This is a genomic window from Methanobacterium sp. (genome assembly GCA_039666455.1).
Taxonomy (GTDB): Archaea; Methanobacteriota; Methanobacteria; order Methanobacteriales; family Methanobacteriaceae; genus Methanobacterium_D.
Genome location: JAVSLW010000028.1, coordinates 1 through 57,671, shown reverse-complemented (window position 1 = coordinate 57,671; position 57,671 = coordinate 1). Strand labels below are relative to the sequence as shown.

The following is a 57,671-nucleotide window of genomic DNA, read 5'->3' as shown; positions in this document are numbered from 1 at the left end:
CTTTCAAGTCTTTGCGTTGATATTTCCTCCACATTGGTGTCGAATACGTGCTTTATTTCCCTGAAATAAAATCTTAATCTCATTTTATCCTCATCAGACACAGTTTTAGACCTTAATATGGGATATATTTCGTATTTCATATTTTTTAACAGGTGAAAATTGCAAATCATTGATTTGCAAACTCACAACGATAGTTGTGAGAGATGCATTGTTGATGAATAACTCTCAATTTATCTGTTATACTTTTATATTCCTGTAATCCATCAGTGGTTAATGAATAAAATCGTTTATACTCAGTAGATGTTACTATGAACTCTTTTATGGTGTCGTATTCTTTATCGAGTGCTATTTCTTCGGCTACTGGAATATTTAATATGTAATCGTATAAAGTTAAACGGTAATGCCATAGCCCGTTAAGTTTAATCCACTGCTTATCATAGGTGTAATATCCGGAATAATCAACATCTATGTTCTCAATCCGATTTTCCAGCTCGCAAGTCTGCCAGTTTCTGATGGAGGTATGGGATGGTTGGATACTGAAGAACGTCTGAAAGCCGTCGAAAATCTTGAATTTTCGGGCAATCAAAAATCGAAGATTTTTGAAAGTCCGCTGCAGCTTTACACAGTGAACGATATCCCGTTTTAATGAATGCATTTAATTTATCTGCAAAAACGTTTGCATACCTGTGATGGGGTTTTATAACCGAATCCAATTGCGTTACGAACTTTTTACTACAACTTTTGCACTTGTATTTTTGCATATAAATCCTTTGAGGGCCGAATTCACCTAAAATCGGGTTTATTTCCTGCCATCCCTGCTTAGTCACATTTCTTGACTCACAATTTGGGCATGCTGACTTAACATACTCAAAATGATTATCAGCAAGCAAATTCAAGGCCTGATTCACATTCCGAGGCGCATCTATACTTTGAAATCTGTTGGTTAAGACTTGTTCAAATTTTGGTTTTCCCACACCAAAATCGAAAAGATTAAGTTGTATGGAATCAATACATGAACTGAGAGTAGGTATTATATTGTTTGTCATATCAATATATCTACTCTCACCTTATATTTATCTTTAACGGCTTTAAATCAAAATTTAAGATTTATGAGACAAGAAAAATCTATGATTCATAGAATTTCCAAATTTGTCGCAGCACCCATTAACTTTACAACCTCTAAAAAATAGGGTTGTAAATTTATTGGGAGTTGAGCAGATTTATTGAAATATTTTTGATTTAATATATCTTTGTTTACTGAAAGAACAATAATTAACAAATATGAAATATTATAAACATTCCAACACCCGTTAACTTTACAGTCCCTAATAAATAAAGTCTTAAAAAAAGAATTTAAGTAATTATGTATGTAGTTTGTGCGTTGTTGTAGTTTTTGTAGTCAAATTCAGATATACTGGTTATTGAGGCGTAATTCCTGATTGTTCCTGATGTTGCTGTTATTTCTGCTGTAATTTTTAGTATTTTTGCTGGTTCTCCATAATTAAAGTTTCCTATACTCCAAACTCCTGAAGTGGAGTTATATGTGCTTGTTGTTGTCCAAGTGTTTCCTCCATCAACTGAAAGTGTACAATTTTCGTATTTTAATCCTGTAGGTAACTTATCAGTTATATTGAGTCCTGTAGCATTGTCTGGTCCGTTATTTTGAAGTGTTATAGTGTAAATTACATAGTTTTTACTATTTTGGGTAAATGTTTCGTAATTTTGGTTAAGCTGAATGTCGACGCCTTTCGGAATATTGAATGCATAATTTGAAACATTATTTCCACTATTAGTGTCAATTTGATCTACATATGCTAATCTAGCAGTTGTTGTTTGATTTATTGTTTTATTACCTGATGAAATCACATTGAAGCTTACTATCATTGATGCTGAGGTTCCGTTAGGTAAAAAACCTGCAAACCATGTTACTGTGTTGTTGTTACTGTTATATTGGGCTGTTCCCAAACCTCGGGTATTAAAATCTACAAATACAAATGAACTACCCAAACTAAATTCGATTATAACATTTGTGGCATCGTCCGGACCGTTATTTCTAATACTAACAACCATTACTGGAGTGTTAGAAATATAATATGTGTCTTCATAGGTATTTGTAGTGTAATAATATTGCCATGGTGTATTCCTAACCCTAATATCTACCGCAGGAACATAAACACCCATAATAGTACTATCTGGATTATTTGGGTCATATTCAGTCTGATTTAGTTTAGTTGCAGTGTTATTAATAGTACTTTGAGGTGTTGCATTTCCTGTAATATTCAAAGTCGCAAATGTTCCATTTAAAAGACTTCCTATGTTCCAGATTCCAGTAACAGAATCATATGTTCCAACTGAAGGAGTTACAATCCAACCAGTTAGTCCTGTTGGGATCAAATTTCTTATATTTATGTTTGTAGCTGTATCAGGTCCATTATTTGTAGCAGTAACCACAAAAGTTACCTTATTTCCTGAATAATTTCCAACCTGGCTTAAAGCAACATCCGCTTTTTTCACATAAATTGAAGCATCAGAAACATTCACTGTAAACGGATACTCATCATGTGTCTCAGTCACATGATTTATTATATTTGTTCCTGCAGTTGAATTCTGCAGCACTCCAGTAAAGGTTAAAGTTGCTGTGGAACCTTTTGCAAGACTATCAATAGTCCAGATGCCTCCATTGTAACTACCAACTCCGTGAGTGTCTACAGTGAAACCTGCTGGTAGCGGTGCGTTGATTCTGATATTTGTTGCTGGATCTTCACCATTGTTGGTCACAGTTACTGTAAATACTGCTGTATCACCAACATTTAAACTGCTTGAATTTGCAGTATTGGTAATTACTACATTTGCTTCTTTTACATGAATTGTGGCATCAGAAATATTCACAGCTTGGGGATATTCATCCCATGTTGCATTTCCGTTATTTGTTATGTTCATTCCAGCCATTGCAGGTGTTAATGTAGCTGTGAAGGTTATTGTAGCTGAACTTCCACTTGCAAGGCTATCAATTGCCCAAACACTTCCGTTGTAGCTTCCAGCTGTTGGTGTTCCTGCTGTGAATCCACATGGAAGCAGGTCATTAATTTTAATGTTTGTAGCAGCATTGGGCCCATTATTGGTTACTGTAACTGTGAAAGTTCCAGTTTGACCTACATTTAAGTTGCTGCTATTTACAGTGTTTGTAATTACTAAATCTGCTTTTTTAGTGTAGACATCGGCTGCAGCAACGGCAGGTAGTGAGTTATATTCAGTTTGTGCAGTCCTGTTTGTATAATTAGTGATATTTAATCCGGCCCATGCTGAAGTAACAGTTCCAGTAATGTTTAAAGTTGCGCTGGCTCCATTTATTAAAGTTCCAATATTCCACAATCCACTACTTAAGTCATATAATCCAGCGCTGGCTGAATAAACAACATTTGATAAACCCTCAGGCATTAAATCTGTAATTTTTAATCCATTAGCTGCGTCTGGCCCATTATTATTTGCAGTTACAAGATAAGTTACAGTGTCACCAACATTAACAGTAGCACTGCTTGCTCCATTAACGGTTTGAGTTATTGCAACATCAGCTTTTTTAACATGTGCTGTGGCTGAAGTGGTGTTGCTTAAACTGTTGTACTGGTCCTGTGCTATCCTTGTTGCAGTGTTAGTTATGTCTGTTCCGGCTATTGCAGATGTAGCAGCTCCGCTTATAGTTAAAGTGGCTGCTGCACTGTTTGCAAGACTTGGAATAACCCAAACACCGTTATAATACGTTCCCAATGAAGGTGTTACAGTTACATTACTTAAACCTGCAGGGATGATGTCTTCTATCATTATACCTGTAGCTGTGCTCGGCCCATGGTTTGTGGCAGTGACGATATAATTTATAATATCTCCAACATTTACCGGCGAGTTTGCTGTTTGTGTTAATTCCACGTTAGCTGTTGCATCAGTATTGATTATGGAGATGCTTGAAAGTATTAATGGTAGGAGGTTCCTTGCTGCAAGGTTCTGTTTTCTTGGGGTGGAATACTGGTCGTCGTATAAAAGGTTACCGTAATTTCCAGTTACATAGGCGGTGACCACTGCAGTACTGCCATTTGGAATGTTAGATAACCTAACTGAAACCTGACCGTTTGCATCGGTTATTCCTGAATTCTGACTTAGTGTTCCTTTATCTTTTCGGAATTGAACTGTAATTCCCTGTAAAGGATTACCATTCTGGTCCTGGACAGTAGCTGTTAAGTTAACCTGCCCACCGTTTGGTATTTTTACAGTTTCAGGGGTTAAAGTGATGCTGTAAGGGTACTGCATGGAAATTGCAGCATTTATAATTTCCCATGCCCTGTCTCGAACAACTGTTGAACCAGAGGGCCCGTCTCTCCTTCCATCGTTAGGGGCTGTCATGAACTGGTAGTATCCAGGTATAGGATTAGGTCCGCCGTAAGGTCCATAATGTAGTGATGTGAAGTACCAGATTGCGCACTGTATAGCTGCGGCTTCATTATTGCTGCTGGAAGGGTTGTAATTATTTATAATGTATGTTACCTTTCCCCAATCCACTCCACCTGGTAGATCTCCTGCTGTTCCTGGTAACGGCCCGTTAACCAGTAAAACATCCCCTATGTTAATCGGAGTGAAAAGATCAATACAGTAGGCCTGATAAGTATTACCATCAACTCTAACATTTATCACTCCTGCAAAACCTGTTTTATTCTGTCCCTGAATGTACACGTTCCTACCGTTTCCAGTTCCGGTTAATGTAGCGGTTTTAGGGGTCATTTCGATGTTTGCAGTGCCGTAGTAGTTAGGATCCGTGGGGTAATCAGATCCGGGGCTAACGTTTACTGTCCGGGTTATGTTGTCACATCCAATGTAACTGGATGTCACCCGGAAAGTGGTATCTGTACTGTAAAAACCTATTGAATAATATCCATTTTCATCGGTTGTGGCAGTGCCCAGTATTCTGCTGCTGGACGCTGTTGTGTTAACAGTGACTGTGGCACCCTGTAAAGGTCTTATGTGACCATATTCATTTATCGTGACTGTCCCGTTTATTATAGGATCTGCAGTGCAGCCGATTGAATCCTGCGTTTCATTTGCAGTATCATTAACAGCAGCCGCTGAAGCTCCACATAATACAATTGCAAAGATAAATGATATTAAAATCATAAGCATACTTCTTTGCATTCTTTTTTCACCTCATAGACCTAATTTTTTTAAGAATAATTCTTAATTATTACTAAAATCTTTATTTATGCATATAATCGAGGTAATGTGAAAAACTATTAAAAATAGGTAATTTGCTGTGATAAAATTCACGATTATATATATGATTTAGTGTATAATATGTGAAAATACCATATAAATGTTTCTGTGATGGCAGCACTGATTATGGGATACAAATTTCGATTTAATGAGCTTTAAAGGCTTTTCAAAATGAGGATAAATAATTAAAATTCTTAAATTAAATGCATTTAAATTAATTTAAAATATTGGATAAAATATGGCCATATTTACTTAAAATAGGCTAAATAATTTCTTTTTTATCCTTCATTTTATGATAGGATAGAGATAAAAATGAATTGTGAAAAAGGACACATTAAGATTTTCTGGTTGTGAAAATTTGCACTTAAGAATTTAATTTTTGTGAAAAGTGGAACAAAAAGAATCTCCTGTGTGAAAGCTGGAACAAAAGTAATTTTGTAAGACCCATGCCCATGTACTACATATTTATTCAGGGTTATGAATTAATTTTAACAAATAATTTAACATTACCTATCCTTATTTTAACATTGCTTTAAAAATTGCACTAACTTGAAGAGGAGTCTTAAATATTATATGGAAACTCGTAAAAACCATAAAAATAAATGAATTCATGATTAAGTTCAAGGGAATTTATAGAAATGGTTCAAAAAGGATTTTAATGAACTTCAATATCATTGATAACAGGTTATGGAAATACATAACAACCCTCAAAAGTTTTAAATCTAAAAATGTGACATTAGCGCTGGCTTTAATGGTTTTTACAAGTTTAACTGAAGGAATAAGTCTTTTATTACTTGTTCCTTTACTTCAGCTTGTTGGACTGGATGTTCAGCAGGGATCACTTGGTCAAATAGCTGACTTTGTGGCATCAATTTTTAATTCAATCGGGATAACACCCACTTTGGCGGTAGTTTTACTGATCTATGTGTTTATAATCAGTTTAAATGCCTTTATCTATAAACTTCAGACCACCGAGACTTCTAAAATCCAGTACGAGTTTGCAGCTAAATTAAGAAAGCGCCTTTTTAAAAGAATCACTGGCTCAAACTGGATTTTCTTTACAAGGAGCAGATCTTCTGATTTTGCCCACGCATTAACCAATGAGATTGAAAGAATCAGCACCGGAACAGGACAGTTTTTGACTCTTGTTGCCAGTTTGCTGGTTTTAACAGTTTATATTATATTTGCACTTAAATTATCAGGGCTAATAACAGGACTTGTTTTTCTTGTAGGAATTATATTATTGCTTTTACTTAAAAATAGAACCCAATCTGCCGGTTCAAGTGGTGAAAAAATAACTTCCGTTACTAAGAATATGTATTCAGCAGCGATTCAGCACCTTGATGGAATGAAAACAGTTAAAAGTTTCAATATGGAAGAGAAGAATGTTCATGAATTTTCTGATGTGGCTGATGAAGTATCAGGAAGTTACATGAACGCAATAAAAAATTATGCTGATGTGAAATTACTTTTTGACATAGGGTCTGTAGCCATTTTAAGTTTAATTGTATTTATTTTAATCAGCTTTATCAGGATTTCTACAGCAGAGCTTTTAATTCTTTTATTTTTATTTGTAAGGATGATTCCTCGTTTTTCAATTATTCAAAGAAGCTATCAGTATTTCATAAACATGCTACCTGCCTTTGCATCTGTAATGAATTTAGAAGAAGAATGCAAAAAAGCAACTGAAAATCAGAATGACTTAGAAAATATTCAATTTTCGGAGGAAATTAAATTTAAGAATGTTTCTTTTTATTATAATAAAGAAAAAGGGTCCTTTGGTATTGAAGGACTTAATTTAGATATTGGGACCGGTAAAACAACTGCAATTGTTGGTTTATCTGGTGCAGGTAAAAGTACAGTTTGTGATTTGGTTATGGGACTAATGAAACCTGATAAAGGACAGATATTGATTGATGGTTCATTAAGACCTGAAAACGCTCCAAGCTGGCGAAAGCAGATAGGATACGTTGCCCAGGACACGTTTCTGTTTAATGATACTGTGAGGAACAATTTACTTTTTGCAGACCCTAAAGCCAGTGATGAAGAAATTTTAAATGCGCTGAAATTAGCATCGGCCCATGAATTTGTTTTAAAACTACCAGGGGGGCTTGATACATTGATTGGAGACCGTGGAGTCCTTTTATCAGGTGGAGAAAAGCAGCGTTTAGCTCTTGCCAGAGCATTGCTACGCAAACCATCCCTTTTGATACTGGATGAAGCCACCAGCAATCTGGATTCAAAAAATGAGAAAAAAATACTGGACTCAATAGAGAAACTTCACGGCGATATGACGATTTTGATGATTGCGCACAGGTTATCGACTATTCGTAGTGCTGATATTATTTACTTAATTGAAAATGGTCGTTTAATTGAGTCTGGAAAGTGGAATGAGCTTATTTCACTGGAGAATGGGAAATTTAAGGCAATTTTCGATGCTCAAAAGATGCATTAATGAGAAATTAACTTTGGATAACTACTTTCAATTCATATCTTACTATTTTCCGTTCAGGATCCTCAAAGCGCAGATAAAAGCGAGATTGACCTTCTGTAGGTATTGTTTCAGGTTTTAATGATGCGCTATTGTTGGTTGCAATTAAAGTATCATTTTCATCAAAAACATCAGCAGTGATTTCAACATTAGAAGCATCTTTAAGCGCTTTATTTCCAACGTAGCCCCATACATAATAATAAGTGGTATTGTTTCTGTCAAAATGGTTCCCAGTTGAATTTGCTATGTAAAGATCGCCCGTTGTAGCAGGGGGTTTTTCCCCAAAAGTACTGTTAGCAGTTGCTTTTATTGTGCAGCCTGATATTGCAACTATAAATAAAATTGAAAATAAAATTATAGGTGGAATTAATATTTTTCTATCCATTTTATCATCCTTTATGCCTTAACTGTGATTAGCTTTATTTATAATAATGAATAGTTTAATAAATAGATTGTTGCAGTGTTCTGGAGGTCACAATGAAATATTTAACTGGTAAATGGGAAAGATTTCAAATTGCGTGCAGAAGATGAATTGCTTCTTTGCTGTGCAAGAGCAAGTGCAAACAACTGATAAAATATTATTTTTAATTCAAAATGAGTTAGGGGCTATTATGGATTAATAACTACTTCATACAACAGGAAACACCCGAAAAGATAAAAAAATAGTATTTAAAAATCATATTTAACAGGTTTTTGCTTTTCTCGCCTTTTAATCTTCTCTATAAATTCAGGGCGGAGTTCAGGCTCAATTTCGGTCTTTCTTTTAGTGATGATGGGACGTTTTTTCTTTCTATCTTTCTTTACATTCATTGAATTATGCATAAATCATTCCTCATTAATAATTATCAGATCTGAAACATTTTTTATAACGAACCTAATCCAGAACTTAATCCCTTACGGAGTTTTTATTGGAATACTAAATATATCTTCGCCATTAATAATTTCATCCGTTGAAAGATTAGGATCATGAAATTTTATATTTTCTTTTTTAATGAATTCAATTGTAGCCAAAAAAGATTTACTTTTAAAGTTATTATTAATTAATTCTTTGGATATAACTCTTAATTTATCCATTTGAACAGGTATTTTATCTCTTTGTGGATAAATTGCATGTTTAGACTCATATAAGTCGCATATTGGAAGGGACTTACCAACAATATCAATATAATCGTTATGTATTGGTTTATTTCTAAGAAATATCTTTGCTTCTCTTTCTATATCATTATACGTTGAACTATTCTGGAGAAACAGTTTAACTAAATGTAATGCAATTATACCAAAATAATTAGCACTTTTTCCGGTATTTCCTTTAACATAATTATTCCATATTTCAAGTATCTTCCTATCAGCAAGTTCAAAATCAACATTCTTATTTAAATCTATAATTTCTCTTATAACTGTCCTATTCATGGAAAGTAATTTATTAATATCTACTTTATCAGAATGAAAAAGCTCACTACTATTTTTAGCAAAAAAGAAGAAGAAAATAACTTGTTCTTCTATATTTAAAGAAGATTTAACGTTATTTAGGATTTCCAATCCTTCTTTTTCATAATCAACTTTTGTCTTTTTTGTTATCCTTAGTTGATTCATCTTTCAGAACCTTCAATGTCTATTAGTAGTGGAAATGGAGGAATATTATTATATTTCAGAAAGATAGAAAGTAATGAATTTCCATCTACAGTAGCCAAACTTCTCATCTGTTGTTCTTTCTGGTTTTCTGTAAGATTTTCATCGCCATCTTTCTCATATTTAAATACATAACTAACTTCTAAATCAAATAAGACTGTTTTTTTCTTGATATTTACGATATATTTGTCAAATTCAGTCATTTTTTCATCTTTTAGAACTTCAAAGTTGTCTATTCCTGTTTCTAAAGTTATTTCTTTCGACTGGTTTTCAATGGGTTCATAAAATTCCAAATTCCAATTTTTAATAAAAAATGTTGTCAATTAAATCACCAGAATGAGCTTCATTAATTTTTTGTCTTGATTAGCTCTTTTCTTTAACATATTTTGATTGTAATTTGTATTTTCCTAAAATAAAGCTATTAATTCCAATATTTTCATTTTCGGGTAGCTTCATTTCAATAAATTTAGGAGGTGTTATAAGAACATTAAATTTTCTAAAATCTTTGATCATTCCTCTTAATTTAGTTTCTACATTGCCAACATCAACATCTTTAGAGTTCAATTCTATGAATTTATAAAAGTCTTCTCTTAAGAGTTTACTGAATATATCTTTTATTTCTTTTTCATGTTCTAAATTGTATTTAGATTCTACTATCTTAATGAAAGATTGAATAACCATAAAAATGCTTAAATGCCAGACAAAAAATTCCATAGGGTCTAAATGAGTAGTTCTTTTGTACTCTAATCTAATATTATCAATGCAAAATTCTTCAATTTGGTTGAAAAGCTCTTTTTTATCATCATCAGTTAATTGAGGTTTCAATATATCAAAAAATAATTTATCAAAAGTAGAGATTAAACTAGATGATTCTATTTCAGGTCTTCTGACATTAGAGTATTTTATAGATTCTAATAATGAATATTCTCGGTCATAAGTTTCTGAAATTACGTTTCCCATTATATCACCCAGTAATTAGTTATTAATTTATATATTTTTTACCTTAAAATGTTATTCTTTTAACAAGACACATCCGAAAAGATAAAAAATAGTATTTAAAAGTCATATTTAACAGGTTTTTGCTTTTCTCGCCTTTTAATCTTCTCTATAAATTCAGGGCGGAGTTCAGGCTCAATTTCAGTCTTTTTAGTGATGATGGTAACTTTTTTTCCATCTTTCACTCAAAAATCTTTCATTCGAAAGATTTTTGGTGCTCACAAAAACGAAGTTTTTGTGGCCGTAAAAACCGGAAGTTTTTACATGCCCCAAATGCTACGCATTTGAGGGTTTAATTTTTAAGCTGTGCATAAATCATGCCCCTGTAATATTATTTTATTGTGTGTGGATTCTACTATAAATAGTGAACATGGTCTAATTTATGAAGTTTTATGATATATTTGATAATATCATTACAGTAATTCCACATCAAATTCTGTATTTTGAAGTCTTTTATCCAGTGACCTTGTTATGGATGTAGAGGTTATCGAGATGAACGTAGAGCCGAAAACGCAATTGCTACGAGCAAAGGCTATATTAAAAAGGAATTATATGCTATTTGTGAATGAGGGAATAGGGAAAAATTATCGGAGATATCCCTATCATCTACATAAAAAGTTTTATTAAAACAGCATCATATATAATAACAACATGAAAACTCCTGAAAAATATCCGGAGGAAGTGTATGAATTTGTAAAAGAAATCCTCCGCAGATATAAGGACAGGGTGGAAACCATAATTTTATTTGGATCTGTTGCCAGAGGAGAAGCCCGAGAAGAATCTGATATTGATATTTTGGTGGTGGGAGATGTTGACCTTGATGAACTGGTAGAAGTATCATTTCCACTTTTACTTAAATATGGTAAACTTATATCAGCAAAAGATATGAAAAAATCTCGCTTTAAAAAGCAAGCTAAAGAAGGTTATTCTTTTATCAACAATGTATTGAATGATGGTGTTATTTTATATGAAAGAATGGGAAAAGCATCTGGAGAGGGCTGAAGAGAAGTTAAAATCAGCCCATATACTATTTGATAATAATATGCTCGCTGATTCTATCAGTGAGTCTTACTATTCTATGTATCACGCAGCTAAGGCACTTTTGGCTTTAAAAAATGTGTATCCCAGAACACATGCAGGTCTTGTATCACAATTTGGATTAAATTTTGCTGCTGAAGGATTGATTGAGGATTTTTATGCCAAAAGTTTGGCAAAAGCCGAAACAAAGCGTGAAAAAGCAGACTATGACGTATTTTATGTTCCTTCACGAGATGAATCAGAATTATTACTTGAAGACGCAGCAAAATTTTTAAATAGAATAAATATGGCAATTATCGATATAAATGATTTAAAAGGTAAAAAGGACTGAAGTAACTAAGTTTAAAAGCAGTTTAAAATAATAAAATCCTAAATTGAAAAAAATAGATTAGATAAGTTTATGCTAAAAAAATTTATTTTTATGAAGCTGATTAAAGAAAAAAAGAAGATAATTATTACCCTTTTTCATCATGCTTTGATCTATGGACTCAAGAATATCCTTAATTCACTGGAGAGACTCCATGGAAACATCACCATATTGATTATAGCCCCTCGTTTGTCAACCCTTCGAAATGCAGATATATTTGATAATTATTATATAACTTTTTGATTAATTAAAAAATAGGACAATACTAAAGAATTAACTAAGGAACATGGGATGTAATTGGGCTTTAAATGACATATGCTCTTTTTTGTTTTATATAATGCTAATAAGGCTTAATTTATTCAAAAGTCATATTTAATGGGGGTTTTTTTTTATCTAAAGAAAATTGCGGCTATGATGCTTGAGTCAAGAACACATTTATCTGGCATTTCTATCTTCCCTTATGAGTTTTGCAGATTCTACATTTTTTTTCATCTGTTTCCTTAATTTTTGAGCCTTTTTCAAGAGCTTTTCCTTGCTTTTTTGTTTAATCAAATTCATTGCGGCCACCATAATCTTCCTGAACCTGGCTGAAATAGGTATAAACAGAATTTGCAGCATATACAAATGGAATTTTAAACAGCTGCTTTAGCAAAATGTGCTTTTTGAGAAGGTAAGTTAATGCTATTTTTACCTGCAATATCAAGGTCTAATGGGGTAGGTTTATTTCTAATGATTATTGTAAAATCAGCTTTAATACGAATAAAATCTTTACCTATTACTATTTCCATATTAAGGCCCATAGGTTTTGTTAAATCAAATTTGTTAGCATCAAGAATGTGAGAAGCATGAAGTATTTCTAAAGCTACAGGCACATTATTTTCATCAAAATTTAATATTATATCTTTATCTAAACGTAAAGAGTGTTTATATGTATAATCATCGGTTACATAAAGGAATAATGAATCATTCTGGACATCATAATCATGATTTATATCAAATTCATTTTTAATAACCGGTTTATTATTCATATCATTCACCATTTATTCAGTATAATGTTGTTACTACTCTTATAGATTTTTCGGTGGGGGTCATGGACTACTACTATTACAATTATATCATCATTTCCCTTTATAGGATTAATATATTTAAGTTCAAACTCTCTATCTTCACTTTTTTCAACTTTAATGGGGTTTCTATCTACTATTAAATCTTTAAGTTCTTCATTGGTAAATAATCTGCTTCTTACTCTTATGCGGACATGTGAAGTAATTATTATCTTCTCTCTGGCTATATTTTTCAAGTAATCTTGCTTGAATTCACGAATAGAAACAGAATACTTAATATAAACTCCTCCTCAATGTGATTAGTTTTTGAATATATAAGCTTTTCAATTAAAATCAAAAAGAGTAATAAAGGAGATTGGGACTAAACATGATTAAAAAATAAATTTATGATATTTTTACTGATCTGTTATTATCCATTTAGTTATTACACAATTGATGCTTGTTTCAATGATAACTTTTAAATATACTTCAAATAGCTTAATAAATAGATTGAATTTTTTGATAGTCACAAGTGGGGAGATTCAACTGGTTATGAAAGATAAATTGCGCGTGGAGGATGAGCTTCTTCTTTGCTGTGCCCGGACGAATGTTGAAGCTGGAATTAGAGATAAAATTTTGTATTTAGTTCAGGGTGATTTGGACTGGGATTATTTGTTGAAGTTAGCGATGAGGCATAGGTTGATGCCGCTTTTGTATTATAATCTTAATTCAATTTGTCGGGAAAAAGTCCCAAAACAGATATTAAATAAATTAAAAGATTATTTCAATAAAAATCTTCAAAGAAATCTCTTATTAACTGGAGAGTTGATAAAGGTTTTATCTTTACTAAAATCTAAGAGCATAACTGTAATACCTTATAAAGGGCCGAATCTAGCTAATTCTATATATGGTAACATTGCATTACGAGAATTTAATGATCTTGATGTTTTTATAAAAAAATCTGAAGCTCTTAAAATTAGAAATTTCCTTTTCTCTGAAGGATATTATCCATATTTCCATATTAATAAAAAGTTAGAAGAAATTTATTTTAGATCACAAAAGGGTTTCATTTTAGTAAATGAAAATCATAATTTTTCTATAGATTTTCAGTGGAAATTTTTTAGTAATTTTTTTTCCTTTCCATCGCTCCCTGAATCTTTATTAAGCGATGAACTTGATTTTATGTACTTAAATGGTCATGAAATTTCAGTTTTCTCCCCTGAAAATATGTTTTTAATATTATCTATTCATGCTGCTGGACACCACTGGTCCCGCTTAGCGTGGCTTTGTGACATTGCTGAACTGATCAAAAGATATGATTTGGATTGGAAAGAAATAACAGAAAAAACTAATGAACTAAATATTAAAAGGATATTAAATATTAATCTTATTTTAGTGAATGAAATGTTTGAAGTTAAATTTCCTAAAATAATTTCAAATGAGATATATTCAGACATGTTATCAAAGAAAATATCAATTAAAGTGCAGAAAAACCTTTTTTCTGAAGAATTAAAGTCTCCTAATCTTTGGGATTGGGCTTATTTCCACCTTAAAATTAGAGAAAATTTAAAGAATGGAATTATTGATTCAATAAAAGATGTTACTGTTCCTTCAATTGATGAAATCAAGGGATTAGAATTACCTAATAAGTTATATCCTATTTATTATGTATTTAGACCCTTTAATTTAATTAAAAAATATAAAAAAGGCTAAATAAACTAAAAAACTTGATTACAACTAATTCAATAGATTGATATCGTTAGGATATTATACTAAACCAAAAATTAATTTTACCGAAAAATATTTCTATTAAAGTTATAGTAATAGATTACTATTCTTAAATGTGATATAATGAATAAAAGAATTTTACTTTCCATTGCATATTTTTATCCCCATATTGGGGGTTATGAAAATTATATTTATGAATTGTATTCAAGAATAAACCATGAATTCGATACAGATGTTCTGGTTTTTGATTGTCATCAAAATGAATCCTTTGAAAGCTATAACGGGTTTCAAATATATAGGATGGAATCATGGGGTTTGTTTGGGGGAGTATATCCAGTACCAAAAATCACTTTAAATAATCTAAAGATCATTAATAATATATTAAAAAATGATTATTTGTTTGTTAATACACATACTAGGTTTTTTTTATCTTCCTTCTTGGGATTAATGATTGCTAAATTAAAAAATACAATATTAATTCATACAGAGCATGGATCAGGAAATGTTATTTTTTTAAATACATTTGTAAGTTTAATTTCTAAAATATATGATTTTACATTAGGAAAATTAATAATAAAGTCTGCAAATGTCAATATAGGTATTTCAAAAGCGTCATGCGAATTTTTAAAGATAATGGGTGCAAAAAATACGTATTTAATAAATAATGGAATTGATATTAATCTTTTTGTCAAAAAAGAAACTAATCTTAAAGAAGAACTAGGAATACCCCAAAATTATAGAATAATAACTTTTATTGGACGGTTAATTTACTCCAAAGGAGTACAAGATTTAATAAAGGTATTTAAAGAATTGAAGAAGGATCATTCTAATACGAAATTAATTATTGTTGGAGATGGTAATTATAGAAAGGAACTAGAAATAATTGCTAATGACGATAAAAATATAATGTTTTTAGGTAATAGAAATGATATCCCAGATATTCTTAGTATTACGGATGTATTTGTAAATCCTTCATATTCTGAAGGATTACCTACATCTATATTAGAAGCCATAAGTGTCGGTGTTCCAATAGTAGCCACCAATGTTGGGGGCACTAAAGAAATTTTTAGTAATGAAATGGGTTACTTAATTGATAAAAATAATGAAATGCTATTAGAAAGTATAGTTAAGATTATTGAATCTGATTTTAATCATATAGATCATTCAGTTGGTAAGAAATATATAGAAAAATATTCATGGGATAAAATAGCTACTAAATTTTTAGATGTTATTGAAATCATTCAAGATAAAGCTTATAAACCAGTAAAAAAATGAATTTTATAATCAACAAGGCAAAACATGTTTAAAGTTTTATTTATTAGATCTAATCCTGTAGATCCAGATCCAAGGGTAGAAAAAGAAGCCATTACTTTAAGTAAAAATGGATATAATATTGAAGTTCTAGCATGGGATCGGCACTGCAAATCTTTGGAAGGTGAAAATAAAGGATCCTATAAAATTAGAAGATTTCGTTTAAAATCTTCTTTTGGAAAATCGGAATTGATTTTAAAGTTAATTGTATGGTCAATTTATGAATTAATATACTTATTTAAAAGTGATTGTAATGTTATACATGCCTGTGATTTTGATACATTAATTCCTGCAGTAATTGTGTCAAAAATAAAGAATAAATCTTTAATTTATGATTCTTTTGATTTTTATGCGGATTCTTTACCAAATAAAACACCGGCAATTATTAGAAAAATTATTGCAGAGACTGAAATATTTTTCACACGATTTGCGGATTATGTCATTCTAGCGGATGATTATAGAAGAAAACAATACAAGAATAAATTAAAAAGAGTAATAATTATAAATAATACTCCATTCGAAACTAGTATATCTCACAAAGAAAAGAAGAAAGAAATTATAGTATTTTATGCAGGTGTAATTTATGATGGTCGTGGCCTAAATAAAATGATTGAAGCAATTAAAGATATTGAAAATATTAAGTTAATAATTGCAGGTTATGGGGCTGATGAAAACAACTTAGTAGAAAAAATTAAAAACACTGAAAATTGTGTATTTCTTGGCAAAATTAATTACGATGAAGTAATAAGGATGACGCTAGAAAGTGATATACTTTTTGCATTATACGATCCGAGCATACCTAATCATGAATATTCAAGCCCTAATAAATTATTTGAAGCTATGATGTGCAAAAAACCAATAATTGTAACCCAAGGAACATCAATGGCTAAAATTGTTAAAGAAGAGAACTGTGGAATTATTGTAAATTATGGGGATGTAGAAGAACTGAAAAATGCTTTAATCAGACTTCAAAAAGATCCATTGTTAAGAAGAGAATTAGGAGAAAATGGTAGAAACGCTTATGAAAATAGATATAATTGGACTATAATGGAAAATAGACTCTTAAATGTCTATGAATTAATTAAAGATAAATTTAATAGCAATGCATAAAATATAGAATATAAACATTCTTAGATCTTTTAGAAAATTCAATCGAGAATTTGATTAGATTATAGTATGTAGTTTAATGTATACTTTAACAGATTGACAGAATTTCATTAGCATTAACTTATTTGTACAGAGGATTTGATATGAGTTTTCAAGTAAATGATTGGCCAATGCGAAGATTTGTAATAGTCATTTTGACTTTATTAATATCATTTATAAGTTTGTCTTATTTAGAAAATATTGGCATTCATATCCCAATCATTGGTGAATTATTTGGATTTTTAATCATCACATTTGTTCCAGGTTTCATAATCCTGAGAATTTTAAGGCAACATAATATTGGAAACATTAAATCCGTGCTTTTTTCAGTTGGTTTGAGTTTATCATTCTTAATGATCTTAGGGTTAATAATCAATATGTTATACCCCTATTTTGGATTTAAACCATTTTCATTTATATCTATATTCGTTGCGATAATTATTTCCATAATTGTACTGTTAGCAGTGGCTTATATAAGAGATCGCAGTTATATTTCTGATGAAAAATTAAATTTCTATGAACTTTTATCTCCCCCTTTAATTTTAGTTATTTTGATTCCATTAGTGGGAATAATAGGGGTTTATTTTGTAAATTTATGGAACAACAATGTTTTATTAATGGGTTTAATATTAGTAATCTCTTTAATTCCTATTTTAATAGTTTCAAAAAACATTCCAAGTAAGTATTACCCTTTAATAATATTTACACTATCCATCACTCTTTTATATCACGTCTCTCTTTTCTCCCAGTATGTAGTTGGAACAGATATATTTGCAGAAGCATATTTTGCAAACTATGTCTCAAGTAGTGGTATTTGGAGTTTCAACGATCGACATATGATAAATGCAGCTCTAAGTATAGTTATAATACCTCCTATTTATGCAAAAATGTGTAATATAGATCCAATATGGTATCTTAAATTAATCTCTCCATTCTTCCTGTCTTTAGTTCCGTTAGGGTTATATTATGTATATACCACTAATTTTAAAGATAAATTAACAAAAAAAGAAATTTTTTTAGCAGTATTCTTCTTAATTGCAATGTGGCAGTTTTATAGCATGTTAGTAGGTGTAGGAAGGCAACAATTAGCAGAATTATTTTATATTTTAGTACTTATTATGATATTTGATGAAAGGAAAAAAAACATATCCAATAACCTAATTTTTGTCATATTTAGCGCTTCTTTGATCTTTACCCATTATAGCACTGCTAATTTAGTTTTGATTTTTGTTATTATTTTTATAATTTTAAATTCAATTATTATAAAAAATAAAACCAAGCAAATTGGGCTAAATTACGCCATTTTTTTCTTAATTTTAACTTTTTCATGGACAATGTACACAGCCCATGGTTCAGTATTTGATAGTATAGTAATAATGATAAATAATATAGCTAATTCTTTCCAAGAGCTTTTTGAACCACAAGTTAACGTTGCAGTCAATATACTTTCTTCATCATCGTCTAATATAGCTCATATGGTCTATCGATACATCTTTTATGCTATTGTAATCCTCATAGGTATTGGAGGTATCAGCTTATTAAAGAAATTGTTATTTAAACAAAAAATTAAAAAATTATCTGGATTCACTGAAAAAATATTTAAAAGCGTTGAATTTACTCAAGATAATAATATTCTAATTTATGAATTATTTGCTTTTTCTAATTTCATTGTTTTAGGTTTATATCTATTAACACCATTGATTGGGTATCAATTAGGTTTCGATAGGGTTTTTCAGATTGCATCACTTGTAATAGCTCCTTATTTAATTATTGGTGCCAAAGTTGTTATAAGTTCATTTGACTTAGCTCAAAATAAACTCTTTAAAATTAAAACAGCTAACTTCAATTTAAATAAATTTTATTTACCCATTTTTGCTGTATTTTTATCTGTATTTTTCCTTTTTAATTCTGGATTCGTCTTTGAAGCGATAAACGATCCATTACCTAATTCAGTCCCATTATCATTAAAAAACGTAAATAATCCACTTGAAATTAATAAGGATATTGGAACACTTTATTTAAAGATCCAGACATTAAACAATGGGGAATTTTATGCAGGTAAATGGTTTAGAGAACACTTTGACCCTAAAAAATGGTCCTATTACACTTTTGGAAATCCCGGATTGTTTATTCAAGGTATATTCACACCTAAAGTAAATCTCATTCGTTTAGGAAGTGTTAATGATATAGAAAACAAAACAGGTGAGGGATATTTTTATCAAAATTCTATAAGTAAAATAATGGGTTTTGAAGTCTCAAAACAGTCTTATGGGGGAGAAGAAATTACAAAAATAGGGGAAGAAGGGAAAAACACGCTAAATGACTTAAATAAGATATATAGTAGCAGTGGAAATGATATATATTATTATAAACCTTTATGAGCGAATATTATGAAAAGTAAGTAAATGCATAGGTTTATGATTATTCCTCAGTTTACCATATTGAAGCAAATTTATTGCTTATTTTTTTAAGGCTGAGCTCTTTTCTTCCTCTTGATAAGTTATCTTTTTGAATTTTATAATGTGTTTGCGGATTATTTTCAAGTATATTCAACACAATATTTTTCATTTCCTCATAATTATTACACAAATATCCGATATTGCCCATTTTTTTAAAATAATATTCGATAAATGGATTTTTAAGGGCTATTAATGGCTTTAAATATGAAACTGAATCAAAAAAAGATCCTGTAGCACTTAACCTATATTCATCAGATCTATGAAAAATAAGAGCGTAGTCTATATCTTTAGCGTAATTATCATAATCTTCACGACTTAACGGTTCATTTAGTGAAGGAATGATAACTTGATTTCGATTCATATTGAAATTTTTGTCCATCAAATGGCCAATTAAAATAAAATCTGCTTTATATTTGGTTTTCTCTCTCGAAATTTCTTCAGCTAATTTAAAAAAAATGTCAACCCCTTTACGAATACTTCCAACTCCAAAAAATCCAAATCTGATCAGATTGTTATCTGACGGCGTTTTTAGTTCATTTGGCTGATAAAAATGGGGTAAATCTATAGAAACTATGTATTTCTTCAGTTTAGGTAATTCTTTAAGTAGTTCTTTCTCAATAGAAGGTCCAAGAATTAAATACCGTAGTCTTTCAATGTTAGCAAATGAAAGCCAAAAACGAAGCCAAAAAGGTATCTCTGTAAGTGCAAAGGGTCCATTATATATAGCTTCAATTATACTGTGAAGAACAACTATACAATCTATATTTTTAAATTTTCTGGTTAATATTTTCACAGAAACAATGCCTGGTCTTCTAATTGAGCTGAATAAAATTTTATTGGAATTTAATTCATTTGCCAACTCAAAAACATTTTTAAAAAGAATGTATTCAGATGGAAATCTTATTGGATCATATTGATTTCGAGGAGGAACTTTAATTTCCTTATATTCAACTTTTATGGAATTTGAATCAAGTATCTTTTTTACATTAAAAACATGATCTTTTTCAGCAAGGAATATTATTTTTTCATCTTCAAATGCATACTTAACAACTGTTATCAAAGCTGCATTGAATGAAGAATGTTCAAATCCAACACACTGCGGTTCGCAAATAAGTATCATTTTTTACCTCGTATTAACTTTATTGGTCATTTAATTATATGTAAACTTAAATTGATGAAAGTAATTGCGGTAAACTTATAAAGTTTATATCGACTTTAATCTAAATAGTAACTCTAATACTATTTGAACTTTAAAAGTCACACGGTTATAAACATGTATCCAAAGGTATCAATAATAATCCTTAACTGGAATGGTTGGAAAGACTCTATTGAATGTCTTGAATCATTATATCAAATTAATTATCCAAACTATAATGCTATTCTTGTTGATAATGGATCAAATAATGATTCACTGAAAAAAATAAAAGATTACTGTAATGGTAAAATAAAGGTAGAATCCCAATTTTATGAATATGATCCAAATAATAAACCAATAAAAATAGCAGAGTATGAAGAAGAGAATGTTTTCATAGTTGATGAGAAAGAAAAGAAATTTGCTGATTTACACTCAAGTGAAAAACTTATAATAATCAAAAATAATATAAATTATGGTTTCACCAAGGGAAATAATATTGCTATAAAATATGCCATGCAATTTTTGGATCCTAATTATATTTTGCTTTTAAACAATGATACAGTGGTTGAAAAGGATTTCCTGAATGAACTTATAAAAGTAGGGGAAAAAAATAAAAAAGTTGGTTTTTTAGGCCCTAAAATTTACTTCTATGACTTTAAAGGCAAAAAAGAGGTTATACAGTATGCTGGTTCCAAGCAAAACTTATGGTTTTTCAACCCTGAAAATAAAGGCATATTTGAAATAGATCATGGGCAATATGACAAGTTAGAACTGGTTGAATATGTCCACGGTGCATGTTTATTAGCAAAAGTTGAAATGATCAAAGAGATAGGTGTTTTAGACGAAGAGTTCTTTAGCTATCGTGAAGAGAACGATTGGGGAATTCGAGGATATAAAAAAGGATGGGATTCACTATATGTCCCAAATTCAAAAATATGGCATAAGGGTGGGAAATCCACAGGTGGAAATTTTAGCCCCCTTGCAGTGTTTTATAGAACCCGAAATGATTTTATTTTCATGAAAAAACACGGTAGCGTTCTACAAAATATTTCATTTTTGATATATTTTCTGATTTTTAGATTATTGGTTTTTTGTGGTACTTATATATTTTATCACAGAAATTTTAAAGTTATTTTTCCATTTTTGAATGGATTTAAAGAAGGCATATTATGGAGGAGGAAAAATTGAAAACCCTTTTTCTACTTTCTGCTGAATCTGATAATATTGAAGAATCGATTCAGAAGGTAAAGGAATTGAAAAGTAAAGGAAATGATGTAATAGTTATTAGTTTAAGTCCTTTAACTTCGTTCAAGCTGAAAAACCATAAGATTAAGTATAATAATCCTGATATGTATTTTGATAATTCTTGTAATGATCAGTTAAATTCTAAAGCACTAGAATTTGCCAAGAATTGGTACAAACCATTTGAAACTGAATTTAGCTATAAAGGAATTTCAATTGGTGAAATGTTGGAATATGATTTTTATTTTTTATTTGTAGATTCACTTAGAAGTATTGAAATGGCAGAAAAAATCCTTCTTTCTGAATTGCCTGAATTGATTTATCTGCCTGAAAATCTTAAATTAAATGAGCCTAATTTCATTTGCTATGAAACTTTACCTTTAGCACTGCAATTTTTAGCTAATGAAAGGAATATCATCGTTAAAATCGAAAATGGCAAAAAAAGAAGTTCAATGATAAATTTTAAATCTAAAATAAATGATTTGTTTTTAAGATATGCCTTTAAATTTGTTAATTTTTATCAAAATTTTTTATTTAATCTTCAAAATAAAAATAACTTGATTTTATTTTTTGGAGTTTATTCTTATGAAAGTATAGCTAAGCAATTAAAGGACAAAGGGTATATAACTACTAAAATTTATCCTGAAAGTGTTAAAAATGAATTTACAAAAATAAAAACTAAAGAGATTAAAGAATTATTTAAAAAACTGGAAAATAATGAGTATTCAGATATTAATTTGGAATTTAAAGGCGTAAATTTATCTTTTCTGCTTGCTCATAGATTTAACCAAGTTTTTGAATTAAAGAGCAGTCAATTAATTGAATTAATAGAGTACGCTGAGCAAATGATTTTTAAATCATCTCCTAGTGCACTAATAACTATGGAGGATGTAACTTCAGTTAAAAGAACAATATGTAGGCTATTTGAAATTCATAATATTCCTTCAATAGTTATACAACATGGTATAACCACAAAGGACATGGCAGGTTTTGGTGTAATGCCTGTTGAATCTAGAATACAAGCTGTTTGGGGAAATGCTAGCCTTAAATGGCATTTAGAAAGGGGAAATAACCTGCAAAAGATAACAGGAAATCCAAGTTTTGACAAAATATCTAAATTAAAATATAATAAGAGAAAGATTTGCGACAATTTAGGACTGAATCCTGATGAAAAAATAATATTAATCACTACTAGTAGGTTTGCAGGGATAGAATCTAAATATACTATTGAAGCCGAAGAAAAACTTATCCGAAATACTTTTAAAGCCTTAAAAGAACTTAAAAATGAGCAAATAATTCTTAAACTTCATCCAGCTTATCAAGAAATATATGGTAGTATGATTTTAAATTTAGCCCATGAAGAAAGCATTAATATTAAAATGTTTAAAAATTCTCTTTGGGATCTTATTGCTATTTCAGATGTTTTTTTAACTTTTACATCTACAACAGGTTTAGAAGCAATAATTTTTAATAAGCCTGTTGTAATTATTGATTTGGAATATAAAGAAGATATGGTAGGTTATGGTTCTAGTGGGGCTGCTATAAATGTTTATAATCAAGAAGACATTGTTCCTTCCATTGAAAATGCTTTGTATAATGATGAGTTACGTGAAAAATATGCAGAAGCTCGTAAAAAATTTGTTTTTGATAATGCATATTTATTGGATGGTAAATCATCCAAAAGAGTAGCTAAATTAATTATAGATGAACTTAATGAGAAAATAAAGATAAATTCTTATTTCAAAAAGAAATGATATAATTCTTTAATATTTATTATTAAGTAAATCAACTACTTATTGTTTCTTTTATTAATTTATATTCTTCTTTTTTTATTCCGCCCAAAATTATTAGCATTGAAATGTAAATGAAGAAAGATATACATATTACAACGAATATATTCAAAATTCCATTTGGATTAGCATATACAATGAATAATCCCATTATAATTGAAGAGAAAATAATTTTTTTAAGTCCGAAATTAAAATTTAGCTTTAAGTATTTAGATGAGTAATGGAATATTATTACAAATGTAATTGTATACGCTATTAATGTTACTAATGCAGCTCCAATTATTCCTAAATATGGTATAAGAAGTATGTTAAATAAAATATTTAAAACGGCTGCAATGATCCATACGATACCTATTAATTTTGTTTTCTTTTTCAATATAATAACTAAAACATAAATACCATAAATCCCTGATAAAAGAGCACTTATTGCTACAAAAGGAGTTACTAAATAACCGTTTATCGCTATATCTGGCGTAGTTAGTATCATTAATATCGGTTTAGAAAGTAAAGATATACCTACTACAGATGGACTTGCTATAATTAGAAAGTATTTCAGAGAGTATGTTAATACAGTTTTTACATTTTCCATTTTATTTTCATCATAATATTTAGTCAGTACTGAAGGTAAAAGCGTAGAAAATGGAACTAATAACATAGTAATTGTATATCCTAAAGTATAACCCGGAGAATAGTACCCAACAAAAGCTGTACCTAATAAAATGCCGATTATATAACGATCACTCGAATCAACTATCCAGTAAGATAAGTTACTAGGAACTGTTGGTAAACTAAAAGACAAATATTCCTTTGCATGGGTGAATTTAGGTATTTTGAATCCTATATCTAAAAGAATAAAGAAGTACATTATTAAAAACACAGTAATATATGCAATTAAGAGCCCAATTACAACTCCCAATACTCCATATCCAGATATAGCAAAATAAGAAACTAATGCAACGTTTAAATAGGATTGTATGAATAAAATAAGTGAATATTTTTTCATCTGCTGAAAAGTTCTGAAATAAGATAAAAAAAGATTATTTAACGAGGCGATGATAACAATTAATGGTAAAATCACTGCAACTAGAGTATCACCATTAAATAGAATTTTTCCAATTTGCTGTGAAAAGATAAACAGTATAAAAGATAGAATCAGCGCTGAAATAAGAGTAATTGACATTATAGAATAGAATCCTTCTTGAACTTCACTTTTTATCTTTATTGCAGCCAAGAATCTTACCATTGCATAGGGTAATCCTAATGCAACTAAATTAGATATCAGTAATATGGTAACATTTATTTGAATCCATATTCCATATTCTTGTATACTGAGGTTTTTTGTTAGAATCGGCAATATGATTAGTGAACTTAATGCTATTAGTATATTGGTTATCCCAACTAAACCTATTCGCTGCACAAAAAGTTTATATTCACTCAATACATCACCAAAAGTAATATTATATATACAGGTAAATTAATTTAATAATTATTTAAAGATTGAGGTACTTAAATATGCTTAATGATAAAACAATCCTAATTACTGGAGGGACAGGATCCTTTGGTAAAAAATTTACACGAAGAGTTTTAAATGAATACAATCCCAAAAAAATAATTATTTATTCTAGAGATGAGTATAAACAGTTTTTAATGCAAAGCCAGTTTAAAGAGTATGCAAAAAAACTCAGATTCTTCATTGGAGATGTGAGGGACGAAAAAAGATTATACCGGGCATTTGATGGGGTAGATGTTGTTATACATGCAGCTGCTTTAAAACAGGTTCCAGCAGCAGAATATAATCCAATTGAAGCTGTTAAGACTAATATACACGGTGCTGAAAATATTATTAATGCTGCTATTGACAAAGGGGTCAAAAAAGTAATTGCTTTATCTACAGATAAAGCTGTAAATCCTGTAAATTTGTATGGTGCAACAAAACTTGTTTCTGATAAATTATTTATTTCAGGAAATGCCTATGTGGGCGATAAAGATACTCTTTTTAGCGTTGTAAGGTATGGTAATGTATCTGGAAGCCGAGGTTCTGTAATTCCATTCTTTAAATCGTTAGTAGATCAAAATCAAAACGTTATACCAATCACTGATTTTAGAATGACTAGATTCTGGATTACACTTGATGATGCAGTTGATCTTGTGATAAAAGCTATAGAAGAAGCTAAAGGAGGAGAATTATACGTCAAAAAGTGCCCTTCTTTTAAAGTTACTGATTTAGCTAAAGCAATGAAAGAAGATTGTGAATTTGAAGATGTGGGAATCAGACCGGGAGAAAAGCTTCATGAAGTGATGGTAACAGAAGAAGACTCCAGGACAACCTACGAATATGACGATTATTACATCATTTATCCTGATTTGGATTGGTGGGAAACGGCAAATAATAGACCTGGCGGAAAAAAGGTTGAAGACAGATTCAGATATTCTTCAGATAACAATAAAGAATGGCTTTCCGTTGATGAAATTAGAGAATTACTCGGAAAAATAGATATAGTCTATTAGGTGATTTTTATTAAATTTTTACCCTATGGAAAACAGTATATTGATGAAAATGACATTAATGAAGTTATAAATGTTTTAAAATCAGATTTCATTACTCAAGGGCCTAAAATAGGCGAATTTGAAGAAAAATTAGCAGAATATTGTGGTTCAAAATATGCTGTAGCATTTAATTCAGGTACTTCTGCACTTCATGGAGCTTATTTTGCATTCGGTCTTGAAAATGGTGATGAACTTATTACATCTCCAAATACATTTGTTGCAACATCTAATGCTGCTTTATATTTAAATGCAAAACCAATTTTTACAGATGTAGAAAAAGAAACAGGTAATATGGATGTTTCCAAGGTTGAAGAAAAAATAACCGACAAAACCAAACTTATAGTTCCAGTTCATTACAGTGGAAATCCAGTAGACCTTAAAGAACTTTATGAAATCGCTGAAGAAAATAATGTCAAAATTATAGAAGATGCAGCTCATTCTATAGGTGCAAAATATGATGGAGAAAAAATAGGAAATTCAAAATACTCTGAAATGAGTATTTTCAGTTTTCATCCAGTTAAACATATAACAACTGGGGAAGGTGGGGCAGTTTTAACTAATGACGAAGATTATTACGAAAAACTATTAATGTTCAGGTCCCATGGTGTAACTAAAAATAATTTTTTTAATGAGCCAGATGGTGATTGGTACTATGAGATGCATTATTTAGGATTTAACTATCGTATTACTGATATTCAGGCATCTTTAGGGATATCACAGCTTAAAAAGCTTGATGAATTTGTAGGAAGAAGAAGAGAAATAGCAAAATTGTATGAAACAGCTTTTGAGGATAATCCCTTTTTTAAAACTATTGTTGAAAAAGATTGTTGTGAATCCTCTTATCATTTGTATCCTATTTTACTTGAAGATAAATATAAAGACAAAAAGAAAGAAATATTTTTAAAATTAAGGGAAGAAGGATTGGGAGTCCAGGTTCATTATATACCTGTTTATTTACAACCTTATTATCAAAAATTAGGTTACAAAAAAGATTTATGTCCTGTATCTGAGGATTTTTATCATAGAGAAATAAGTATCTCCATGTATATGACTATGAGCAACGAAGATGTTGATTATGTAATTAAAAAGATTTTTAAAGTTTTTAAGGATTTATAATTACTTTATCATCATTTTTAGGGATGTTATGGTGTATAAATGAAAATTGGAGCAATAATTCAGGCAAGGACATCTTCTACAAGGCTTCCTGAAAAAGTTTTAAAAAATTTACCTTATGACAGTAACATAACTGTCTTAGAACAGGTTATTCGAAGATTGAAAAAGTCTAATGTGCTTAATGAAATTATAGTTGCTACAACTACCGATAAAGATGATGAAAAAATAGTTAATATCGCAAAAAAGGAAAAAGTGCCATGGTTTAGAGGTAGTAAAGATAATGTGTTAGAACGCTATTATTTAGCATCTGAAAAGAATGATTTAGACATTGTGGTAAGAATCACCAGTGATTGTCCATGTGTTGATCCAGATATAGTCGATATGCTCGTAGAACATCATTTAAAATCAAATTCTGATTATACTTTTAATACTCTAATTAGAACTTTTCCTGTTGGTTTAGATGTTGAAGTGATTAGTTTTAATGCTCTTAAAAAGTGTTATACTAATGCAGAAAGTGATTTAGAAAAAGAACATGTCACAACATATGTCCATAAAAATCCAGATCTGTTTAAGACAGAAAATATCAGGGCTTCAGATGACTTATATGGTCCCTACATAAGAATAACTTTGGATACAGAAGAAGATTATGCATTACTGTGCTCTATTTTTGATTATTTATATAAAAATGACAATTTTTTCAAATCAAATGATATTATAAAGTTATTTAATGACAAACCCTGGCTTAAACTTATAAATAAAAAAATAATTTCAAAGAAATCCTTTGAAACATTTGAAGATGAGTTTAAAGAGGCCATAAAGATTCTAGAGTTGCAAGAATTAAAAAGAGTAAAAAAGTTTTTAGAAGAATGTAATTCTTAAAAATATCATATTAACTTATTTAATCATTTAAAACATTATTTGATAAATTATAAAAATCAGAAAAAAAAAGATAAAATGGAAATTGTAATAATAACTGAAGGTAGTAGTAAAATTGGTTTTGGACATATAACTCGATGCACGTCTTTATATCAGGCTTTTAAAGAAAAAAAATTGCCTGTACAGTTTATAGTAAACGGAGATTCTACAATTGAATCTCTTCTTAAAAATACAGAACATAAAATTTTCAACTGGTTAGAAGATTCTTTCAAGCTTTTTAAATCCTTAAATAATTCAGATATAGTTATTATAGATTCTTATTTGGCTGATGAAGAATTTTATAAAAAAATATCTAAATCAGTAGCATTTGCTGTTTATATTGATGATAATAAACGAATTAATTATCCAAAGGGAGTTGTAATCAATGGTTCGATACTTGCAGGAAAACTAAATTATCCTTTTGCAGAAGAAGTAGAATATTTACTTGGGAGTCAGTATATACCTTTAAGGCGTGAATTTTGGAATGTTCCAGAAAAAGAAATAAAAAAGAATCTTGAAAGTATTATGATAACTTTTGGTGGGGATGATTTAAGAAATTTAACTTCAGACATCTTAAAAATATTAATTAATGAATATCCATACCTTAAAAAAAAAGTGGTGATAGGTAGAGGATTTAAAAGAATAAAATCAATTGAAAATTTGAAGGATGATAAGACAGAACTCATATATTATCCTGATGCAAAAGGCATGTTAAATGTAATGCTTGAATCAGATATAGCTATATCTGCAGGTGGTCAAACGCTCTATGAACTTGCAAGAGTTGGTTTACCAACTATAGCAATAGGAGTAGCTTATAATCAAACTCATAACGTTGAAAATTGGCAAAAAGTTGGTTTTATTGAATTTGCAGGTTTTTGGGATGATAAAAATTTGTATAATAATGTTTTGGAGAAAATAGAGCTACTTAAAGATAAAAACGTGAGGCTTAAAAAATCCATAAAAGGCAGAAAGGCTGTAGATGGTAAAGGAGCTATTAAAATTGTTAAATATTGTTTAAATAAATATTATGCAGATAAGTTAAGTTTAAGGACTTTAGAGCCTCGAGATATCTATAACGTTTATGAATTATCCAATGAGGATGAAGTAAGACAAAATTCTTTTAACAGCAATAAAATTAAGTTTGAAGATCATGAAAAATGGTTTAAAAACAAAATTGAAGATAATAATAACCTATTTTTAGTTGTAGAGATTGAAAATGATTTTGTAGGGCAGGTAAGATTTGATTTTGAGGATAATGAGGCCACTATCAGTGTAAGTATAAATAAAAAATATAGAGAATTAGGTTTGGGAAAGAATATACTTGAAAAATCAATAGAATATTTAAAACTGGGCGTGCCATTCATTAAAATAATTAAAGCTTATATAAAGAAAAATAATGAAAAATCAATACGATTATTTGAGAGTGTGGATTTCAAATATAAAGAAAACATTTTCATTAAAAAGCAGGGTTTGGAATATATCTATAAAATAAGGGATTAATATGGATTTCAAAATAGATAAAAGAAAGATTGGGGAAAATAATCCTGTTTTTATAATTGCAGAACTATCTGCAAATCATTTAGGGAATTTTGATTTAGCTGTAGATACTATTAAGGCTATTAAAGAATCTGGAGCAGATGCTATTAAAATGCAAACTTATTCTCCAGACACGTTAACAATAGACTGTAATGATAAGTATTTTAAAATAAAACAGGATACTTTATGGGATGGCTCTACTTTTTATGACCTCTATAAAGATGCATACATGCCTTGGGAATGGCAACCCAAACTTAAAAAGATAGCGGAAAAATTAGGCCTTATTGTATTTTCATCACCTTTTGATAAAACTTCAGTTGATTTTCTTGAAAATATGGATATGCCCTCATATAAGATCGCATCTTTTGAAATAACAGACATACCCTTAATAGAATATGTAGCTTCTACAGGTAAACCAGTTATTATTTCCACGGGAATAGCAGAGCTTTGTGATATTGAATTAGCTGTAAACACATGTAAAAAAGAAGGAAATGACCAGATTGCTCTTTTAAAGTGTACATCATCATATCCTGCTCCATTGGAAGAAATAAACCTCAATACTATTCCTAATTTAAAAGAAACATTCAATACAGTCGTTGGTTTGTCTGATCATACTCGGGGAAATTCTGTGCCTATTGCATCTGTTGCGCTTGGGGCTAAAATAATAGAAAAACATTTTATTTTAGACCGGAATCTTGGAGGGCCTGACGCTGAATTTTCCTTAGAGCCTGAAGAATTTAAAGTTATGGTAAAATCTGTTAGGGAAGTAGAAAAAGCACTTGGTAAGGTAAGTTATGAGCTTACAGAAAAAACAAAAAGTAGCCGGGAGTTTTCACGTTCATTATTTGTAGTTGAAGATGTTGAAAAAGGGGATAAATTTACAGAAAACAATGTTAAATCTATTAGGCCTGGTTTTGGACTTCATCCTAAATATCTAAAAGATATTATTGGTAAAACAGCAGGTAAAGATATTATTAGGGGAACCCCTTTAAACTGGGATTTAATATATTACTAAGATACATTGGGGGGATGTATTATCGTTAAAATGTTTTATATTTATCCATCTTTCGAGAAATCAAAATATTTAGAAATAAATAAACAAAAACAGCCAGTAAAACAGCTAAAACTGTAATATTAAAATCATCGTCAGGTATAAGATCCAGCTGCCAGCTACCCCACGAAAACGGATACAACAAATAAATTCTTCCACTTAAATTCGTAAGAAGCAAATCCAGCATGTAATGAGTTAAAACTCCTAATAAAAGAAACAATAACACTGTTTTCTGTTCCTTAAAGAACAATGAAAATATTGTAGCAATTATAAAAGACCCTACAGGCATATGAAACGGCAGAATAAAGTTCCCGGCATATACACCCAAATATTCAAGTGGTATCACTATTTTACAGACATCTGGAATTAACGCTCCCACCATGCAGATAACTGTATTTGCAGGGTTAAACTGTTTAAATTTAAAGCTTAAAACTGTGCAAATTGTCCATGCAACCAAGATGTGTGTTATCCAATCAGGCATTATTTTCGCCCCGTAAATTCAAATATTTTAAAGTTAAATTTCCAGTAGCTGAAGAAGATAAAAATCAGGAAAACCAGGGCCAGAGCTGACCGAATTAGCACAAATTCATAGCTCCATTTCTTCATTACAATAATTTCAGTACTTTTAACTGTAAAAGAAGGACCGAGTATTCCAACCACCTGTACATTATCCCCGATTTCAGCTTTTTTAGATGTTTCAATCCTGTATCTTACTTTTTTGCTGTTATAATTATCCTGAAGCTCAAACCCGTCCTTATTCAAGCTAACTACTTCTCCAGAAACGTATACTGTAGAACTTTCAGGATATTCAGCTAAAATAGCGCCTGTTGAAGGATATTCAAGGTGGGATTCATAATTGGCATTGTAATTGATGCATAAAATGGTTAAAATGAGGATGAGTATGAATCCGGTGATGATTCTAAGGTTCATGTGAATTTTTTTTGTTTATCTGGTTTATAGGTCTTGCTGTTTTTTTTAATGACATTGCCTATTTCATGAATTAGCTGCTTTATGTTTCCAGTTATAAATGTTTCGAAAGCTTCAGGAAAAATATTCCCAGGATATAAGAACATTTATTCCTTGGACTAATTAGTGTCCATCATGATGGAGAATTTGATCAACAATTACTCTTAATAGATTCTTATCCATGGGTTTTTAGATCTCTCAGTCTTAATATGGAGATGTAGCCATTTCTTTATCGACTATAAACATTTGCTCTTTTACCAATGTTTACCACCAATATTGCATTTTTATCCAGAAAAACAACATAGAGTATTCTGTAATCCCCTACTCTCACCCTGAATACCTTCTCTTTTTGACCTGTTATTCTTTTGGCATCTTGTGGAAATGGATCTTCTACCAACTTCTTGAGTTTGTTTATTACACGATTATACAGTTCCTTATCAGTACTTTTGAGAAATTTATTAGCTCTACGACTCAAATGAACTATAAAACTCACTCATTGTCCCTCTTCAAATCTTCTAACCTTACTGTCTTCCCACTTTTAAATTCTTCTATACCTTCCTTTAATATCTTTTCTTCGTCTGATGTAAGTATCGCATCTATATCAACCATATGTTCTTTTATATATTCTAAATCCTTCCTTATGGCTTTTAATTCCTTAATTATCTCTGAGTTCATCATATCTCTCCCTGATATCTGCAAGGTCTAACTCTGCCAGTCTAATTTCTTTTTCTATGAAAGCAAGCATTCCCTTGGTTATAATCTCATTTTTGGGGATGTTTATAATTTTACTTACTTCAGCAATCACATCCATTTTTTTCTCTCCTTTCATACGACTTCATAGAAAAACTTTTATACATATCCTATTGATTTAATTCTATTAAAATTTTTAGATTTAAGGGGACTGTAAAGTTAACGGGTGTTGGAATGTTCATCAATATTTCATATTCGTTAATTATTGTTTTCAGTAAACAAAGACATTATTAAGTCAAAAATATTTCAGTAAATCTGCTCAACCCCAATAGCTTTACAGAGCCCAGAATTAGATATAATTAAATAATCTAAAATTAGAAATATAAAACAATTAGATTTTCCTTGCTTTAATGTAAGTATAAATCAAGCTACTACATGCTTAATAATAAATTAATTATCAAGGGGCGTAAGTTCATGACTGATATGGAAGCTGATATTAGGGATATAAAACAACAGGTAATGGAAATTTCAAAAAAGGTGGATGAACTTTTATATGAAAAGGAAATTTCATCATTGATGAAGCTATCAGACAAGTCTTTATCTGAATTTTTTGAAAATGAACCAGATATTTACAGGTTAAAGGATTTGAAGGTAAGATATAAATGAAAGGAAAGATAGTTCTTGTACCATTTCCTTTTACAGATTTAACTGCAGCCAAACTTAGACCTGCTCTGGTTATTTATGAAGGGGAAAAAGATGTAGTTCTATCATTTATATCCTCAAAAATACCACATAAATCATCTAATGTAGATATCGTATTGAAAGAAAGTCATACTGGCTTTAAAAAATCAGGATTAAAACTTGATTCAGTTATAAAGCTGGATAAAATTGCCACTGTATTAAAAGATTTGATTATGGGTGAATTAGGGGAACTGGATGATGATTTAAGGTCTGAAGTTAATGGAAAATTAAGAAATATATTTGAAATATAATCTTAATCAGTTTTCAAGTTTTAATTTATAACTTTTCTATAAAGTTTAGACCCAATGATAAGATTTACAAAAGAAAAGACCTTTAAATGATTATTTAGGTATATTTAATTGTTTTAGGTGATTTTATTATATTCTTTGAGTTATGAGTCAAAATTAAATTAATCAGTTTTTATTCAAAAATTCCATAAATTTATCCATGAATTCTTCAATATCTCTAATGTCTTCTTTTATTATTTCATAAATGACTTCTTCATCTACTTCCCAATAAATATGGACCAATCTATTCCTGAATTTTGCCATTTCTATTAATTTTTCCATTAAATCTTTAGATATAACTCCACACTCTGCAATTACCTTAAATGTATCTGCATAACTTTCTGGTATTCGAAATCTATTTCTTGAGATGAGATGATTACACATATCGATTGTTGCTTCAATTGAAACTATCAGGAAGTATTTGGCACTGGCTACTTTAAATTTATCTTCTAAAAAATCATCCTTTGGTAGTTTAGAAAGTTCTTTTAACATATCTAATGAGTTAAAGACTTCTGAAGATAATTTAAATATCTTATCTTCATCGAATTCGGATGCCAAGAGCCTCTCTCCCATACATTTTTCTTATGAAATTAAAATCGTGATATTTTACTATGCTTAATGATTCAAAATCACTTCTAATTCCTTCATCTTTGCTGAAAAGAAGAACTCCATCTCTTATTACTTTAAATCTAAAGGATAAAGGTGCATAATTAATAATTCTGATATCAACTGGAAAGCCAACGATCTCTTCAAGTTCTCTTTCAAGAGCTAATTCATATTGAAGAATCTCTTTTTTACTTCCCACTTTCTTAAGGTAGATTGCCACGTCAACATCTCTAAAATAGTCTTCTAGAAATGATCCATGAATATAAGCAAAGATTATTTCTTCTTTTAATTCTAAAGCAGAGGCAATATTCTCTTTAATTTTTTTCCGTTTATATTCATCTATTTTATGGGTTTTAAAATCCATCATTTAGAGCACCTTAACAGTAGATATTTATTCATTTTATAAGAATTATGATTTATTATTTAAAAATTTTCATATCCACATCCCTGTCAATCAGATAATCTCCTCTGGCTCTGCTTCCAAATATCAAGATTTTTTCAGGCGAATATTTCTTTATTAACCATCTCCAGAAAACTATCTATCTATTTTTTAACAGCTTTATCTGTGATTCTATTCATTCTTTCACCTTCAAATTTAAATATTCCAAATACGTACTGCAATTCAGATTTTTTTTGTCACCACGATGACATTTTCAGGTAAAATTCAGATTTTTTTGTCACCATGGTGACATTAGTGTGACCATATTTTTTTAACAGAATAGTTCGTGTTAAATGAGTCCAGAAGGTCTTTAAGTTTATCAAATTTTTTTGCAGTGGTTAAAATAATTCCTTGCCCTAATCTTTCCTTTTCTTTATTTATTAGCTTTTTTTTGGATGAATAAAGACTCCTTAACAATTTTCTTTTTTCTTTTTCGGCTAAATTTTTAGTGGAATATTTGATAAGTATCATAGGCTCTAAAGAAGGATGATTTTCTCCCATTAAAATATCCACCGGTCGACTCCAGATCAAAATTCCTTCTTTAGCCACATTCCAGAGAAAATCAGGCTCTATCTCCTCCATATGTCTCTTATTGACAAATATAAGGGAGAAAGGATGTCTTAAATCGTGTTTAATAGAAATTTCTGTAGCTATTTTATGGGCTATTTCTGATTCTTTCCCTATTTCAGGATTATGGTCTGTATCGAAAACAAGTAGCAGGTCTATATCGCTCTTTTTAGAGACACCACCTGTAACTACAGAACCAAATAATATAATAGCAATCAAATTAGGTATTTCACCAGCTTTTTCAATTAAGTCCATAAGCGGTAATTTAAATTCCTCTTCTATCATACTTTTCCCATTCTTTGACTTTTGCGATAAGTTCCAGGCATTTCTTAACAACATCTCCGTTTCCTTTAGAACCGTACCATCTGCCAACCCTTAAAGAGTCCAGAGTTTCGAAAATTTCTGCTATCTCAGTTTCTTGGGCTTTACGAAGTTCTCTTGGTAAGCCAACGTGTGTATCTAAATGTCTCCCATATTTAGTTTCCATGTTATATGCGATTAAGTGCTGTAAGATTCCATAAGTTAATTCAGTTATAGCAACCACATATTTACCTTCAGGATCTGGAAGTAATTCATTTAAGGCTGATTCGATTTCTTCTGCTTTTTTCTTATGTCCTTCTTCATTCATTTAATCATCTATTAATTCTATTTTAAGATCTCTATTAATATATTCAAAGTTTATTGACCGAATAAAAATTGTATTCAATTGTATAAAAAAGTTACCAGGTGAAAGATTTGCAATCAGATTTACAACTAAAAGAGGGAAGTTTAAAAGTTGAATTTATTCTATTTTTCATTATCAAGTTAAATTGTAATTTTAAAGAATATTAACTATTCTATAATATGTAGCAAAGTTAAATTTGTCACTCTGGTGACATTTTCAGGTAAAATTCAGATTTTTTTGTCACCACGATGACATTAGTGTGACCATATTTTTTTAACTGAATACTAAATAGTATGTATTTCCTGTGTTTGAGATGTTTTAAATATTTAGATATATTTTTTAAAGTGATTTAAGTTTTATTACTCAAAATAATTCTTTTCCTCCAAAATGAAACAAAATAAACCACTACAGCAAGAGCTATTGATATTACAGTAATTTTCAGATCATCAACAGGTATAACATCGAACTGCCAGCTACTCCACGAAAACGGGTACAACAAATATATACCTTCACTTAAATTCGTAAGAAGCAAATCCAGCATGTAATGAGTTAAAACCCCTAATAAAAGAAACAACAGCACTGTTTTCTGCTCCTTAAAGAATAATGAAAATATTGTAGCAATTATAAAAGATCCTACAGGCATGTGGAACGGCAGAATAAAGTTCCAGGCATATACACCCAAATATTCAAGTGGTATCACTATTTTATAGACATCTGGAATTAACGCTCCCACCATGCAGATAGCTGTATTTGCTGGATTAAACTGTTTAGATTTAAAGCTTAAAACTGTGCAAATAGTCCAAGCAACCAAAACATGAGTTATCCAGTCTGGCATCTTACCGTCTCCTTGTAAATTCAGATATTTTGAAGTCAAATTTCCAGTAGCTGAAGAAGATAAAAATCAGGAAAACCAGGGCCAGAGCTGACCTTAAAAGAATGAATTCATAGCTCCATTTCTTCATTACAATAATTTCAGAGCTTTTATTAAGTGAAACCTTTATCCCCTTCCTGTAAACTCTTGAATAGAGATTTAGATGACTCAAATTACTTAGTCCTCAAAGCATCCACAAAGATCGAGGTGTCTATGAAAAGTTTCATACCTGCTCTGTTCTCCTCAATTCTCTCACGAACTTCACACTATCCACATCGTATCCCCACACTCCGGCAACAGATTCTACAACATCCTCTTCAGACTTCTTCGCTTCTCTCACCATTTCCAGTATCGAATGTAGATTTTTATCCAGTTCGATTAATTTCTTCTCAATTTCTTGAATGTTCATGTGTTCCTTTCACCTCCTGAGAATATTGAGATTTTCAGATTGATCCTTCATCCCTAAATATTTCCATTTCAACGTCTCTGCTTACCGCCAGATTATCTGCATCTTTAATTCTTTCAAGTATTTGCTTGACTTCTTCCTTGCTCTTTATCTTCTTTTTCCAGAGAGTTTTCAAAATCGCCTGTAAAGAGATAACAGAAACCCCTTCACGCTTTGCAAATCCCCTTGCTTTTATGTCATTGGTTGCAAATGTACATTTATATGTCTTACAATAAGCGATTGCTTCCAGTTCTCCTTTTCCTAAGCTTAGATTTCCTTGAAGTCTTTCATATTCTTCTAATGCTTGCTTGCTTAAAGGTACAGTTCTTATTGTTGAAATCACTTTTAATGGAGACGTATATCCATATTCTAGAGGCACAGAAATTTCATCCCTTATCTTAGGTGTCATTACTGCTCTATCATCAAAAAGATGCTTCAGTAAATCAACTGCATCTATTCTTTGCAAACATGCTCAAAATATCAGTATCAAAAACAATCATCGGACCGTCTCTAATATTCTCTTTACCTCTTCGTCAACTTCTTTGATGGGAATACTTGGAACTGAAATTTTAATGCCCCTCTCTTTCAACACCTCCTTAAAATCTTCTATATTCAGTCCACAGATCTCAGCAGCTCTGGACAGAGATACTTCTCCCTTTTTATACAGTTCTATTGCTACATCTCTTTTCAACTCTGGCTTTGCCCTGAGGAGCGCACGCAAAGCATCTTCTATAAACTCCTTCTTACTGGTGTATTTCCCTGTACCTACCAATATTTCTTCCAGTTTACTCAATACCGTTTTCATAACTATCCCCTCAGCTTTTCTATTAGATTATGTCATCACAAAATTATTCTTGAATTAAATGATCTTATCAACTTTCAAAGGTTTTCAATTTATTTTTGATAAAATTAAGCACGTATCTAATGGCTTTTTTGGGATCATGATTTAAAGTGCTTTCTTTAACATTTTTATCAGAGCCATCATGGAAATGCTCAGGGAACGTGTTTAATTCAAAGTGATCAGGCGCATTATCCCATCGGTGTAACAGGCCTCTTTGAGCTCTATGTTCCCAATGATATGAATAATCACCATCACGGGAAAGCCAGACATCTAAAAAGCTGTCATCAAAGAAATAAATCCTTAATTTATTAGGTAATGAGGTCTTCCCACCAATAAATCGGGTTGAAGCCACGATATCACTGAATTCATCTTTGGCGATGGAACCGAGTTTCAAGTATAACTGGTACAATGAATCACCGGATAACCTTTAGTTTATCTTTAAGATCCTTAATGTATTCTTCCTTGTTTTTCCAGGTGATATAATCTTCCCATGCAGGATGGCTCTCTATTTCCCTGGCTTTTATTCTATTATAAAGCTCTTCTTTGGTAGTTACGTCATATCTCTCCCTGATATCTGCAAGGTCTAACTCTGCCAGTCTAATTTCTTTTTCTATGAAAGCAAGCATTCCCTTGGTTATAATCTCCTTTTTAGGGATGTTTATAATTTTACTTACTTCAGCAATCACATCCATTTTTTTCTCTCCTTTCATACGACTTCATAGAAAAACTTTTATACATATCCTATTGATTTAATTCTATTAAAATTTTTAGATTTAAGGGGACTGTAAAGTTATTGGGAGTTGGTATTTTTTATGTGTTTTCCTGTCCAGTTTTTCATTTGTTTTTGTAGATAGTTGGTTATTCCGTTTGGAGTTTTGAATTTTCTTTTTAATTCATCTGGTAGTGTTTGTCTGTAGTAGTTTTCATTGCAGCTAATTGTTCGTGGCACGTTTGGGTTTTGAGTGTATTGTGTGAGTCTTTCGAAATCTTTGATTTCGAATGCCCGGAAATCCCACAAAATTCGGAGAATTTTGGAGCCCCGAACACTCCGTGTTCGTGGGCTACGATTTCCGACGGCTTTCAAAAATCTTCGATTTTTTGACGGCCTCGAAAACCTACGGTTTTCGGCGGCCCAAAACACGTAGTGTTTGAGGTTTTCGATTTCGAATGCACAAAAACGAAGTTTTTGTAAGTTTTGCATATAAATCCTTTGAGAGCCGAATTCACCTAAAATAGGGTTTCTCTCTTGATATCCCTGCCGAGTCACATTTCTTGACTCACAATTTGGACATGCTGACTTAACATACTCAAAATGATTATCAGCAAGCAAATTCAAAGCCTGATTCACATTTCGAGGTGTTTCATTGTTTTGAAATCAAATTTCCAGTAGCTGAAGAAGATAAAAATCAGAAAAACCAGGGCCAGAGCTGACCTTAAAAGAACAAATTCATAGCTCCTTTCTTCATTACAATAATCTCAGTGCTTTTAACGTTAAAAGAAGGGCCGAGTATTCCAATCACCTGTGCAATATCGCCAATAGAAGCTTTTTTAGATGTTTCAATTTTGTATCTTACTTTTTTGCCGTTATAGTCATCTTGAAGCTCAAATCCATCATTGTTTAGGCTGGTTACTTCTTCAGAAACGTATACTGTGGATCCTTCTGGATATTCCGCTAAAATAGTACTGGTTGAAGGATATTTCAGGTGGGATTCATAATTAGTGTTGTAATTGATGCATAAAATGGTTAAAATGATGTAAATTATAAATAGCGTGAAAATGGACTTGAAACAGAATATCTGATAATTATCGAATTTTACAAAAAATAATTTTGTTTTTATCAAATACAAATAATAAATTTGTAAATTAATGATACAAAAAATAATTTTGTTTATATATCTTAAGTTACAGATAATTCTTTATGAAAAATGATGAGTTCTATGTATTATTGGGAGATGTAATTTCATCAAAAAAAATAAAAAACAGGGAAGAATTTCAAAAAAAATTAATAAACACGTGTTTTGAATTAAATGAACTCTATAAAGAGGATATGTACGCAAAATTTGAGATAATAAAAGGTTTGGATGAAATTGGATGCTTACTGGAAAAAATAAACAACTTATATAAAATTATAAGTTTAATACTAAATAGATTATACCCTTATTCTATGCGATTTGTTTTAGTAAAAGGACATGTAGACACTGGATTATCTACTAAAAAAGTCTCTCAGATGGATGGGCCCGCTTTCCATAGAGCATCGGATTTAATGCACTTGCTAAAGGGAGAAACTTTAATTTTTAAAATGGATAGGGGAAGCATCGTAATAGATAAATTAATAACCAATAATATAAACTTAATATATTTATTAAAGAAAAACTGGTCTTTAAAGAAAACAAGGATAATAAAAGAATATGAAAAAAAAGAAGATCAAAAAGCTGTAGCTAAAAAATTGGGATTAACACAGCAAGCAGTCTCGTATCACATAAAATCATCAAATTGGAAGGAATTAAGAAAAATAGAGAATGATCTAGACGAAATTCTAAAAATTATATCGGAGGACATAGATGGACGACATTACTAAAGTCATCATAGTTGTGGCGGGTTATATAATTCTGGTTTTAACCAGCGGCTTTGTTGTAAGATTTGCTCTATCAAAAGCGTCTAAAAAGGATAAAAAAGGAATTGCAGAAGATAAACAGTGGGATACTGGCTTTATAATTGGCAAATGTGAAAATATATTGATAATAACGCTAATTTTGTTAAATGCTTACACAGCACTGGCAATAATTTTTGCTGCAAAAACAATAATAAGGAAAGAAGACATTAAAAAGAATTCTCTATATTACTTGGCAGGGAATATGGTTAATGTAACATATTCAATAATTTTTGGAGCAATTTTGAAAGCTATAATGGATTTTAACTTATTATAAGTAAATGATGATGATAACAATAAAGGTAATAAATATGAATGCTAAAAATGGTGTTAAAAATTCATTTGAGATGAATCATAATTAATGATTTCTATCTTTTAAGAGGCTGTCTGATAAATAGGTTTGAAATATTCCTGTTATTTGAAATGCACATTTAGCAACGCCATCAATATATTCGACCAGCACATGCTTTCCAAGGAGAAATATTACTCCTCTTTTAACTGCTGTTTTGAAATATAACACTGCTCTTTTGTGATTCTTATTCTTCTTGTCGCTTAAGGCATGAGAGCACCTGTATCGATATATTCCATTCACTCTCTCCAATCGTCTCTTTCGCTCCAATCGCCCTCTTTGGTTTCAAAGCTGCCTATGAGTTCGAATATAGCATCCTTCTCTACCTCTACTTCTTTTTCATATTTCTTGATATACTCTGTTATAGCATCTTTAACTATATCTTCCAAAGGCATCTTCTTACGCTGAGATATGTTTTTTAACTGGTTATGTGTTACTTCATCAACCTTCATTGTACCTACCAATATTTCTTCCAGTTTACTCAATACTGTTTTCATAACTATCCTCTCAGCTTTTCTATCCTCACGATTAACTTTTTGATTTTATTTTTTCCTCATAAATTCAAATATTTTAAAGTCAAATTTCCAGTAGCTGAAGAAGATAAAAATCAGGAAAACCAGGGCCAGAGCTGACCTTAAAAGAACGAATTCATAGCTCCACTTCTTCATTACAATAATTTCAGTGCTTTTAACGTTAAAAGAAGGGCCGAGTATTCCAACCACCTGTACATTATCGCCGATTCCAGCTTTTTTAGATGTTTCAATTATGTATCTTACTTTTTTGCCGTTATAATTATCCTGAAGCTCAAATCCATCATTGTTTAGGCTGGTTACTTCTCCAGAAACATATACTGTGGAATTTTCGGGATATTCCGCTAAAATAGCGCCGGTTGAAGGATATTCAAGGTGGGATTCATAATTGGCATTGTAATTGATGCATAAAATGGTTAAAATGAGGATAAGTATGAATCCGGTGATGATTCTAAGGTTCATGTGATTTTTTTTTGTTTATCATGTTAATAGGCTTATTGTTTTTTGATATTTTCTGGAAATAGTATTGGATTTTCTATCCATCTGCTTAATATTTCAAGTTATAAATGCCTAATTTTTGATTATGCTCCTATCAGTATTTTTTTGCATCAATAAACGCTGATTAAGTTTATTTAGTGAAAAACACTTTAAAAATTTGTTTTCCTGTAACATTAGGACAATAAACTAATTGTATAGTCATAATTTATAGAATTAGATATAATTAAGTAATCTAAAATCAGAAATATAGAGAATGATAGAAATGAAAAAGAATTTCACTTTAAAGATTAAAAGTAAGCTTCTTTGCAAAGGAGTTCTTAGTAGTAGTTTGTTTTTACAGTCATTATGTGATGGTATTTATACCATGATATTTATATATATGATGAAGGGAATAGTATAACATGAAAAGGGAAAGTAGCGAAAAAACACAAATAGGTAACCGAACCTTTATTTACCGAAAAACTGAAAGAGGCTGGGCTATTATCGTAATGCCTGACAGGCTACAAATAGACAATTATTATCATGGAGTTCACATACACTCTGATAGAGCCGAATTAAAAATTAAAGACCCTGAAATCCTTAAAAAGATAATAATAAAGCATATTTTAGAAGAAAATAAAATAGACTTTGAAAAATTAAGGAAGTTAATATTATGATGCTAAAATTAAAAAGGGAAATGACCGGAGCCGAATTTGTCCAGCAAATGGAAGAAAAATATGAATCAATAGATAAACTTAAAAGATTAATCGAAAAAGACCCTGAAAACCCGCTTTACACCCTCGACTTAGATGATTGGATATATCATTTAGAGCATCCTGAAGCTAAAATAGAACAGGAAGACATTATTTTCATTCAAGATACAGACCTTAAAATGTCTGATCTTCAACTATTAGATGTAATTAAAAAAGAGCATCCCAAATCAATAAGAAACTTATCTCATATAATGAATAAGGATATTAAAACAATACAACCCAAGGTTAGTAAATTAGCTGAAAGTGGGCTTCTTAAATTTGAGCATGGACCTAAAAATGCTAAAAAACCAGTGGTGAATTTTAATAAAATAGAAATTGAGATTTAATTTATTTATTATTGGCCAATGTCATTTAAAAGATATAGAACTGATATAAATGCTGAAAAAGGATTTAATAAATGTTGAAATTAATGTAGATGACTATTTATAAACTTTTTTACGTCCTGATTTATGCTCTAAAATAAGATTATGTTTAGTTAAAACCTTCAAAATCCTTAAAACGTTTGATTTAGAAATCAGGAGCTCTTTCGATAATTTGCTAAGACTAAAAGAAAGGTATGGTTTTAGTATAAGAAACCTCAGTATTTTTATGGTGTTTTTAGTTGCCAGATGCTCCAGGTTAAGTTGTTCTAATTTTTGTACCATACGTTCTAATTATAGAACCATGCAGAAAAATGTTTGGTTTAGCTTTAAAATTAGGAGTATAAAAGTAAAAAAGTTTTGAAGGGATGATTATGAAAAGAATAAAAATAATTGTTGAGAAGCATTCAGAAGGATATGTGGCTTATCCTCTTGGTTTTAAAGGTGTTGTTGTTGGAGAAGGTAATACATACGAAAAAGCCCTGACAGATGTTAAATCAGCTATAAAGTTTCATATAGAAACTTTTGGAAATGAAGCGTTTGATAAAGAAGAAATTATCGAAACCTTTATTGCAGAAGTGGCTGTATGAAATTTTCAAAAGAGACAACTAAGGCAAAGGTTATAAGAATTCTTGAAAAATCTCCAGAAATTTAACACCTTATAGTATAAATGCAAACTGAAACAAGGTTTATCTATGTATGAGACAATTCTATTAAATCAAAGTCAAATCAGTAGCCTTATGACCATGAATGAAATAATAGAAAGCGTAGAAATTGCATATAAAGTTCATGCAGAGCGAAAAGTCCAGATGCCTGCAAAAAAATATCTGTTCTATAAAAAATTCAAGGGAGATCTTAGGATCATGCCCTGTTTTATCAGAGGTATGGATGAATCAGGAGTAAAAAACGTTAACGTGCATCCGGATAATCCTGAAAAGTTCGGTTTACCCACAGTAATGGCCATAATAGAACTTGTAGATCCTCAAACTGGATTTCCAATTTCTGTAATGGACGGAACATGGATTACAAACATGAGAACCGGCGCTGCAGCAGGAGTTGCCACAAAATACCTGGCAAAAGACAGCTCAGAAATAGTTGGGCTTGTTGGAGCAGGAGTTCAGGCAGCAGTCGGTCTTGAAGCTATAAACGAAGTGATGGACATTAAAGAGGTTAGAGTTTCATGCAGGACATGCCAGACAAGGGAAAACTTCGCCAAAAAAGCGTCTGAAAAATATGGAATTGATGTTAAAGCAGTGAATACAATTAAAGAAGCTGTTAAAGGTGCAGATGTTCTGTTGACCACAACACCTGTGCGTGAACCTGTTGTTAAATCTAAATGGGTTGATGATGGGACTCATATAAACGCAATAGGTGCTGATGCTCCAGGTAAACAGGAACTTGACAGTCATATACTTCAAAAAGCTACTATAATTATTGATTGCTGGGAACAGGCCAGACACAGTGGTGAAATTAACATTCCTGTTCATGAAGGCCTGGTTAGAAGAAGCGATATCCATGGAAAAATTGGAGATGTTATAATTGGCACTGTTCCCGGTCGAACATCAGATGAAGAAATTACAGTATTCGATTCAACTGGACTGGCTGTTCAAGATATTGTTACAGCATGGAATGTTTACAGAAAGGCTCTTAAACAGGACATCGGGCAAAAAATGAATTTTCTGGAATAATGGACTCATTTATTTTCTTTTTATTAATATACAGTTAAATTTATCTGTAAGTGAAACAAAATAATAAAACAGGTGTTTTAATGTTCCAAAATAAAGTTTATAGAAACGAAGTACTGAACAAAATGGGGCATGTTTTCGAACGATTCAGCTTTTTAATGCGGACCAGGTCTTTAAATAAAGAGCAGGTTGAAACCATTGATTATCACCTATCTGAGATAATGAAGGTTTTAAACAAATGCGGTTAACGTTTTGTAAACATCGCAAAAAATTTTGATTTTTGTTTTTATGAACATGTTCGTAAACATCGAAAATTTACTATTTTCGAAAGTTCTACAGGCTCTTTAGTGGGAGGGTAGTTCACCTCTTTTTATATCTAAAAATATACTCTCCTTTTTCAGTATCCTGAGTAATGGACTGTAAAACATATTTACCTTTTAAACCATTGTTTAATAAGTTCCGGAGTTTTCCTGGCGTTTCATCTTCCTCTTCAACCTTAATTCTAATTTCCAATAAAACCTCTCCATTTATAATATTATTTTCAAAGTTTTTAAACCATCCGGTTTATAAATTATTAAATTTCATCTTAAAATCATTTATAAACTGTGGAGTTATTCATATATAATTGCTTTCCTATTTAATGCAAAAAAGAGTGTTAAATTTAACTTAAATTGCAGGAACGGTTGAATTGTATTTTATACTGGTAATGTATATCTGTACAGTGCAATTATCGGGTATTGTTGAAGACATTATGTTGAAATTTAAGGCAGGTATCTCTTTACTTCCCTGCTCAGGATTATTTAATACTCCTGCCTTTGTATACGAATCTTTTAATTCCTTTTGTTTATCTGTTCCTTGAATCCGGTATTTTATATCATTCAGTTTAAAAGTGTCTCCTGTTTCAGTATTAATTCCGTTTACTTTAATCCAGAGTTCTGTATTCTGATTAGAGGGGTTTGTAAATCGTATATTTCCGATATAATCACCATTTCCAAAAGGGAGCGGTAGGATAACTGGACTATTATCTTCTGTATAGGTCATTGAAGCTGCAGTTGAAGGATGTATTGCAACGCTTACGCTTTGAGACGAATGATTAGCATAAACTGGAAATAAAAAGATATTGTTTACCAGAATTAATGCTAATAACCATTTACAAGCCATAGAGACCATTTTATCATCTTAGCTTTTTTTTATCCCTAAAAAAATATTGTAATCACTGTAAAATATAATTGAATACAACAAAATGTGAATATCCTCACATTTCTGTCATATGTAATTTTTTCTATTATGTTGTGTTATTTCCAGATAAAACAATAAAAATTGCAATTAGTATAATATCTTGATTGTGGTCACAGAATTTGAGGGAATGTTTTTATAAATAAACTGTGTAAATTAATTATTGATCTGGTAGGAGAAAATAAATGTTAATTGGTGTTATATCTGATACTCATATCCCTGAAAGGGCTTCAAAAATACCGGAAATGGTTTTTAAAGTATTTGAAAATGTTGACCTGATTTTACATGCTGGTGATCTGGTTTCTTTGAGTATTATGGAAGAACTTGAGCAAATAGCTCCTACTAAATGTTCAGAAGGCAATATGGATAGGGCTTATGGTATTAAATTACCTAAAAGCATTTCTATTGAAATTGAAGGGCTAAAAGTTGGCCTTAATCATGGTGAAGTTTATCCAAGGGGAGATACCCAGCAATTGAAATATATGGCAATGGAAATGGGAGTAGAGGTGCTTATTACAGGCCATACTCACTGGCCGTTTATAAAAGAAGTTGGAGATATACTCATGTTAAATCCAGGTAGTGCCACTGTTCCCAGATTATCTGATCCATCAGTTATGCTTCTGGAACTTGATAACAAAAAAGTAGATGCTCAAATAGTAAAAATTGCTGATTCAACCTGTAAAGCACTTAATTTTAAGCCAAAAAAAGGATTATAGAAAGGAATGTGTATCATGGGAAAAAGATGGGATACAGAAAAAAAGAAAGAGCATTATTATAAAATGGCGAAAAAAGAGAAATATCGCTCCAGGGCGTCTTATAAATTATTACAGCTAAATAAAAAGTTTAGAATTATCAAAGCTCGTGATTATGTGGTGGATCTGGGTGCTGCTCCTGGTGGCTGGTCCCAGGTAGCTCTGGAAATTGTTGGAGAGGAAGGTAAGGTTGTTGCCGTTGATTTACAAAGGATCATGCCTTTTGAAGAGGATAATTTTGTACAGATTACTGGAGATTTTACAAAGAAAGATGTTATTGATAAGATTGAAAGCGAACTTGACCTGAGTGCTGACGTGATTTTATCAGATGCAGCACCTAAATTAACAGGAATAAAGGATATTGACCAGCTAAAATCCATAGATATTGCCGAAAATGTTTTGAAAATATCTGATTCCATTTTGAAAATCGGAGGCAATATGGTTGTCAAGGTTTTTCAAGGGGAAGGATTTGAAGAATACCTTAAAAAAGTTAAAAAAGAGTTTAAGATTGTTAAAACCACCAAACCACCTTCTTCAAAAAAGGGAAGCATGGAAATGTATTTAATAGCCCTGAAAAGATATTGATTTTGAAATAATTTTAGAATTTTAAAGTAAAAGGTTACATAAATTAATAATTAACATGTCCCCTTTTTTTAAGTAATACTATATTTGAAATAATTATTTAAAAACAGGATAGGTAAAATTTATAAATCATAAAAATCAATTTAATATATCATGGGAAACATAGATGAAAAACTTTTCAAAAACTCATTTTATTTCTTGCTTGAAAGTGAATACATACAGAAAGATACACTGATTAGACGTATTAAAGAACTGCCGCGCGAAGAGTTAGAAGATATGGCTCAAAGAGCAATTAGCTTAGCATTACGTGAAAGGGAGGCAAGACAAGCATTGCAGTGCAAGATCAATGAAAGGTTCCATGATACACTTAAAATGGCATTTTAAAGTATTCAATCATTGATCTTCAATCATTGATCTTTTTATTTAAACTCATCCCTGTACTGAATTAAGACTATTTTTTGCTATTTGAAGCTGATTGGCAGCAATACTGATTCTATTATTTACCTCATCTGCAGGAAGGTTTGATGATAAAGCACTTTCTACATCTCCAATTGCAGAATTGGCCTTTACAAGCTCGATCTGTGTATTATAAAGATTATTTTTGGCTTTTTTATCCCCATAACTGTTAACTTTCCTTTTAACCACATCAAACTGGTTACTTAATGAAGAATATTCTGATTTTAATGCAGCAAGCTGATCATAAGCTGAACCACTGTCCACATTTGAAGAAACCTGAGACGATAACCCCTGAATAGCAATATATGTAAAAACACCTACTGTAGCTATTATCATAATTATGCCCAGAAGGGATATTGTCATTGATGTCGCCTTAAATAGATTTAATCTTGATCTCTTCATTTAATCACCGTGGAACTTCTTAATATAAAAAATAATCTAAAAGTTAATTTAATTCTGGTTTCATTGTATATAATAGTTGTAATTTAGTGACATTTTCTGGCATTTAATAGTAAAGAATATTATTATAATTTACAGATATACTTAACGATGGACACCATAACAGAAAAATCAAAAACATCAGTAGCCAAATTTGAGGATTTTTTCTCCACAGAATACAAGGACGCTATCTTTAAAGCGCTTGAAAAGTATCCTGATGAACGATCAGTGGTTGTAGATTACCTTCAACTTGAAATGTTCGACCCTGATCTGGCAGATTTATTAATAGAAAAACCAGAAGAGGTTATAAAAGCTGCGGGGAAGGCTATTAAAAACATTGATACAACACGTAAGAATGCGGATTTAAATGTTAGATTCCAAAATTTAAGTAATATTATTCCATTAAGGGATTTGAGGAGTAAATACATAGGTAAATTTGTTGCAGTGGACGGAATTATCAGGAAAACCAATGAAATTCGTCCAAGAATAATTAATGCAATGTTTGAATGTAGAAGCTGTATGAGACTTCACGAAGTTCCCCAGAAAAGCAACCTGGTTAGCGAACCAGCACTCTGTAATGATTGTGGGGGGAGATCATTTAGATTGCTCCAGGAAGAATCTGAATTTTTAGATACCCAAACAACCAGACTTCAGGAACCTCTGGAGAACTTATCTGGTGGAGAACAACCAAGACAAATTAATGTTGTATTAGAAGACGATTTAGTAGACACTATAACCCCTGGAGATATCATAAGAATAACCGGGACCCTTAAAACTGTTCGTGATGAAAAAACAAAACTCTTTAAAAATTATATTTACTGCAATTACATTGAAGCACTGGAACAGGAATTTGAAGAGCTCCAGATAAGTGAAGAGGATGAGGAAAAAATAAAAGAACTTGCAAAAAATCCTGATGTTTACAATAAAATAATTAACTCCACAGCACCTTCAATTCAAGGTTACAGGGAAGTAAAAGAAGCTATAGCTCTTCAATTGTTTGGAGGAGCTCCCAAAGAGCTCGAGGACAAAACCAGAATAAGAGGAGATATCCACATCCTGATTGTAGGGGATCCAGGGATTGGTAAATCCCAAATGCTTAAATACGTTTCAAAACTGGCCCCACGTGGCATTTACACCAGTGGTAAGGGCACAAGTGGTGTTGGACTGTGTGTAGCTCCTGAAAGCTTAATCTTTACAGAAGAAGGGGCATTTGAAATTGGGGAATTCGCCCGCAAAAACCTCACCAAACCTATTGAATATAAACCAGAGATTTATGTATCAACGCTTAAAAAACCAATTAAAATTCAAACTATTAATTCAACAAAACTATCTTCAAAAGTCTCTGATAAAATCTGGAAACTTAAAGCTCCGGAAAAACTGGTTAAAATAACAACACAAACGAGGAAGGAATTGATTTTAACACCAGAAACAAAAGTGTTAAGCTTTGAAAATGGAGAATTAAGGTGGATGGAAGCTAAAAGATTTGAAGAAAACAACCATGTAGCAACAACAAGAAAATTAGAACACAGAGGACAAAATGTTTTAACACTCGAACTTATCAAAGATATCGATAATGTTGTGGTTTACGGAGCAAAACCCTTAGTAAAAAAATTTATCAAGAAAATTAAGAAAGAAAAAAGCATTAGAGAACTCGCCCAAGAGCTTGGAGTTAATGAAAACCTTCTTTATCATAACTGGACAAATGAAAATGCTCGAGGTAATATTAACTTAAAGATACTCTTAAAACTTAGTAAAAAAACCAGTTACAGTTTGGAAAAGTTAAGTGACAAAATTCAGGGTTTTTCACAATATCATGGACATTCAATAAAGCTTCCTAAATACTTAAATGAGAGATTTTTATACTTCGCAGGCTTAATAGCTGGGGATGGAGATATTAGAATTACACCCCGCGGTGGTTATTCTATAAGGTTTTCAAATAGCAATAAAGAGCTTAGAGAAAAATTCAAATCTATTGTGGGCGAACTTTTCGGGATCGAGCCAGAAGAAAGTTTTCAAAAAGCCGTCGAACACAAGGTGTTCGGGCATTCGAAATCAGAGCCCTCAAACACAGAGTGTTTGGGGCCCTCGGAAATTCTACGAATTTCCGGGGCATCGAAAATCAAAGATTTTCGAAGGCCCCAAAATCGAAGATTTTGTGGGATTTCGAAAGAAAGAGTGCCAAGTATTAGGTTCCATTCAAAGATCATCGCACATATTTTAAACAGACTCGGTATTCCCGAATCCCCCAAATCTAATAGACTCGATATTAGTGAGATCATATTTTCTCTTCCAGATAAAGAACTTGCAGCATTTATAAGGGGATTATTCGATTCCGACGGAACAGTTGTCATAAGTGATAATGGTTCCTCGTCCATTGAGTTTTACACGGCAAGTGAAAAATTAGCTAAAAAACTCCAACTTGCACTTCTAAGATTTGGAATAATAGCACATTTAAGAAAGAGAGGAGTTAAAGGAGAAATTACAGAGATAAGAGGAAAAAAGGTTATAAAGAGGAATGATCAGTATGTCATCCGAATTTCTGGAGAAACAACAGAAAAGTTTGGCATGCTAATTGGATTTGAACATCCGAAGAAGAAAAATAAACTCCAGGAATTATTAAGTAAAAGAAGGAAACAGAAGATAGACACAAATATAGATGTAATCCCTGGAATTGGAGAAACTATAAAAGAAATAAGAAGTTTCTATGGAATAAGCGTTAAAGGAACATATGGGTCAAATTTTGGACATTTAGTTGAAAAAGGAGATGCTATTTCAAGAAAATCCCTTCAAAAAGTTATTGGAAACCTAAAATCAAAAGCTTCAATTGAAAATATCAAAATAGAGATACCTGATGAGATTAGATCAGGAATTGGGAAACTTTCGAGTCATGAAGAGCTCAAATTAAACAAAATGGCATTTTATGACTATTTCAGAAGAAAAGGAAGGAACACAAAAGTACCGTTTAACATCCTTGTTGAACCCGCCGAACACGAAGCCTGCAAAATCTCTGATTTTGTGGCATCAAAAGCGAAGCTTTTGAAAGCCGTCAAACACGAAGTGTTTGGGCCAACAAATCTTCGATTTGTGGCCGAGGAAATACATTTCCCCCGGCATTCAAAATCGGAGATTTTGAAAGTTACAAAAAGAATAAAAGATAAAAAAGTGCGTGCATCGCTTGCTTTGATTTTAAGTGAGTTACAAGCTCAAGAAGAGACAATTAGAGAAAAACTTCAATACCTTGAAAGCTTGGCTTATTCTGACATTTTATTTGAAAAGATAAAGAAAGTTGAAATCATCAACTCGCCATATAACTATGTTTATGATCTAACAGTCGAAAAATCTCATAGTTTCATAGCAAATGGGATAGTGGTCCATAACACAGCAGCAGCTGTTAAAGACGATCTGGGGGGATGGTCACTTGAAGCAGGTGCACTGGTCTTAGGAGATCGTGGAAACGTCTGTGTAGACGAGCTGGACAAAATGAGGTCTGAAGACAGGTCTGCTATACATGAGGCACTTGAGCAGCAGACAATAAGCATAGCAAAGGCCGGAATAATGGCTACATTAAATTCCAGGTGCGCCATGCTTGCAGCTGCAAACCCCAAGTTTGGGAGATTCGACCGTTATAAATCCATCGCAGAACAGATAAATCTACCGGCCCCTATTCTCTCCCGGTTTGATCTGATCTTCATTGTCGAGGATAAACCAAATGCTGAGAGAGATAAAAAACTTGCAGGACACATCTTAAACATTCATAAAAATACTTCTATTCCTTTTGAGATTGATCCTGAACTTTTAAGGAAGTATATCGCTTATGCAAGGAAACAGACTCATCCACAGCTTACGCAGGGTGCTATCGAAGTCCTTCAAGAGTTTTATGTGGGAATGAGGGGGAGTGCAGAAGATGATGATTCTCCAGTTCCAATTACAGCACGTCAGCTGGAAGCTTTAGTGCGTTTATCTGAAGCAAACTGTAAAATACGCTTAGGAAAAGAAGTTACTGCTGAAGATGCAAAAAGGGCCATCAGACTGCAACAGGAATGTATGAAGCAGGTTGGCATGGATCCTGAAACAGGTAAAGTTGATATAGACAAAGTTGAAGGACGTACACCAAAATCAGAACGAGATAAAGCTCGGGTTCTCCTGGATATCATTAAAGAATTAAGTGATGAATATGGGGGCAGAGTTCCAGTCAGCATATTAACTGGTGAAATGTCAGACCGGTACAATGTAAGTGAAGATAAAGTTATGGAGATAATTAACAAATTAAAGCAGCAAGGGCTGATATTTGAGCCTCAAGCAGGTTATCTGAAAACTGTGTAATTGAAATTCAACCATTAATTTTTTATGTTATAAAAGACATATATTAAATATCTCTAATTTTAAAAATTATTTTAAGATTACTGAATTCCCTCGAAAACAAAGCCGTCGAAAATCCCACAAAATCGAAGATTGAGGGATTTTGACAGTTTTCGGGCAATTTTTTTGGGAGGTTAAAAATATGAGCGATTATGATAAATTGTTAGATAGGGCTATAGACCAGTTACCACAAAAGGTTCTTGAAACCAAAAGATTTAATGTACCCCGTGCTTATTCTGTAATTCAGGGAAATAGAACCATAATACAGAATTTCAAAGAAATTGCAGAAGCATTAAACAGAGACTCACAGCATCTTCTCAAGTTTTTATTAAGAGAATTAGGCACTGCAGGAAATTTAGAAGGGAGCAGAGCCATTATGCAGGGTAAGTTCACCCATTATCTCATAAACGACAGAATAGATGATTATGTGAAAAGATTCATCATGTGCCATGAGTGTAACAGGCCAGATACACGAATAGTTAGAGAAGACCGTATATTTTTGTTAAAATGCGAAGCTTGTGGTGCAAAAGCTCCACTAAAGACCCTGTAAATAGATTTTTTTTATTTATCCTTTTTTAATAAATTCCCTGATGATCGATTATGTTTTGTCCAAAATGCGGAGAAACTGACCAGGAAATTATAAACGGCGTCTGCAAGTCATGTTTTTTAAAAGAGCTGATTTTAGCACGTATTCCGGATGAAATAGAAATTACTGTATGTGCCCACTGTGAATCACAGCTTGTTAGTGGTAAATGGTATGAATTAGAATTGTCCGATGAAGAAATTATTCTAAACACCATAAATAAACATATAACTTTAAATAAATATGCTGAAATGACTGAAATTAACGTGGAAACTCTATCCGCACGAGGATCAATCATTGAATGCATTGTTCACCTCAAAGCTGATGTTTTGGGTCAGACAATTCTGCAGGACTACAAAATTAATGTCAAGATAATAAGAACGGTATGTCCGCAGTGCAGTAAATTTGCATCAGGATACTATGAAGCAGTAATCCAGTTTAGAGCTGACAACCGAGTTCCTGATGAAGAAGAAGCTGCGGTGATAGATGCTCTGATTTCAGAAAACATCGATAAATTTTCCAGAAAAAACAGGATGGCCTACATTTCCAAGCGTGCTGTGCTTAAAGAAGGAATAGACTATTACGTTGGTTCTTACAAGGTTGCAAAACGATTGGCAAGCACTTTAAAGGATCGTTTTGGGGGTGTAATAAAAGAATCACCCCGACTGATGGGGAGAGATAAATCAACAGGTAAAGACCTGCATAGAATCTGGATTTCGCTTAGAATACCTTATTTTAGAATTAATGACTTTATTAAATATGGAAACTCATTAGGGCAAGTACTTGGTATTGACGGTAAAAAAGTTATCTTTAAAGATCTGGATTCTTTAAGCAATATATCTGTGCAGTGGAGAGATTACAGTAAAATAGAAACTGTTGCTTTGAAAGAAGATATTAAAGAAAGTACTGTAACTGCAAAAACTCCAGATTCAATACAGGTTCTGCATCCTGATTCTTATGAACCTGTAGACATTAAAATTAATGAAGAAACTGCAGATATTCCAGTCGGGTCAGTGGTATCAGTAATTGTAATTGACAGTGATATTCATATTGTGGGGAATTTTCAAAATATTTAAATTGTATTAAGATATAAGTTTAATATGATTTAAATAACATAAATTATCTGATTCTTTAAATTAGATAAAATATACTAATTTTAGATAATTTACGGTGATATGATGGACATAAATACTAAAATAGACATGATAGAAAGTGGAACGCTTGAAATAATATCCCACGATGAACTTAAAGAAAAACTCCAGAAAGATTCTCCTGTAGCTTATATAGGCTATGAACCTTCAGGTAAAGTTCATCTTGGACATGCTATCACCGTTAAAAAAATGATAGACCTCCAAAAAGCAGGTTTTAAGATTAAAATCCTTTTAGCAGACTTTCACGCCTATTTAAATGGAAAAGGAACTCTTGAAGAAATTAGAGAAATCTCAGACCATATGAAAAAATGTTTCCTTGCATTTGGTCTAAATGAAGAGACTGAATTTATTTCAGGGTCTTCTTTCCAGACTGCAGACAATTATACCCTTAAAGTATATGAACTTGCACTTTCAACAACACTTGCACGTGCAAGAAGAAGTATGGCCCAGATAACAAGGCATAAAGAAGATCATAAAGTTGCAGAAGTCATATATCCGATTATGCAGGTTGTTGACATGCTATTTTTGGATACAGACGTTGCAGTTGGTGGAATGGAGCAGCGAAAAATCCACATGCTTGCCAGAGAAAATTTATCCAGAATCGGATTTTCAGCACCGGTTATGATCCATACACCCCTTCTTCATGGGACTGATGGCAGTGAAAAGATGTCTTCAAGCAAAGAAAATTTCATAGCCATTGATGACTCTCCAGAATCCATTAAAAAGAAAATAAAGAACAGTTTCTGCCCTAAAGGCTTGATTGAAGGAAATCCAATCATAGAAATAGCAAAACACTTCATATATGATAAGTATGATACAATGTTAATTGAAAGACCGCCTAAATTTGGAGGAAATCTTGAACTAACCTATGGTGAGCTTTTAGAATCATACAGTCATGGTGAATTACATCCATTAGACCTTAAAAATGCTGTAACCAGAGATATAATTAAAATATTAAAGCCAGTACGGAAATATCTTGAAAATGAAATTACAGAATAATTAACAAAATTTATGAAATATACAGGTGATTTAGTGAAATATGAAATGAGGATACCTCCTGGAGTTTCAGGGCAAATACTTGCTGAAATACTGGAAAAACATGAGTTAGAAGTGAAACAAACTGATTACGGGCCAGTGCTTTACGGTGAAAAAGAACAGCTTGAAGACGCACAGGACATAATAATAAGGGCCTTAAATGAAAGAATTAAAGAGTTAGAAAATAAAAAATAACTCTTTAGGGTCCTATATTTTTTTAACTATAATTTTTTTTTTTGAATGTGTTGGCTGAGAATATTTCCAACCAAGTAAGTTTTATAGTCTTTATGAATCGAAAGTATTAAATATTAGTTCCTTTCAATCGATATGTAGCAATAATCGTGTCGGGGAAGGGCTATGAATGATGTAAGAAAAATTTTAGTCATAACAATCTTTTTTGTGATATTTGTAATGTTTATGGGGACAGTATCTGCTGCTAACTGGACTGTTAATCCTGGAAATAGTATTCAAGCAGCTGTAAACAATGCTTCTTCGAATGATACCATTATTGTAAACGATGACAATGGAACTGATTATACATATATAGAAAATATTGTTATAAATAAAAAGCTTACTTTAACAGGAGCTTCTGGAAGAAATGTGACTGTAAAAGCTTTGGATCCTAACCTTCCAGTTTTTAGAATAAATATTAATGGAAGCGGTTCGGTTATACAGAATTTCATTATAACTGGAGCTACAGGCTTTGATTGTTCAAGCATCTACATTGATAATTCTAATAATAATGTAATTTTAGGAAATATAATTCATAATAACTGTAGGGGTATTCTCATTAATCATGGTTCTAATAACATTATTTCAGATAGTAATATAAAGCATAATCAATGGGATGGTGTCAAAATTCGGGATGGTGTTAATAACACAGTTTATGGCAACACAATATCCCACAATATGGTTGGATTATATGTTTATGGTTTCTATGCAGCAAATATTAGCTTTAATAATATTATTCAGAATGATTGGGGACTTTATATTGAAGAGGGAATAGTAAATGCGCAGAATAACTGGTGGGGTTCAAATAATCCAACAGAATCCTGGAATAGCCCCACTGATATCTATATAGATTATGGGATAGTGAATTATGATCCATGGCTGGTTTTAAAAGTAAATGCCACACCTAGCACTGTTTCAAACCAAAATTCCACTATAACAGCTGATTTAACTCATAATAATCAAGGTGGAGACACTTCTTCTCAGGGCCATATTCCGGATAATATTCCAGTGAATTTTGCTACTAACTTAGGAACTATTACTGGTACAGCGTGCACACGTAATGGTAAAGCTAATGCAGCATTTAACCGTGGAACGTCCATTTCAGGTATTGCAAATATTACAGCCACTTTAGCTAATCAATTAATGCAAACAAATGTAACCCTTGAAAATATTGATACAACAGCACCAATAGTAACTGTAAATCCTGCAGGTGGAGTTTACAACACTGCACCAGTTGTAACTTTAACTGTAATGGATGATTTTGACCCTAATCCTGTAATTTATTACACTGTTAACGGTAGTGATCCCACAACTTCAAGCACAAGGTATGTAAGCCCTATAAACATCCCCACTACCACTATTTTGAAGTTAATGGCTGTGGACTCTGCTGGTAACCAGGCACAGGTTCAAACCATAAATTACACAATTAATCTTCCAATAATCAATATAAATACTAATAAAACGTATTCACGAATCCAGGATGCTATAGATGATAATTTAACTTTAAATGGTCATATTATTGAGGTTAAGAACGGAACCTACACTGAAAACATTATTATAAATAAACAACTTATTTTAAGACCTGTTTTTGGTGTGAATGTAACTATTCAAACTGTAAATTCGTCAAAACCAGTTATTACTATTACTTCTGGTGGTAGTGGTTCAACAATTCAGGGTTTTACATTGATTTGTGCAACCAGTTCACATGGTATTAATTTGAATGATGCTAATAACTGCACTGTCAATGGGAATACTATAACAAACAGTTGGGATGCAATCCGTCTAGACTATTCAAACAACAACATAATAACTGGAAATACCATAACAAACATTGCTGCAACTGGTATTTACCTCTGGCACTCAAACAACAACACACTAATTGGAAACACAATAACAAATAATCCTTACGGAATATGGCTTTATTATTCAAATAATAATACCATCCAGAGTAATACAGTGACAAACATTGATCATTATGGAATTGCCCTCACAAGTTCAAATAATAACACAATCCAAAATAACAAAATAACAAATAATAGTTGGATGGGAATTGAATTAAGCCATTCAAATGATAACACAATCCAAAACAACAATATAACAGATAATACTTGGTATGGA

The 57,671-nt window shown here is 31.4% G+C and carries 67 protein-coding genes and 3 pseudogenes (1 of these 70 running past the window's edge); 34 read left to right on the top strand and 36 right to left on the bottom strand.

The features are described 5' to 3' along the window. The 3 genes from PQ963_07965 to PQ963_07955 form a co-directional block, all read right to left on the bottom strand. Positions 1-140, bottom strand: the start of a protein-coding gene (locus tag PQ963_07965) for a hypothetical protein (protein MEN4029596.1). The gene continues 265 nt to the left of window position 1, outside the view; only the first 140 of its 405 coding nucleotides appear in the window; it begins with the start codon at positions 138-140; its stop codon lies off the left edge, out of view. Between the two features lie 26 nt (positions 141-166). Beyond that, a complete protein-coding gene (locus tag PQ963_07960) occupies positions 167-655 on the bottom strand; it encodes a hypothetical protein (GenBank protein ID MEN4029595.1) in 489 nt (162 codons plus the stop codon). A gap of 698 nt (positions 656-1,353) precedes the next feature. Beyond that, entirely contained in the window at positions 1,354-5,175 is a 3,822-nt protein-coding gene (locus PQ963_07955) for an Ig-like domain-containing protein (protein MEN4029594.1), read from the bottom strand. Between the two features lie 688 nt (positions 5,176-5,863). On the opposite strand from PQ963_07955, the gene PQ963_07950 reads away from it, so the two are divergent. Further along, complete coding sequence (locus PQ963_07950) at positions 5,864-7,708, top strand: ABC transporter ATP-binding protein (GenBank protein ID MEN4029593.1); 1,845 nt, start codon at positions 5,864-5,866, stop codon at positions 7,706-7,708. A 7-nt stretch (positions 7,709-7,715) separates the two neighbouring features. Here PQ963_07950 and PQ963_07945 read toward each other — a convergent pair whose 3' ends face one another. From PQ963_07945 to PQ963_07920, 6 genes are all read right to left on the bottom strand, one after another. Further along, the gene (locus tag PQ963_07945) at positions 7,716-8,129 is read right to left on the bottom strand and encodes an FxLYD domain-containing protein (GenBank protein ID MEN4029592.1); all 414 of its coding nucleotides are present in this window, start codon (positions 8,127-8,129) and stop codon (positions 7,716-7,718) included. A gap of 284 nt (positions 8,130-8,413) precedes the next feature. Continuing rightward, a complete protein-coding gene (locus tag PQ963_07940) occupies positions 8,414-8,566 on the bottom strand; it encodes a hypothetical protein (GenBank protein MEN4029591.1) in 153 nt (50 codons plus the stop codon). 72 nt (positions 8,567-8,638) lie between these two features. Then, positions 8,639-9,337, bottom strand: a complete 699-nt coding sequence (locus PQ963_07935) for a hypothetical protein (GenBank protein MEN4029590.1) — start codon at positions 9,335-9,337, stop codon at positions 8,639-8,641. Further along, entirely contained in the window at positions 9,334-9,696 is a 363-nt protein-coding gene (locus tag PQ963_07930) for a hypothetical protein (protein ID MEN4029589.1), read from the bottom strand. The genes PQ963_07935 and PQ963_07930 overlap by 4 nt, the downstream gene beginning before the upstream one ends. A gap of 40 nt (positions 9,697-9,736) precedes the next feature. Continuing rightward, complete coding sequence (locus tag PQ963_07925) at positions 9,737-10,333, bottom strand: hypothetical protein (GenBank protein MEN4029588.1); 597 nt, start codon at positions 10,331-10,333, stop codon at positions 9,737-9,739. A gap of 95 nt (positions 10,334-10,428) precedes the next feature. Beyond that, a complete protein-coding gene (locus PQ963_07920) occupies positions 10,429-10,554 on the bottom strand; it encodes a hypothetical protein (protein ID MEN4029587.1) in 126 nt (41 codons plus the stop codon). A gap of 466 nt (positions 10,555-11,020) precedes the next feature. Between PQ963_07920 and PQ963_07915 the strand changes: the two genes are divergently transcribed. Together PQ963_07915 and PQ963_07910 are read left to right on the top strand one after the other, a co-directional pair. Beyond that, positions 11,021-11,371 carry a nucleotidyltransferase domain-containing protein gene (locus PQ963_07915; GenBank protein ID MEN4029586.1) on the top strand — a complete coding sequence of 117 codons (351 nt, stop codon included), beginning with the start codon at positions 11,021-11,023 and terminating at the stop codon, positions 11,369-11,371. Next, positions 11,337-11,738, top strand: a complete 402-nt coding sequence (locus PQ963_07910) for a HEPN domain-containing protein (GenBank protein MEN4029585.1) — start codon at positions 11,337-11,339, stop codon at positions 11,736-11,738. Before PQ963_07915 ends, PQ963_07910 begins: the two co-directional genes overlap by 35 nt. 471 nt (positions 11,739-12,209) lie before the next feature. Here PQ963_07910 and PQ963_07905 read toward each other — a convergent pair whose 3' ends face one another. From PQ963_07905 to PQ963_07895, 3 genes are all read right to left on the bottom strand, one after another. Beyond that, entirely contained in the window at positions 12,210-12,332 is a 123-nt protein-coding gene (locus PQ963_07905) for a hypothetical protein (protein ID MEN4029584.1), read from the bottom strand. Between the two features lie 74 nt (positions 12,333-12,406). Beyond that, on the bottom strand, positions 12,407-12,802 hold the full coding sequence (locus PQ963_07900) for a DUF2283 domain-containing protein (GenBank protein MEN4029583.1): 396 nt from the start codon (positions 12,800-12,802) through the stop codon (positions 12,407-12,409). A 5-nt stretch (positions 12,803-12,807) separates the two neighbouring features. Beyond that, positions 12,808-13,074, bottom strand: coding sequence for a hypothetical protein (locus PQ963_07895; protein ID MEN4029582.1), 267 nt, complete (start codon positions 13,072-13,074; stop codon positions 12,808-12,810). Positions 13,075-13,369: 295 nt separating this feature from the next. Here PQ963_07895 and PQ963_07890 point away from each other — a divergent pair, with 295 nt between their 5' ends. The 4 genes from PQ963_07890 (at position 13,370) to PQ963_07875 (ending at position 19,383) form a co-directional block, all read left to right on the top strand. Then, positions 13,370-14,530, top strand: coding sequence for a nucleotidyltransferase family protein (locus PQ963_07890; protein ID MEN4029581.1), 1,161 nt, complete (start codon positions 13,370-13,372; stop codon positions 14,528-14,530). 138 nt (positions 14,531-14,668) lie between these two features. After that, on the top strand, positions 14,669-15,820 hold the full coding sequence (locus PQ963_07885; GenBank protein MEN4029580.1) for a glycosyltransferase family 4 protein: 1,152 nt from the start codon (positions 14,669-14,671) through the stop codon (positions 15,818-15,820). A 24-nt stretch (positions 15,821-15,844) separates the two neighbouring features. Then, entirely contained in the window at positions 15,845-16,966 is a 1,122-nt protein-coding gene (locus tag PQ963_07880; GenBank protein MEN4029579.1) for a glycosyltransferase family 4 protein, read from the top strand. Between the two features lie 140 nt (positions 16,967-17,106). Continuing rightward, positions 17,107-19,383, top strand: a complete 2,277-nt coding sequence (locus PQ963_07875; GenBank protein ID MEN4029578.1) for a DUF2206 domain-containing protein — start codon at positions 17,107-17,109, stop codon at positions 19,381-19,383. Positions 19,384-19,435: 52 nt separating this feature from the next. Here PQ963_07875 and PQ963_07870 read toward each other — a convergent pair whose 3' ends face one another. Further along, positions 19,436-20,521, bottom strand: coding sequence for a hypothetical protein (locus PQ963_07870; protein ID MEN4029577.1), 1,086 nt, complete (start codon positions 20,519-20,521; stop codon positions 19,436-19,438). A 213-nt stretch (positions 20,522-20,734) separates the two neighbouring features. On the opposite strand from PQ963_07870, the gene PQ963_07865 reads away from it, so the two are divergent. Then, positions 20,735-21,784 carry a glycosyltransferase family 2 protein gene (locus tag PQ963_07865; protein MEN4029576.1) on the top strand — a complete coding sequence of 350 codons (1,050 nt, stop codon included), beginning with the start codon at positions 20,735-20,737 and terminating at the stop codon, positions 21,782-21,784. Continuing rightward, positions 21,766-23,592 carry a hypothetical protein gene (locus tag PQ963_07860; GenBank protein ID MEN4029575.1) on the top strand — a complete coding sequence of 609 codons (1,827 nt, stop codon included), beginning with the start codon at positions 21,766-21,768 and terminating at the stop codon, positions 23,590-23,592. Before PQ963_07865 ends, PQ963_07860 begins: the two co-directional genes overlap by 19 nt. A 31-nt stretch (positions 23,593-23,623) precedes the next feature. On the opposite strand, the gene PQ963_07855 is transcribed toward PQ963_07860, so the two are convergent. Next, a complete protein-coding gene (locus PQ963_07855; GenBank protein ID MEN4029574.1) occupies positions 23,624-25,066 on the bottom strand; it encodes a polysaccharide biosynthesis C-terminal domain-containing protein in 1,443 nt (480 codons plus the stop codon). A 74-nt stretch (positions 25,067-25,140) separates the two neighbouring features. On the opposite strand from PQ963_07855, the gene pseB reads away from it, so the two are divergent. From pseB to pseI, 5 genes are all read left to right on the top strand, one after another. Beyond that, on the top strand, positions 25,141-26,136 hold the full coding sequence (pseB, locus tag PQ963_07850; protein ID MEN4029573.1) for a UDP-N-acetylglucosamine 4,6-dehydratase (inverting): 996 nt from the start codon (positions 25,141-25,143) through the stop codon (positions 26,134-26,136). Further along, complete coding sequence (pseC, locus tag PQ963_07845; GenBank protein MEN4029572.1) at positions 26,137-27,291, top strand: UDP-4-amino-4,6-dideoxy-N-acetyl-beta-L-altrosamine transaminase; 1,155 nt, start codon at positions 26,137-26,139, stop codon at positions 27,289-27,291. It abuts the gene before it with no gap. A gap of 39 nt (positions 27,292-27,330) precedes the next feature. Continuing rightward, entirely contained in the window at positions 27,331-28,167 is an 837-nt protein-coding gene (locus tag PQ963_07840) for a glycosyltransferase family protein (protein ID MEN4029571.1), read from the top strand. Positions 28,168-28,242: 75 nt separating this feature from the next. After that, on the top strand, positions 28,243-29,703 hold the full coding sequence (pseG, locus tag PQ963_07835; GenBank protein MEN4029570.1) for a UDP-2,4-diacetamido-2,4,6-trideoxy-beta-L-altropyranose hydrolase: 1,461 nt from the start codon (positions 28,243-28,245) through the stop codon (positions 29,701-29,703). A gap of 1 nt (position 29,704) precedes the next feature. Next, positions 29,705-30,754, top strand: a complete 1,050-nt coding sequence (gene pseI / locus PQ963_07830) for a pseudaminic acid synthase (GenBank protein MEN4029569.1) — start codon at positions 29,705-29,707, stop codon at positions 30,752-30,754. Positions 30,755-30,779: 25 nt separating this feature from the next. On the opposite strand, the gene PQ963_07825 is transcribed toward pseI, so the two are convergent. The 5 genes from PQ963_07825 to PQ963_07805 form a co-directional block, all read right to left on the bottom strand. Beyond that, positions 30,780-31,271: a metal-dependent hydrolase gene (locus tag PQ963_07825; protein MEN4029568.1), complete on the bottom strand. Its 492-nt coding sequence runs from the start codon at positions 31,269-31,271 to the stop codon at positions 30,780-30,782. Continuing rightward, positions 31,271-31,720 carry a hypothetical protein gene (locus tag PQ963_07820; protein ID MEN4029567.1) on the bottom strand — a complete coding sequence of 150 codons (450 nt, stop codon included), beginning with the start codon at positions 31,718-31,720 and terminating at the stop codon, positions 31,271-31,273. Before PQ963_07820 ends, PQ963_07825 begins: the two co-directional genes overlap by 1 nt. A 265-nt stretch (positions 31,721-31,985) precedes the next feature. Beyond that, complete coding sequence (locus PQ963_07815; GenBank protein MEN4029566.1) at positions 31,986-32,249, bottom strand: type II toxin-antitoxin system RelE/ParE family toxin; 264 nt, start codon at positions 32,247-32,249, stop codon at positions 31,986-31,988. Continuing rightward, a complete protein-coding gene (locus PQ963_07810; GenBank protein ID MEN4029565.1) occupies positions 32,246-32,431 on the bottom strand; it encodes a hypothetical protein in 186 nt (61 codons plus the stop codon). The genes PQ963_07815 and PQ963_07810 overlap by 4 nt, the downstream gene beginning before the upstream one ends. After that, a complete protein-coding gene (locus PQ963_07805; GenBank protein ID MEN4029564.1) occupies positions 32,412-32,567 on the bottom strand; it encodes a hypothetical protein in 156 nt (51 codons plus the stop codon). The genes PQ963_07810 and PQ963_07805 overlap by 20 nt, the downstream gene beginning before the upstream one ends. Before the next feature lie 353 nt (positions 32,568-32,920). Here PQ963_07805 and PQ963_07800 point away from each other — a divergent pair, with 353 nt between their 5' ends. Together PQ963_07800 and PQ963_07795 are read left to right on the top strand one after the other, a co-directional pair. After that, entirely contained in the window at positions 32,921-33,112 is a 192-nt protein-coding gene (locus PQ963_07800) for a hypothetical protein (GenBank protein ID MEN4029563.1), read from the top strand. Further along, complete coding sequence (locus PQ963_07795) at positions 33,109-33,438, top strand: type II toxin-antitoxin system PemK/MazF family toxin (protein MEN4029562.1); 330 nt, start codon at positions 33,109-33,111, stop codon at positions 33,436-33,438. Before PQ963_07800 ends, PQ963_07795 begins: the two co-directional genes overlap by 4 nt. 162 nt (positions 33,439-33,600) lie before the next feature. On the opposite strand, the gene PQ963_07790 is transcribed toward PQ963_07795, so the two are convergent. The 11 genes from PQ963_07790 to PQ963_07740 form a co-directional block, all read right to left on the bottom strand. After that, a complete protein-coding gene (locus tag PQ963_07790) occupies positions 33,601-34,047 on the bottom strand; it encodes a DUF86 domain-containing protein (GenBank protein MEN4029561.1) in 447 nt (148 codons plus the stop codon). Further along, a complete protein-coding gene (locus PQ963_07785; protein MEN4029560.1) occupies positions 34,013-34,447 on the bottom strand; it encodes a nucleotidyltransferase domain-containing protein in 435 nt (144 codons plus the stop codon). Before PQ963_07785 ends, PQ963_07790 begins: the two co-directional genes overlap by 35 nt. Before the next feature lie 324 nt (positions 34,448-34,771). Next, on the bottom strand, positions 34,772-35,371 hold the full coding sequence (locus tag PQ963_07780) for a nucleotidyltransferase domain-containing protein (GenBank protein ID MEN4029559.1): 600 nt from the start codon (positions 35,369-35,371) through the stop codon (positions 34,772-34,774). Further along, positions 35,352-35,714 carry a hypothetical protein gene (locus tag PQ963_07775; GenBank protein MEN4029558.1) on the bottom strand — a complete coding sequence of 121 codons (363 nt, stop codon included), beginning with the start codon at positions 35,712-35,714 and terminating at the stop codon, positions 35,352-35,354. Before PQ963_07775 ends, PQ963_07780 begins: the two co-directional genes overlap by 20 nt. Before the next feature lie 385 nt (positions 35,715-36,099). Further along, complete coding sequence (locus tag PQ963_07770) at positions 36,100-36,585, bottom strand: metal-dependent hydrolase (protein ID MEN4029557.1); 486 nt, start codon at positions 36,583-36,585, stop codon at positions 36,100-36,102. Between the two features lie 259 nt (positions 36,586-36,844). Further along, on the bottom strand, positions 36,845-37,030 hold the full coding sequence (locus tag PQ963_07765; protein ID MEN4029556.1) for a hypothetical protein: 186 nt from the start codon (positions 37,028-37,030) through the stop codon (positions 36,845-36,847). 34 nt (positions 37,031-37,064) lie between these two features. Then, entirely contained in the window at positions 37,065-37,532 is a 468-nt protein-coding gene (locus PQ963_07760) for a hypothetical protein (protein MEN4029555.1), read from the bottom strand. A 30-nt stretch (positions 37,533-37,562) separates the two neighbouring features. After that, positions 37,563-37,871, bottom strand: a complete 309-nt coding sequence (locus tag PQ963_07755; protein ID MEN4029554.1) for a UPF0175 family protein — start codon at positions 37,869-37,871, stop codon at positions 37,563-37,565. Between the two features lie 67 nt (positions 37,872-37,938). Then, the gene (locus PQ963_07750; GenBank protein ID MEN4029553.1) at positions 37,939-38,316 is read right to left on the bottom strand and encodes a DUF6516 family protein; all 378 of its coding nucleotides are present in this window, start codon (positions 38,314-38,316) and stop codon (positions 37,939-37,941) included. A 4-nt stretch (positions 38,317-38,320) separates the two neighbouring features. Continuing rightward, positions 38,321-38,599, bottom strand: a complete 279-nt coding sequence (locus PQ963_07745; GenBank protein MEN4029552.1) for a hypothetical protein — start codon at positions 38,597-38,599, stop codon at positions 38,321-38,323. Between the two features lie 741 nt (positions 38,600-39,340). Beyond that, positions 39,341-39,754, bottom strand: coding sequence for a hypothetical protein (locus PQ963_07740; GenBank protein ID MEN4029551.1), 414 nt, complete (start codon positions 39,752-39,754; stop codon positions 39,341-39,343). A 71-nt stretch (positions 39,755-39,825) separates the two neighbouring features. On the opposite strand from PQ963_07740, the gene PQ963_07735 reads away from it, so the two are divergent. After that, on the top strand, positions 39,826-40,485 hold the full coding sequence (locus PQ963_07735) for a SatD family protein (protein MEN4029550.1): 660 nt from the start codon (positions 39,826-39,828) through the stop codon (positions 40,483-40,485). Further along, positions 40,469-40,834, top strand: a complete 366-nt coding sequence (locus PQ963_07730; GenBank protein ID MEN4029549.1) for a hypothetical protein — start codon at positions 40,469-40,471, stop codon at positions 40,832-40,834. Before PQ963_07735 ends, PQ963_07730 begins: the two co-directional genes overlap by 17 nt. 81 nt (positions 40,835-40,915) lie before the next feature. On the opposite strand, the gene PQ963_07725 is transcribed toward PQ963_07730, so the two are convergent. From PQ963_07725 to PQ963_07715, 3 genes are read right to left on the bottom strand one after another with little or no spacing between them, the layout of a single operon-like run. Continuing rightward, positions 40,916-41,176, bottom strand: coding sequence for a hypothetical protein (locus PQ963_07725; protein MEN4029548.1), 261 nt, complete (start codon positions 41,174-41,176; stop codon positions 40,916-40,918). Beyond that, on the bottom strand, positions 41,146-41,403 hold the full coding sequence (locus tag PQ963_07720; protein ID MEN4029547.1) for a hypothetical protein: 258 nt from the start codon (positions 41,401-41,403) through the stop codon (positions 41,146-41,148). Before PQ963_07720 ends, PQ963_07725 begins: the two co-directional genes overlap by 31 nt. Positions 41,404-41,448: 45 nt before the next feature. Then, positions 41,449-41,898 carry a hypothetical protein gene (locus tag PQ963_07715; protein ID MEN4029546.1) on the bottom strand — a complete coding sequence of 150 codons (450 nt, stop codon included), beginning with the start codon at positions 41,896-41,898 and terminating at the stop codon, positions 41,449-41,451. A 437-nt stretch (positions 41,899-42,335) separates the two neighbouring features. Between PQ963_07715 and PQ963_07710 the strand changes: the two genes are divergently transcribed. From PQ963_07710 to PQ963_07690, 5 genes are all read left to right on the top strand, one after another. After that, positions 42,336-42,590 carry a hypothetical protein gene (locus PQ963_07710; GenBank protein ID MEN4029545.1) on the top strand — a complete coding sequence of 85 codons (255 nt, stop codon included), beginning with the start codon at positions 42,336-42,338 and terminating at the stop codon, positions 42,588-42,590. Next, on the top strand, positions 42,587-43,012 hold the full coding sequence (locus tag PQ963_07705; GenBank protein ID MEN4029544.1) for a hypothetical protein: 426 nt from the start codon (positions 42,587-42,589) through the stop codon (positions 43,010-43,012). The genes PQ963_07710 and PQ963_07705 overlap by 4 nt, the downstream gene beginning before the upstream one ends. 407 nt (positions 43,013-43,419) lie before the next feature. Then, complete coding sequence (locus tag PQ963_07700; protein MEN4029543.1) at positions 43,420-43,635, top strand: hypothetical protein; 216 nt, start codon at positions 43,420-43,422, stop codon at positions 43,633-43,635. Positions 43,636-43,740: 105 nt separating this feature from the next. Continuing rightward, a complete protein-coding gene (gene ala, locus PQ963_07695; GenBank protein ID MEN4029542.1) occupies positions 43,741-44,733 on the top strand; it encodes an alanine dehydrogenase in 993 nt (330 codons plus the stop codon). Positions 44,734-44,813: 80 nt separating this feature from the next. Continuing rightward, on the top strand, positions 44,814-44,978 hold the full coding sequence (locus PQ963_07690; protein ID MEN4029541.1) for a hypothetical protein: 165 nt from the start codon (positions 44,814-44,816) through the stop codon (positions 44,976-44,978). 112 nt (positions 44,979-45,090) lie between these two features. On the opposite strand, the gene PQ963_07685 is transcribed toward PQ963_07690, so the two are convergent. Continuing rightward, on the bottom strand, positions 45,091-45,243 hold the full coding sequence (locus PQ963_07685) for a hypothetical protein (GenBank protein ID MEN4029540.1): 153 nt from the start codon (positions 45,241-45,243) through the stop codon (positions 45,091-45,093). A 153-nt stretch (positions 45,244-45,396) separates the two neighbouring features. Then, entirely contained in the window at positions 45,397-45,900 is a 504-nt protein-coding gene (locus PQ963_07680; protein ID MEN4029539.1) for a hypothetical protein, read from the bottom strand. Between the two features lie 251 nt (positions 45,901-46,151). On the opposite strand from PQ963_07680, the gene PQ963_07675 reads away from it, so the two are divergent. From PQ963_07675 to PQ963_07665, 3 genes are all read left to right on the top strand, one after another. Then, on the top strand, positions 46,152-46,682 hold the full coding sequence (locus tag PQ963_07675) for a metallophosphoesterase (GenBank protein MEN4029538.1): 531 nt from the start codon (positions 46,152-46,154) through the stop codon (positions 46,680-46,682). A 15-nt stretch (positions 46,683-46,697) separates the two neighbouring features. Next, positions 46,698-47,303 (top strand): RlmE family RNA methyltransferase, encoded by a 606-nt coding sequence (locus PQ963_07670; GenBank protein ID MEN4029537.1) that lies wholly within the window; start codon positions 46,698-46,700, stop codon positions 47,301-47,303. 150 nt (positions 47,304-47,453) lie between these two features. Next, a complete protein-coding gene (locus PQ963_07665; GenBank protein ID MEN4029536.1) occupies positions 47,454-47,684 on the top strand; it encodes a hypothetical protein in 231 nt (76 codons plus the stop codon). 45 nt (positions 47,685-47,729) lie between these two features. On the opposite strand, the gene PQ963_07660 is transcribed toward PQ963_07665, so the two are convergent. Then, positions 47,730-48,158, bottom strand: coding sequence for a hypothetical protein (locus PQ963_07660; protein MEN4029535.1), 429 nt, complete (start codon positions 48,156-48,158; stop codon positions 47,730-47,732). A 147-nt stretch (positions 48,159-48,305) separates the two neighbouring features. Between PQ963_07660 and PQ963_07655 the strand changes: the two are divergent. The 8 genes and pseudogenes from PQ963_07655 to PQ963_07620 all read left to right on the top strand — a co-directional run. After that, a pseudogene (locus PQ963_07655) lies at positions 48,306-49,361 on the top strand (minichromosome maintenance protein MCM). Next, positions 49,359-51,568: pseudogene (locus PQ963_07650) on the top strand (LAGLIDADG family homing endonuclease). The pseudogenes PQ963_07655 and PQ963_07650 overlap by 3 nt, the downstream one beginning before the upstream one ends. Before the next feature lie 4 nt (positions 51,569-51,572). Next, positions 51,573-52,517: pseudogene (locus tag PQ963_07645) on the top strand (minichromosome maintenance protein MCM). A 178-nt stretch (positions 52,518-52,695) separates the two neighbouring features. Next, on the top strand, positions 52,696-53,103 hold the full coding sequence (locus PQ963_07640) for a translation initiation factor IF-2 subunit beta (GenBank protein MEN4029534.1): 408 nt from the start codon (positions 52,696-52,698) through the stop codon (positions 53,101-53,103). A gap of 50 nt (positions 53,104-53,153) precedes the next feature. Beyond that, on the top strand, positions 53,154-54,212 hold the full coding sequence (locus PQ963_07635) for a 60S ribosomal export protein NMD3 (protein MEN4029533.1): 1,059 nt from the start codon (positions 53,154-53,156) through the stop codon (positions 54,210-54,212). A 102-nt stretch (positions 54,213-54,314) separates the two neighbouring features. Then, positions 54,315-55,286 carry a tyrosine--tRNA ligase gene (locus tag PQ963_07630; protein MEN4029532.1) on the top strand — a complete coding sequence of 324 codons (972 nt, stop codon included), beginning with the start codon at positions 54,315-54,317 and terminating at the stop codon, positions 55,284-55,286. A 33-nt stretch (positions 55,287-55,319) separates the two neighbouring features. Beyond that, positions 55,320-55,517, top strand: a complete 198-nt coding sequence (locus PQ963_07625) for a hypothetical protein (GenBank protein ID MEN4029531.1) — start codon at positions 55,320-55,322, stop codon at positions 55,515-55,517. Positions 55,518-55,679: 162 nt separating this feature from the next. After that, the coding region (locus PQ963_07620) for a NosD domain-containing protein (protein MEN4029530.1) at positions 55,680-57,671 on the top strand (1,992 nt) is incomplete at its 3' end.

Bases quoted from the DNA above. Each gene is read 5' to 3' on its own strand.
- PQ963_07960 (MEN4029595.1), bottom strand. From the start codon at position 655: ATGCATTCATTAAAACGGGATATCGTTCACTGTGTAAAGCTGCAGCGG.
- PQ963_07955 (MEN4029594.1), bottom strand. From the start codon at position 5,175: ATGCAAAGAAGTATGCTTATGATTTTAATATCATTTATCTTTGCAATT.
- PQ963_07950 (MEN4029593.1), top strand. From the start codon at position 5,864: ATGATTAAGTTCAAGGGAATTTATAGAAATGGTTCAAAAAGGATTTTA.
- PQ963_07945 (MEN4029592.1), bottom strand. From the start codon at position 8,129: ATGGATAGAAAAATATTAATTCCACCTATAATTTTATTTTCAATTTTA.
- PQ963_07940 (MEN4029591.1), bottom strand. From the start codon at position 8,566: ATGCATAATTCAATGAATGTAAAGAAAGATAGAAAGAAAAAACGTCCC.
- PQ963_07935 (MEN4029590.1), bottom strand. From the start codon at position 9,337: ATGAATCAACTAAGGATAACAAAAAAGACAAAAGTTGATTATGAAAAA.
- PQ963_07925 (MEN4029588.1), bottom strand. From the start codon at position 10,333: ATGGGAAACGTAATTTCAGAAACTTATGACCGAGAATATTCATTATTA.
- PQ963_07915 (MEN4029586.1), top strand. From the start codon at position 11,021: ATGAAAACTCCTGAAAAATATCCGGAGGAAGTGTATGAATTTGTAAAA.
- PQ963_07910 (MEN4029585.1), top strand. From the start codon at position 11,337: ATGAAAGAATGGGAAAAGCATCTGGAGAGGGCTGAAGAGAAGTTAAAA.
- PQ963_07905 (MEN4029584.1), bottom strand. From the start codon at position 12,332: ATGAATTTGATTAAACAAAAAAGCAAGGAAAAGCTCTTGAAAAAGGCT.
- PQ963_07900 (MEN4029583.1), bottom strand. From the start codon at position 12,802: ATGAATAATAAACCGGTTATTAAAAATGAATTTGATATAAATCATGAT.
- PQ963_07890 (MEN4029581.1), top strand. From the start codon at position 13,370: ATGAAAGATAAATTGCGCGTGGAGGATGAGCTTCTTCTTTGCTGTGCC.
- PQ963_07885 (MEN4029580.1), top strand. From the start codon at position 14,669: ATGAATAAAAGAATTTTACTTTCCATTGCATATTTTTATCCCCATATT.
- PQ963_07880 (MEN4029579.1), top strand. From the start codon at position 15,845: ATGTTTAAAGTTTTATTTATTAGATCTAATCCTGTAGATCCAGATCCA.
- PQ963_07875 (MEN4029578.1), top strand. From the start codon at position 17,107: ATGAGTTTTCAAGTAAATGATTGGCCAATGCGAAGATTTGTAATAGTC.
- PQ963_07865 (MEN4029576.1), top strand. From the start codon at position 20,735: ATGTATCCAAAGGTATCAATAATAATCCTTAACTGGAATGGTTGGAAA.
- PQ963_07860 (MEN4029575.1), top strand. From the start codon at position 21,766: ATGGAGGAGGAAAAATTGAAAACCCTTTTTCTACTTTCTGCTGAATCT.
- pseB (MEN4029573.1), top strand. From the start codon at position 25,141: ATGCTTAATGATAAAACAATCCTAATTACTGGAGGGACAGGATCCTTT.
- PQ963_07840 (MEN4029571.1), top strand. From the start codon at position 27,331: ATGAAAATTGGAGCAATAATTCAGGCAAGGACATCTTCTACAAGGCTT.
- pseG (MEN4029570.1), top strand. From the start codon at position 28,243: ATGGAAATTGTAATAATAACTGAAGGTAGTAGTAAAATTGGTTTTGGA.
- pseI (MEN4029569.1), top strand. From the start codon at position 29,705: ATGGATTTCAAAATAGATAAAAGAAAGATTGGGGAAAATAATCCTGTT.
- PQ963_07825 (MEN4029568.1), bottom strand. From the start codon at position 31,271: ATGCCTGATTGGATAACACACATCTTGGTTGCATGGACAATTTGCACA.
- PQ963_07820 (MEN4029567.1), bottom strand. From the start codon at position 31,720: ATGAACCTTAGAATCATCACCGGATTCATACTCATCCTCATTTTAACC.
- PQ963_07810 (MEN4029565.1), bottom strand. From the start codon at position 32,431: ATGAACTCAGAGATAATTAAGGAATTAAAAGCCATAAGGAAGGATTTA.
- PQ963_07805 (MEN4029564.1), bottom strand. From the start codon at position 32,567: ATGGATGTGATTGCTGAAGTAAGTAAAATTATAAACATCCCCAAAAAT.
- PQ963_07800 (MEN4029563.1), top strand. From the start codon at position 32,921: ATGACTGATATGGAAGCTGATATTAGGGATATAAAACAACAGGTAATG.
- PQ963_07795 (MEN4029562.1), top strand. From the start codon at position 33,109: ATGAAAGGAAAGATAGTTCTTGTACCATTTCCTTTTACAGATTTAACT.
- PQ963_07790 (MEN4029561.1), bottom strand. From the start codon at position 34,047: ATGGGAGAGAGGCTCTTGGCATCCGAATTCGATGAAGATAAGATATTT.
- PQ963_07785 (MEN4029560.1), bottom strand. From the start codon at position 34,447: ATGATGGATTTTAAAACCCATAAAATAGATGAATATAAACGGAAAAAA.
- PQ963_07780 (MEN4029559.1), bottom strand. From the start codon at position 35,371: ATGATAGAAGAGGAATTTAAATTACCGCTTATGGACTTAATTGAAAAA.
- PQ963_07775 (MEN4029558.1), bottom strand. From the start codon at position 35,714: ATGAATGAAGAAGGACATAAGAAAAAAGCAGAAGAAATCGAATCAGCC.
- PQ963_07770 (MEN4029557.1), bottom strand. From the start codon at position 36,585: ATGCCAGACTGGATAACTCATGTTTTGGTTGCTTGGACTATTTGCACA.
- PQ963_07765 (MEN4029556.1), bottom strand. From the start codon at position 37,030: ATGAACATTCAAGAAATTGAGAAGAAATTAATCGAACTGGATAAAAAT.
- PQ963_07755 (MEN4029554.1), bottom strand. From the start codon at position 37,871: ATGAAAACGGTATTGAGTAAACTGGAAGAAATATTGGTAGGTACAGGG.
- PQ963_07745 (MEN4029552.1), bottom strand. From the start codon at position 38,599: ATGGATGTGATTGCTGAAGTAAGTAAAATTATAAACATCCCTAAAAAG.
- PQ963_07735 (MEN4029550.1), top strand. From the start codon at position 39,826: ATGAAAAATGATGAGTTCTATGTATTATTGGGAGATGTAATTTCATCA.
- PQ963_07730 (MEN4029549.1), top strand. From the start codon at position 40,469: ATGGACGACATTACTAAAGTCATCATAGTTGTGGCGGGTTATATAATT.
- PQ963_07720 (MEN4029547.1), bottom strand. From the start codon at position 41,403: ATGAAAACAGTATTGAGTAAACTGGAAGAAATATTGGTAGGTACAATG.
- PQ963_07715 (MEN4029546.1), bottom strand. From the start codon at position 41,898: ATGAACCTTAGAATCATCACCGGATTCATACTTATCCTCATTTTAACC.
- PQ963_07710 (MEN4029545.1), top strand. From the start codon at position 42,336: ATGAAAAGGGAAAGTAGCGAAAAAACACAAATAGGTAACCGAACCTTT.
- PQ963_07705 (MEN4029544.1), top strand. From the start codon at position 42,587: ATGATGCTAAAATTAAAAAGGGAAATGACCGGAGCCGAATTTGTCCAG.
- PQ963_07700 (MEN4029543.1), top strand. From the start codon at position 43,420: ATGAAAAGAATAAAAATAATTGTTGAGAAGCATTCAGAAGGATATGTG.
- ala (MEN4029542.1), top strand. From the start codon at position 43,741: ATGTATGAGACAATTCTATTAAATCAAAGTCAAATCAGTAGCCTTATG.
- PQ963_07690 (MEN4029541.1), top strand. From the start codon at position 44,814: ATGTTCCAAAATAAAGTTTATAGAAACGAAGTACTGAACAAAATGGGG.
- PQ963_07680 (MEN4029539.1), bottom strand. From the start codon at position 45,900: ATGGTCTCTATGGCTTGTAAATGGTTATTAGCATTAATTCTGGTAAAC.
- PQ963_07675 (MEN4029538.1), top strand. From the start codon at position 46,152: ATGTTAATTGGTGTTATATCTGATACTCATATCCCTGAAAGGGCTTCA.
- PQ963_07670 (MEN4029537.1), top strand. From the start codon at position 46,698: ATGGGAAAAAGATGGGATACAGAAAAAAAGAAAGAGCATTATTATAAA.
- PQ963_07665 (MEN4029536.1), top strand. From the start codon at position 47,454: ATGGGAAACATAGATGAAAAACTTTTCAAAAACTCATTTTATTTCTTG.
- PQ963_07660 (MEN4029535.1), bottom strand. From the start codon at position 48,158: ATGAAGAGATCAAGATTAAATCTATTTAAGGCGACATCAATGACAATA.
- PQ963_07640 (MEN4029534.1), top strand. From the start codon at position 52,696: ATGAGCGATTATGATAAATTGTTAGATAGGGCTATAGACCAGTTACCA.
- PQ963_07635 (MEN4029533.1), top strand. From the start codon at position 53,154: ATGTTTTGTCCAAAATGCGGAGAAACTGACCAGGAAATTATAAACGGC.
- PQ963_07630 (MEN4029532.1), top strand. From the start codon at position 54,315: ATGGACATAAATACTAAAATAGACATGATAGAAAGTGGAACGCTTGAA.